This window comes from Hyphomonas sp. TMED31 (assembly GCF_002172815.1).
GTDB classification, from domain to species: Bacteria; Pseudomonadota; Alphaproteobacteria; order Caulobacterales; family Hyphomonadaceae; genus Hyphomonas; species Hyphomonas atlantica.
This window is the reverse complement of the sequence record NZ_NHCK01000013.1, coordinates 1-41,194: the sequence shown is the minus strand read 5'-3', so window position 1 is coordinate 41,194 and position 41,194 is coordinate 1. Positions and strand designations below refer to the sequence as shown.

Annotated in this window: 41 protein-coding genes, 1 pseudogene and 1 riboswitch; of the genes and pseudogenes, 16 read left to right on the top strand and 26 right to left on the bottom strand. The window is 59.7% G+C overall.

Annotated features, from left to right (window positions below; all coding sequences use genetic code 11):
- Both CBB91_RS01815 and CBB91_RS01810 read right to left on the bottom strand, forming a co-directional pair.
- The coding region (locus tag CBB91_RS01815; protein ID WP_273011462.1) for an NAD regulator at positions 1–751 on the bottom strand (751 nt) is incomplete at its 3' end.
- Positions 751–1,368: an HD family hydrolase gene (locus tag CBB91_RS01810; protein WP_273241083.1), complete on the bottom strand. Its 618-nt coding sequence runs from the start codon at positions 1,366–1,368 to the stop codon at positions 751–753. The genes CBB91_RS01815 and CBB91_RS01810, both read right to left, overlap by 1 nt.
- A 178-nt stretch (positions 1,369–1,546) precedes the next feature.
- Here CBB91_RS01810 and CBB91_RS01805 point away from each other — a divergent pair, with 178 nt between their 5' ends.
- Complete coding sequence (locus CBB91_RS01805) at positions 1,547–1,696, top strand: hypothetical protein (protein WP_162175989.1); 150 nt, start codon at positions 1,547–1,549, stop codon at positions 1,694–1,696.
- 16 nt (positions 1,697–1,712) lie between these two features.
- Here CBB91_RS01805 and CBB91_RS01800 read toward each other — a convergent pair whose 3' ends face one another.
- The 4 genes from CBB91_RS01800 to CBB91_RS01785 form a co-directional block, all read right to left on the bottom strand.
- Positions 1,713–2,834: a beta-ketoacyl-ACP synthase III gene (locus CBB91_RS01800; RefSeq protein ID WP_035552954.1), complete on the bottom strand. Its 1,122-nt coding sequence runs from the start codon at positions 2,832–2,834 to the stop codon at positions 1,713–1,715.
- A gap of 115 nt (positions 2,835–2,949) precedes the next feature.
- The gene (locus tag CBB91_RS01795; protein WP_273011459.1) at positions 2,950–3,267 is read right to left on the bottom strand and encodes a hypothetical protein; all 318 of its coding nucleotides are present in this window, start codon (positions 3,265–3,267) and stop codon (positions 2,950–2,952) included.
- A gap of 3 nt (positions 3,268–3,270) precedes the next feature.
- Entirely contained in the window at positions 3,271–3,849 is a 579-nt protein-coding gene (locus tag CBB91_RS01790) for a DNA-3-methyladenine glycosylase I (RefSeq protein WP_273011457.1), read from the bottom strand.
- Positions 3,842–4,654: a folate-binding protein gene (locus tag CBB91_RS01785; RefSeq protein ID WP_273011456.1), complete on the bottom strand. Its 813-nt coding sequence runs from the start codon at positions 4,652–4,654 to the stop codon at positions 3,842–3,844. The genes CBB91_RS01790 and CBB91_RS01785 overlap by 8 nt, the downstream gene beginning before the upstream one ends.
- Positions 4,655–4,761: 107 nt before the next feature.
- Here CBB91_RS01785 and CBB91_RS01780 point away from each other — a divergent pair, with 107 nt between their 5' ends.
- From CBB91_RS01780 to CBB91_RS01765, 4 genes are read left to right on the top strand one after another with little or no spacing between them, the layout of a single operon-like run.
- Positions 4,762–6,096, top strand: coding sequence for a dihydroorotase (locus tag CBB91_RS01780; protein WP_035552962.1), 1,335 nt, complete (start codon positions 4,762–4,764; stop codon positions 6,094–6,096).
- Between the two features lie 25 nt (positions 6,097–6,121).
- Positions 6,122–6,907 carry an ion transporter gene (locus CBB91_RS01775; RefSeq protein ID WP_035552965.1) on the top strand — a complete coding sequence of 262 codons (786 nt, stop codon included), beginning with the start codon at positions 6,122–6,124 and terminating at the stop codon, positions 6,905–6,907.
- 39 nt (positions 6,908–6,946) lie between these two features.
- Positions 6,947–8,821: a feruloyl-CoA synthase gene (locus CBB91_RS01770; RefSeq protein WP_273011454.1), complete on the top strand. Its 1,875-nt coding sequence runs from the start codon at positions 6,947–6,949 to the stop codon at positions 8,819–8,821.
- A gap of 60 nt (positions 8,822–8,881) precedes the next feature.
- Positions 8,882–10,429: an acetolactate synthase large subunit gene (locus CBB91_RS01765; RefSeq protein ID WP_035553351.1), complete on the top strand. Its 1,548-nt coding sequence runs from the start codon at positions 8,882–8,884 to the stop codon at positions 10,427–10,429.
- Here the strand turns inward: CBB91_RS01765 and CBB91_RS01760 are convergent.
- Positions 10,426–12,729 carry a TonB-dependent receptor gene (locus CBB91_RS01760; RefSeq protein WP_273011451.1) on the bottom strand — a complete coding sequence of 768 codons (2,304 nt, stop codon included), beginning with the start codon at positions 12,727–12,729 and terminating at the stop codon, positions 10,426–10,428. The genes CBB91_RS01765 and CBB91_RS01760 overlap by 4 nt on opposite strands.
- A 314-nt stretch (positions 12,730–13,043) precedes the next feature.
- The gene (locus CBB91_RS01755) at positions 13,044–15,068 is read right to left on the bottom strand and encodes a lytic transglycosylase domain-containing protein (protein WP_273011448.1); all 2,025 of its coding nucleotides are present in this window, start codon (positions 15,066–15,068) and stop codon (positions 13,044–13,046) included.
- A gap of 102 nt (positions 15,069–15,170) precedes the next feature.
- On the opposite strand from CBB91_RS01755, the gene dapA reads away from it, so the two are divergent.
- Together dapA and smpB are read left to right on the top strand one after the other, a co-directional pair.
- Entirely contained in the window at positions 15,171–16,052 is an 882-nt protein-coding gene (gene dapA / locus CBB91_RS01750; protein WP_035552976.1) for a 4-hydroxy-tetrahydrodipicolinate synthase, read from the top strand.
- 9 nt (positions 16,053–16,061) lie between these two features.
- Positions 16,062–16,541, top strand: coding sequence for an SsrA-binding protein SmpB (gene smpB / locus CBB91_RS01745; protein ID WP_273011444.1), 480 nt, complete (start codon positions 16,062–16,064; stop codon positions 16,539–16,541).
- 10 nt (positions 16,542–16,551) lie between these two features.
- On the opposite strand, the gene CBB91_RS01740 is transcribed toward smpB, so the two are convergent.
- The 4 genes and pseudogenes from CBB91_RS01740 to CBB91_RS01725 form a co-directional block, all read right to left on the bottom strand.
- Positions 16,552–17,349 carry a hypothetical protein gene (locus CBB91_RS01740; protein ID WP_345906702.1) on the bottom strand — a complete coding sequence of 266 codons (798 nt, stop codon included), beginning with the start codon at positions 17,347–17,349 and terminating at the stop codon, positions 16,552–16,554.
- Between the two features lie 64 nt (positions 17,350–17,413).
- Entirely contained in the window at positions 17,414–18,073 is a 660-nt protein-coding gene (locus CBB91_RS01735) for a uracil-DNA glycosylase (RefSeq protein WP_273011442.1), read from the bottom strand.
- Positions 18,074–18,106: 33 nt separating this feature from the next.
- Positions 18,107–20,035, bottom strand: a pseudogene (locus CBB91_RS01730) (gamma-glutamyltransferase family protein).
- Between the two features lie 134 nt (positions 20,036–20,169).
- Complete coding sequence (locus CBB91_RS01725) at positions 20,170–20,553, bottom strand: VOC family protein (RefSeq protein WP_035552986.1); 384 nt, start codon at positions 20,551–20,553, stop codon at positions 20,170–20,172.
- Positions 20,554–20,650: 97 nt separating this feature from the next.
- Between CBB91_RS01725 and soxR the strand changes: the two genes are divergently transcribed.
- On the top strand, positions 20,651–21,118 hold the full coding sequence (soxR, locus tag CBB91_RS01720) for a redox-sensitive transcriptional activator SoxR (RefSeq protein ID WP_035553356.1): 468 nt from the start codon (positions 20,651–20,653) through the stop codon (positions 21,116–21,118).
- Here the strand turns inward: soxR and CBB91_RS01715 are convergent.
- Positions 21,115–21,528, bottom strand: coding sequence for a TIGR02301 family protein (locus CBB91_RS01715; RefSeq protein ID WP_162175990.1), 414 nt, complete (start codon positions 21,526–21,528; stop codon positions 21,115–21,117). The genes soxR and CBB91_RS01715 overlap by 4 nt on opposite strands.
- On the opposite strand from CBB91_RS01715, the gene CBB91_RS01710 reads away from it, so the two are divergent.
- Together CBB91_RS01710 and CBB91_RS01705 are read left to right on the top strand one after the other, a co-directional pair.
- Complete coding sequence (locus CBB91_RS01710) at positions 21,508–22,500, top strand: D-2-hydroxyacid dehydrogenase (protein WP_273011438.1); 993 nt, start codon at positions 21,508–21,510, stop codon at positions 22,498–22,500. The two genes, CBB91_RS01715 and CBB91_RS01710, sit on opposite strands and share 21 nt — an antisense overlap.
- Before the next feature lie 63 nt (positions 22,501–22,563).
- Entirely contained in the window at positions 22,564–23,775 is a 1,212-nt protein-coding gene (locus CBB91_RS01705) for a PQQ-dependent sugar dehydrogenase (protein ID WP_345906701.1), read from the top strand.
- 62 nt (positions 23,776–23,837) lie between these two features.
- Here the strand turns inward: CBB91_RS01705 and CBB91_RS01700 are convergent, their stop codons facing one another.
- From CBB91_RS01700 to CBB91_RS01685, 4 genes are all read right to left on the bottom strand, one after another.
- Positions 23,838–24,821, bottom strand: a complete 984-nt coding sequence (locus tag CBB91_RS01700) for a nitronate monooxygenase (protein WP_273011435.1) — start codon at positions 24,819–24,821, stop codon at positions 23,838–23,840.
- A gap of 813 nt (positions 24,822–25,634) precedes the next feature.
- Positions 25,635–26,420 carry an SDR family oxidoreductase gene (locus tag CBB91_RS01695; RefSeq protein ID WP_035552998.1) on the bottom strand — a complete coding sequence of 262 codons (786 nt, stop codon included), beginning with the start codon at positions 26,418–26,420 and terminating at the stop codon, positions 25,635–25,637.
- A gap of 66 nt (positions 26,421–26,486) precedes the next feature.
- Positions 26,487–26,927: an NUDIX hydrolase gene (locus CBB91_RS01690; protein ID WP_206741194.1), complete on the bottom strand. Its 441-nt coding sequence runs from the start codon at positions 26,925–26,927 to the stop codon at positions 26,487–26,489.
- Positions 26,924–27,952: a glycosyltransferase family 2 protein gene (locus CBB91_RS01685; RefSeq protein WP_273011431.1), complete on the bottom strand. Its 1,029-nt coding sequence runs from the start codon at positions 27,950–27,952 to the stop codon at positions 26,924–26,926. The genes CBB91_RS01690 and CBB91_RS01685 overlap by 4 nt, the downstream gene beginning before the upstream one ends.
- A 201-nt stretch (positions 27,953–28,153) precedes the next feature.
- Here CBB91_RS01685 and CBB91_RS01680 point away from each other — a divergent pair, with 201 nt between their 5' ends.
- A complete protein-coding gene (locus tag CBB91_RS01680; RefSeq protein WP_273011429.1) occupies positions 28,154–29,158 on the top strand; it encodes a patatin-like phospholipase family protein in 1,005 nt (334 codons plus the stop codon).
- Here CBB91_RS01680 and rsmD read toward each other — a convergent pair.
- A complete protein-coding gene (gene rsmD / locus CBB91_RS01675; protein ID WP_273011426.1) occupies positions 29,155–29,715 on the bottom strand; it encodes a 16S rRNA (guanine(966)-N(2))-methyltransferase RsmD in 561 nt (186 codons plus the stop codon). The two genes, CBB91_RS01680 and rsmD, sit on opposite strands and share 4 nt — an antisense overlap.
- A gap of 50 nt (positions 29,716–29,765) precedes the next feature.
- Here rsmD and CBB91_RS01670 point away from each other — a divergent pair, with 50 nt between their 5' ends.
- Together CBB91_RS01670 and CBB91_RS01665 are read left to right on the top strand one after the other, a co-directional pair.
- Positions 29,766–30,227, top strand: coding sequence for a nucleoside deaminase (locus tag CBB91_RS01670; RefSeq protein ID WP_273011424.1), 462 nt, complete (start codon positions 29,766–29,768; stop codon positions 30,225–30,227).
- Positions 30,228–30,258: 31 nt separating this feature from the next.
- The gene (locus CBB91_RS01665; protein WP_273011422.1) at positions 30,259–31,989 is read left to right on the top strand and encodes a cation:proton antiporter; all 1,731 of its coding nucleotides are present in this window, start codon (positions 30,259–30,261) and stop codon (positions 31,987–31,989) included.
- Positions 31,990–31,996: 7 nt separating this feature from the next.
- Here CBB91_RS01665 and CBB91_RS01660 read toward each other — a convergent pair whose 3' ends face one another.
- From CBB91_RS01660 to CBB91_RS01650, 3 genes are all read right to left on the bottom strand, one after another.
- Positions 31,997–32,566, bottom strand: coding sequence for a TMEM165/GDT1 family protein (locus tag CBB91_RS01660; RefSeq protein ID WP_273011421.1), 570 nt, complete (start codon positions 32,564–32,566; stop codon positions 31,997–31,999).
- Positions 32,567–32,635: 69 nt separating this feature from the next.
- Positions 32,636–32,761: riboswitch (yybP-ykoY riboswitch) on the bottom strand.
- A 14-nt stretch (positions 32,762–32,775) separates the two neighbouring features.
- The gene (locus CBB91_RS01655; RefSeq protein ID WP_273011419.1) at positions 32,776–33,690 is read right to left on the bottom strand and encodes a LysR family transcriptional regulator; all 915 of its coding nucleotides are present in this window, start codon (positions 33,688–33,690) and stop codon (positions 32,776–32,778) included.
- Positions 33,691–33,845: 155 nt separating this feature from the next.
- Positions 33,846–34,592, bottom strand: a complete 747-nt coding sequence (locus tag CBB91_RS01650; protein ID WP_273011417.1) for a TSUP family transporter — start codon at positions 34,590–34,592, stop codon at positions 33,846–33,848.
- A 151-nt stretch (positions 34,593–34,743) separates the two neighbouring features.
- On the opposite strand from CBB91_RS01650, the gene CBB91_RS01645 reads away from it, so the two are divergent.
- Both CBB91_RS01645 and CBB91_RS01640 read left to right on the top strand, forming a co-directional pair.
- Complete coding sequence (locus tag CBB91_RS01645; RefSeq protein ID WP_273011415.1) at positions 34,744–36,045, top strand: acyl-CoA dehydrogenase family protein; 1,302 nt, start codon at positions 34,744–34,746, stop codon at positions 36,043–36,045.
- A 127-nt stretch (positions 36,046–36,172) separates the two neighbouring features.
- On the top strand, positions 36,173–36,655 hold the full coding sequence (locus tag CBB91_RS01640) for a DUF2165 domain-containing protein (protein ID WP_273011413.1): 483 nt from the start codon (positions 36,173–36,175) through the stop codon (positions 36,653–36,655).
- Positions 36,656–36,661: 6 nt separating this feature from the next.
- Here CBB91_RS01640 and ttcA read toward each other — a convergent pair whose 3' ends face one another.
- The 5 genes from ttcA to rnhB all read right to left on the bottom strand — a co-directional run bounded on the left by ttcA (position 36,662) and on the right by rnhB (position 39,988).
- Positions 36,662–37,555: a tRNA 2-thiocytidine(32) synthetase TtcA gene (gene ttcA / locus CBB91_RS01635; protein WP_051602755.1), complete on the bottom strand. Its 894-nt coding sequence runs from the start codon at positions 37,553–37,555 to the stop codon at positions 36,662–36,664.
- Between the two features lie 57 nt (positions 37,556–37,612).
- Positions 37,613–38,074, bottom strand: a complete 462-nt coding sequence (locus tag CBB91_RS01630; protein WP_273011412.1) for a helix-turn-helix domain-containing protein — start codon at positions 38,072–38,074, stop codon at positions 37,613–37,615.
- A 190-nt stretch (positions 38,075–38,264) separates the two neighbouring features.
- Entirely contained in the window at positions 38,265–38,753 is a 489-nt protein-coding gene (locus CBB91_RS01625) for a DUF4440 domain-containing protein (protein ID WP_273011411.1), read from the bottom strand.
- A gap of 75 nt (positions 38,754–38,828) precedes the next feature.
- Positions 38,829–39,254: a GIY-YIG nuclease family protein gene (locus CBB91_RS01620; RefSeq protein ID WP_273011409.1), complete on the bottom strand. Its 426-nt coding sequence runs from the start codon at positions 39,252–39,254 to the stop codon at positions 38,829–38,831.
- Between the two features lie 137 nt (positions 39,255–39,391).
- A complete protein-coding gene (rnhB, locus tag CBB91_RS01615; RefSeq protein ID WP_273011408.1) occupies positions 39,392–39,988 on the bottom strand; it encodes a ribonuclease HII in 597 nt (198 codons plus the stop codon).
- 61 nt (positions 39,989–40,049) lie between these two features.
- On the opposite strand from rnhB, the gene CBB91_RS01610 reads away from it, so the two are divergent.
- Positions 40,050–41,021, top strand: coding sequence for a quinone oxidoreductase (locus tag CBB91_RS01610; protein ID WP_273011407.1), 972 nt, complete (start codon positions 40,050–40,052; stop codon positions 41,019–41,021).
- Positions 41,022–41,194: the final 173 nt, after the last annotated feature.

The window sequence follows — 41,194 nt, the reverse complement described above, 5'->3', positions numbered from 1 at the left end:
CGCGCTGAAGTGACGACAGAGTGAATTTGTCTGGCATCAGTTCGAAAACGACTGGCCGGTATTTGATCTTGCCGCGCAAACGAGAAATTGCCGTGGCCAGAATACGCCGGTGATCCGAGGCCATTGGCTCGCCGAGGCGGACATCCGGTTCTGGCAGGCCAGCATCGCGCGCGCATTCGATGACAAGCCCGGCCTCATACAGCAATTCGTAACGATCCAGAACGCGCTCCTCAATCCACCGGATTCCATCCAGAGCGAAAGCAGCGCGGGCACGTTCCAACCGACGTTCATTCCCGGCGGCCCACGTCATCAGGCGGGGCGCAATGTGTGCATCGATCAGCGCTGGACGGCCACTGCGATGATCTTCCCACGGAAAATATCGATACCAGGAGTGCCACCGCGCCTCGAAGGAATCATCCGCGGGGCGGGGCTCTGGGGTCAGGGCGAGGTAGCCGACCGAAATGACGCGCGCATTCGGGGCTGAATCTGCCAGAGTGGCTTCGGGGGTTTCGCGATCCTTGTCCCCAAACGTGTAGAGTTGCTCGACATAGCCGAGTTCAAAGCCGGTTTGCTCACGCACCCAGCCCCGCAATGACAGGTCAAACGTGCGATGGCGGTCCGGGTCAAATGCACCAAAGGGCAGGGCGTCTTCGCCCGTCTCGCGCTGGGTGATCAATACGCGGGGGGCGTCGCCTTCGACAGCAACCATCACGGCGGACAGTCCAATGAGCAAAGGCGATGACAGCGGCATCAGGAGGGCTCCAGCAATTTGTTGATCTGTGCGTAGCGCTTCATGAACGCGGCTTGCGCATCTGGAACCGCTTTCGGAGAAAGTTTCAGCTTGGTTCCTTCTGGCGGCTTTCCAAACAAGCGGTTTGCTTCGTCTTCGGAGAAACCCGCCAGTTGAATCGCTTCTGCCCAGGCGCAGATGAGGTCGGCTTTCTTGATCAGGCGCTTCAGCTTCTGTGGAGTAACAGGCCGCAGACCAAAGCGGATGTGGATCGCTTCCTGCAGGCGGGCCTCGATGGTCTTGTAGCTTTCACCCAGTAGCGCCTTGAAGGGCGATATCATGTCGCCAATCACGTATTCGGGACTATCATGAAGTAGCGCCGTCAGGCGTTGCTGCGGTGTCAGGTCAGGTTGAAGGCGGCGGCAGATATCTTCAACCAGAACAGAATGTTCGGCCACTGAGAATGCGTTTTCACCGCGTGTTTGCCCGTTCCATCGGGCAACCCGGGCAAGGCCGTGGGCAATATCTTCGATTTCCACATCCATTGGGGATGGGTCGGCCAGGTCAAGCCGTCGACCCGACAACATGCGTTGCCAGACGCGGGGGGCCTTAACAGATTGCTTCACGCGAGAGGTCATCACCACCTTATTTAAAGCTTTGGAAACACAGGTAAAGAAACGAGGGCATTCCGGTTACGAACTCGTCCCTTTTTGGCCCCAATCGGCAAATGCGCTGTTAAGGCGTTTGGGGCAAAAGGGTCTCATGAACAAGGGCCGCGTTCAGAGATTCGCCGCCTTTCCTGCAAGTGAGGTGACCATGCTGGATTCTTTGACGACTGTTGTATCTTCCCAAACCATTGCGTTCGGGGTCCTGCTCATAGGGTGCAGCATTGTTGTCGTTGAAGCCGTTCGCGCCAGCAAGGAAATACTCTGGGGCGACATGTTCATGGACGATCTGGACGATTAGTCCGGCCGGGCCTGATTCAGGCCGTTTTCTCCACAAATACGGTTCCGGCGGAATAACCGGCTCCGAAAGAGCAGATCAAACCGCGATCGCCGGGCTTGAAGTCGCCTGAATATTTGTGGAAGGCGATGATGGAACCGGCCGAAGACGTGTTGGCATAGGTGTCCAGCACGGTCGGGCTTTCCTCGTCGGTTGCTTCTCTCCCCAAGACCTTTGACGAGATCAGGCGGTTCATGTTTGCGTTCGCTTGATGCAACCACATGCGGCGCAAATCGGTTGGGGCGATGTTCAGTTCGCCCAGTTGTTCCCCAATCATCGTGGCAACCATTGGCACCACTTCCTTGAACACTTTGCGCCCTTCCTGGACAAACAGCTTGTCTGGCGCGTCAATGCCTTCCGGTGCGGCGCGGTTCAGGAAGCCGAAATTGTTCCGGATATTATTCGAAAACTGCGTCTTCAGCTTGGTGCCGAGAATTTTCCAATGGCCGACCGGCGCTATGCTGACATCTTCCACCAGGACAGCCGTTGCGACGTCGCCGAAGATGAAGTGGCTGTCGCGATCCGTAAAATTCAGATGCCCCGAGCAGATTTCCGGGTTGACCATGAGGACGGATTTGGCGCTGCCAGAGCGCACGAAGTCTGCTGCGGTCTGGATGCCGAAGGTTGCGGAAGAGCAGGCGACGTTCATGTCGAATGCGAAACCGCCACATCCAAGCGCGTCCTGGATTTCCACGGCCATGGCAGGATAGGCGCGCTGCATGTTTGAGGCGGCGCAGATCACGGCGTCCACGTCTTCGGGCTTGCGCCCGGCGCGCTCCAGCGCATCCTTGGCGGCCTTCACAGCGATTTCGGCCAGGACCGAAATCTGCTCGTTCGGACGCTCTGCAATACGGGGAGCCATGATGTCCGGATCCAGAACGCCGGTCTTGTCCATCACATAGCGGGATTTGATGCCGGACGCCTTTTCGATGAATTCGACCGATGAGTGCGTCTTTGGCTCCAGCAGGCCGGCGGCGATATCTGCTTCCCGCTCGCGGTTCCAGTTGTCGGCCCAAACATTGTAACTGTCGACCAATTCCTTGTTGGAAATGGAGTTGGGAGGCGTCCAGAGTCCTGTCGCCGAAATGACTGGTGTATTCATGCCTGCCCTCTTTGTCCGATCCGGATAACCCAGACCGTTATCGCATTTTTCTACAATGGTTTGTGTCTGCGGGAAGTTTGGTCAACTTCCGGTGATTTGCAAGTACCGAGGCTGTTTAGTCTTTTGGGGCGCGTAGCCCGGAATCGACCGTTTCCCGAACTGCTTCGCGGGGCAGACCCTGAGCTTCGTTTATGGCCTCGCGTTCTTCCGCCGCTTTCATTCTTTCGGCGTAGGATGCAGCATTTCGCTCCTGCCGCGCTTCAAGCAGCGCGATCTCTGTTTCTATGCACCGGTCTCGCGTGTCAGGATCAGGGGCTGTCCGGCAGCGGCTCCAGGCTTCGGCGCGGTTTGCCTTGTCCATTGAAGACGTTGCGCAGCCAGCGAGAAATGGCACCGCGACCAGAAGGGCAGCGGCAATCATTGAGGCTTTCATCAATCACATCTCCTGAACGGCCTTGTGTCGCGGACAGGATACATCATGGTCATTGACCATGCCAACTGCCTGAGCCCATGCATAAACGATCGTTGGGCCCACGAATTTGAACCCACGTTTCTTGAGATCCTTTGACATTGCAGCGGACCAGTCGGTGTGAGTGGGCGCATCGCGGAAATGTTTCCACTGGTTCACAATGGGCTGGCCGCCCACAATTTGCCAGCAATAGTCGGAAAAGCTGTCACCTGATTCTTCCATCGCAAGGAATGCCTGAGCATTGCCGATCACCGCGTCGACCTTTTTGGGGCTCCGGATGATGCCGGGGTTTTTCAGCGCTTTGGCTGCGCGGGCGGGCGTCCAGCGGGCGAGCTTTTCGGGGTCGAAGTTGTCGAACTCTTCGCGGATGCTGTCGCGCTTGCGCAATATGGTGATCCAGGCCAGTCCGGCCTGCATGCCGTCCAGTTGCAGTTTCTCCCAGAGCGTGCGCCCATCGCGCTCCGGCACGCCCCATTCGGTGTCATGATAGGTCCGATAGAGCTCGTCTGACGGCGGGGCCCATGCGCAGGGATATGTGTCACTCACCGGCTGGCTCCGCGATGTGACTGTCCACCTCCGCGCGTTGCCATTCCGTGAGCTCGAACGTCACAGACGCGCCGTTGCAGGTGAACGTCAGTCCATCCTGCTCAGCCTTGGCAAGCCGGTCCGTGCGGATCAGAGCGAGTCCAACTGATCCGGCCACGCTGGTGAGACTGCCTATGGGGGTGCCTGCGACGATGTCTGCGCCCGCTTCCAGGGCCTCACCCGTCACCTTCACGGTGCGCTTGCGAATCTTGCCCTTGCGCTTCATGCGGCTGGCGACTTCCTGACCGACGAAACAGCCTTTCTTGTAGTCGATACCCGACATCATATCCATGTTGATGTCAGTCGGGAAAACTTCCGCTGCGCGATAGTCTGAGCCCCATTCCGGAACGCCGGCTGCGATCCGGGCGGCATGCCATTCCTGTTCGGGCATATCGATTCCAGAGACACCCGACGGCGTGATTGCGCGATGCGGCATTTGCGGCGACCTGACGTCCACCCAACTCCCTTCGGTCACGACATCATCGGTCAGCCGTTCAATCGTCACATCATTGCGCATTCTGAACATTTTCAAGCGCTTTTCGAGGTCATCCGCCGCGTCGACATGGACATCCAAATAGATGTTTTCCAAGGACAGCATGGCCAGGTAGTCGGCGATCACCTTTCCTTGCGGCGTCAGCAACGCGCCGTACCGCATCTCGCCTGTCTGCCAATTGTCGACCGAGTGTGTGACCGTGCGGCCCAGCAGGTGAAGCATATCAGGGCCGGTCAGGCGAATGATGGCACGATGGGGGAGAATGCGTTTCATCTGCCTGTTGTAAGTATGGCAAGGTGGCTTCTCAAGTCCGACGTTCCATTCAAGGCTCGGGAAAACCACACTTGACTTAGGCCGCGCGGAGTCACACCCCATTTGCCATGACCTATGATCTGATCCTGAAAGGCGGCACCGTCGTTTCTCCCGGCGGCATGGCGCAAACCGACATCGGCGTGAAGGGCGAGCGTATTGCCCATATCGGCGACCTGACCGGCGTTGATGCCGGAGAAATCTATGACGCAACCGGCCTGCACATTCTGCCCGGTGTGATCGACAGCCAGGTTCACTTCAGGGAACCGGGACTGGAGCACAAGGCCGACCTCGAAACAGAAGCCCGCTCTGCCGCGCTGGGCGGCGTCGTGGCCGTGTTCGAGATGCCGAACACAAACCCGTCCACGATCACGCCCGATGCGTTGACTGACAAGCTGGCCCGCGCGAAGGGCCGGATGGATACCGATCATGCGTTCTATGCTGGCGCGACACATGACAACACAGATGTGTTGCCAGAGATGGAGCAGATGCTCGGTTGTTGCGGTGTGAAAGTCTTCATGGGCGCGTCGACCGGAGATTTGCTGATCCAGGACGATGAAGGCGTTGAAGCTGTGCTGCGCGCTATCAAGCGTCGCGCCGCATTCCACTCGGAAGACGAGTATCGACTCGAGGAACGCCGCAGCCTGGCCGTGCAGGGGGATTGGCAAAGTCATATTGTGGTTCGCGATGTTGAGGCCGCTGTCAGTTCTACGCGCCGCTTGTTGCGCCTTGCCCGCAAGACCGGAAAACGCATCCACGTGCTGCATATCTCCACCGCTGAGGAAATGGAGTTGCTGCGCGATGCGAAGGATCTGGCCAGTGTGGAAGTCCTTCCGAACCACCTCACGCTGGCTGCGCCCGACTGTTATGAGCGCCTCAAAGGCTTTGCCCAGCAAAATCCGCCCGTGCGCGAACAACGCCATCAGGACGCCCTCTGGCGGGCGCTGAATGCCGGGATCGTGGATGTACTCGCGACCGATCACGCGCCACATACGCGTGAGGAGAAGGAGCGCCCCTATCCCGCCTCACCATCCGGCATGCCGGGCGTGCAGACGCTCGTGCCGGTGATGCTGACCCATGTGAACAACGGAAAGCTCAGCCTTCAGCGTTTCGTCGAATTGACGAGCGCGGGGCCGCAGCGTGTCTTCGGGCTCGCAGACAAGGGCCGTATCGCGGAAGGCTATCATGCGGACTTCACGGTGGTAGACCTGAAGCGCAAGGAAACCATCACGCATGACTGGACGAAGTCCAAATGCGGATGGACACCCTATGATGGTTTCGAGGCGACAGGGTGGCCCGTTGCAACCATCATTCGCGGCGGGTTCGTCATGCGCGACGGTGAGATCGTGAAGAAGGGCGGCGGACAGCCCGTCCGCTTCAACGAGACGCTGGAGCCGATCAGCTGAACCTGATGTGGGTGGAGCGGGGCGCATGAAGAAAGAGCGCAAGGGCCTGAACCGGATTCTATTCTGGCTGTATGAGGGCACAGGCAGGTGGCCGTTCCTGTTCCGCTGGGCCATGCTGGCGTTTGATTTCATCACGATCGGCTATTTCCTGTGGGCCCCGTTTGACCAACGGGACCGCGCGCATTTTGCAATCGACTACGTGATTGGCGGCGTGATCCTCGCGGATCTGCTGGCGCGGTTTTACATTGCGCGGCACCGATGGAACTTTGTCATCCGGCCCATAAACATTGCGGATCTTGTCGTCGTGGTGACCATGTTTGCACCGCTGCTTGTGTCGAACTTCGCGTTTCTACGCGTGTTGCGTGCGGTGCGCGCCATCAGGGCCTTTACATTTATCAAGCGCGTGAAGGTTCTGACGCCCTTTTTCCAGCGGCATGAGCGGATCATCGACAAAGTGACCAATCTGGTCGTGTTTGTCTTCATCATGGCTGCCCTGGTCTACTCCACGCAGGTCGGGATCAATGATGGCATACACACCTATATCGATGCGCTCTATTTCACGGTGACCAGCCTGACGACGACCGGATATGGTGATGTCTTGATGGTAGGCCCCGGTGGGCGGTTGCTCTCCATCATCGTTATGGTGCTCGGCCTGACCCTATTCTTGCAATTGCTGCGAACCATTGTGGAGCCGCGCGACAAGGTGGAGCAGGAGTGCGAAGAGTGCGGTCTGCGCTTTCATGAACGTGACGCGGTGCATTGCAAGCATTGCGGAGAAGTGATCCATATTCCGACACCGGGGTTTGAATAACCGGAAAGATAAAAACATACGGGAAGAAACGCTCACATCATGCCAGATACGTCGGACATACCCTTCCGCGAAGTTCCTTACCTTCCTCAAAAGCTAAACGTAGACCGCAGACCGGATGGCACGATCTATCTGGATAATGGTCAGCCGCTGAAGGCCTGTCCGTCGCACATGCTGGCGCCACTGGTGCATTGGGCAGAACATCGCCCGGATACGGTCTGGCTGGCTGAACGCGACCCGGAGAATCCGGCTGCGGAAGGCTGGAATACGCTGACTTATGCTGCCGGGCTGGACGCGGTGCGCCGTCTTGCTCAGGGGTTTCTGGATGCCGGCGCCGGGCAAGATGCGCCGCTGATGATCCTGTCACGCAACTCTATCGCCAACGCGCTGGTGATGTATGCCGCGATGTGGGCCGGCAGCCCGGCGGTGCCCGTGACCCCAGCTTATGCGCTGCTCAGCGAAGACCTGGGGCGCCTCAAATACATTGATGGCCTGACGCAGCCCAAATTCATCTATGTCGAGGATGGCGCAGACTATCAGCGCGCTTTGGACGGGCTGGATCTTCAGGGGCGGCTGGTCATCTATAGCGGACGTGCACCAGAGCGCTGTGATGCAGTCCGGCTGGAGCAGTTCATGCGCGCGCCAACCGAGGCGGTGCAAGCGGCGTATGACCGGCTGACTCCGGACACGGTCGCGAAGTACATGATGACGTCCGGCTCCACCGGAGAACCGAAAGCCGTCATTAACCTGCAAGGCATGGTGTCGTCCAATGCCCGCATGATCCGATCGGTCTGGGATGAAGAACGTCTGGACGAGATGACCGGCGGGCCTCAGGTGATGTGCAACTTCCTGCCGTGGAGCCATACTTACGGCGCGCATTCCATCCTGCACAATATGCTCGATTGGGGCGGGACGCTCTACATTGACCAGGGCGCGCCGACGCCCGCCCGCCTGCCAGAAATGTTACGAAATCTGAAAGAGGTTTCCACAACCCAGCATACGACTGTCCCCGCAGCGTGGGCGGCGCTGGCCACCGAGTTGGAGCGTGATGATCAGCTGGCGGAGGTGTTTTTCAGGCGTCTCGTCTGCATGGCCTATGGTGGCGCATCCATGGGGCAAGACATTTATGAGCGCATTCAGGCGGTTGCTGTGCGTATCACCGGCGAGCGCATTTCCCTGTCTGCCGGGTATGGTGCAACCGAGACGGCACCGACTGCGTCAAACGTGCATTGGCCGAATGACCGGATGGGCCTGATTGGTCTGCCCCTGCCGGGCAACACGTTCAAGATGGTGCCGAATGCGGAAAAGATGGAATTGCGCGTAAAAGGCGTGAATGTCACGCCGGGCTATTTCCGCAATGAGGAGAAGACAAAGGAGGCGTTTGACGAAGAAGGCTTCTACAAGCTTGGTGATGCGGTGAAGTTTGTAGACCCGGATGCGCCAGAGCGCGGGCTTGCGTTTGACGGCCGCACCGCCGAGGAGTTCAAGCTGGCAAACGGCACATGGGTGTCTGCGGGAACTGTGCGTGTACAGGCCGTTGCAGCGACAGGTGGCGCGCTGTCTGATGCAGTCGTTTGTGGCCTGAATCAGAATGACATCCGGCTTCTGGGTTTTGTGAATGAAGCATGGTGCAAGCGGCTTGTCGGCGATGACCTGTCCATAGAAGAGCTGATCCGGCACCCAGCAGTGCATGAAAAAATCAGCGCGGGACTGGCGGTGCACAACAAGGCGCATCCAAATGTTTCGGCACGCGTAGCGCGGGTCCTGTTGCAGGCTACCGCTCCGCTGGCGGATAATGGAGAGATCACGGAGAAAGGATACATCAACCAGTCCCGTACGCAGGCCTTGCGGCAAGACCAGGTGGATATTCTCTATAAGGATACGGGCGACCTGCCTGACAATCTTCTGATCCTTTAACCAGCTCAAACCAGACAAAACAAAAAGGGATACCGGATGACTGACCAGCCAATAAAAACCATGACGGGTGCGGAAGCGCTTGTTTCCACGCTGGCCGATCATGGGGTGACCGCCTGCTTTGCCAATCCGGGCACATCGGAGATGCACCTTGTTACTGCGTTGGATCATGAGCCACGTATCAAGTCGACGCTCTGCCTGTTTGAGGGTGTGGCAACAGGGGCGGCCGATGGTCATGCGCGTGTAACGGGCGCCCCGGCCATGACGCTGTTGCACCTCGGCGCTGGGTATCTGAATGGTGGTGCCAATATCCACAATGCACGCCGGGCCTGGACGCCGATGGTCAATGTGATCGGAGACCATGCCGTTCCACACCAGCGCTTTGACGCCCCGCTGGCGTCTGATGTGGTTGGAATGGCGGGGCCGAATTCCCGTTGGATCAAATCGGCTGATACGGTTGCGCAGGCGGGCGAACTTGCCGCGCAAGCCTGGGAAGCGAGCTTCGGACCAGAGCCCGGCCCTGTGTCACTGATCCTGCCTGCTGACACGGCTTGGCTGGAAGGTGGCAAGCCGGGCGCCACACGTGCACGGCCATCCTTGCGGGCACCAGATCCGGCGCGCATCGATGCCGCCGCCGCGGCGGTGAAATCCGCCAGCAAGCCCGTGATCATCATAAACGGCACAGCCTTGACCGAGGCAGGCCTGGCGCAGGCAGCGCGGGTAAAGGCGGCCGGAATCCGTGTGCTCACCGACACCTTCTTCCCGCGTCAGGCGCGTGGGGCCGGTCGCTTCGTGCCGGACCGGATGCAATACTTTGCCGAAGGCGCAATGGCGGATCTGGAAGGTTCGGATCTGATGTTGATTGCTGGCACGCAAGTGCCTGTGGCGTTTTTCGCGTATCCGGGCAAGCCGAGTGTTCTCGTCCCTGAAGGCTGCGCACCGATGGTGATTGGCGGGCCGGATACCGATAGCGCCGCGATCCTGGCAGCCTTGGCGGACGCACTCGGTACGAAAGAGGCGGCCCCTGTTGCAGAGCTCGATGTGCCGGGTGCGCCGACTGGTGCACTCAACGCGGCTGCCATCGGTGCGTCCATTGCGCGTCACATGCCAGAAGGGTGTTTCGTTTCGGACGATGGCGTTTCCAATGGACTGCCGAGCTTTCTGATGACGCAGCGTGCCCGCCCGCACGACTGGATGATGCTGACCGGTGGTGCCATCGGCCAAGGAATGCCGCTCGCGTTGGGCGCATCACTTGCCGCGCCTGACCGCAAGACCCTTTGCATCACCGGTGACGGCGCAGGCATGTATACAAATCAGGCGCTNTGGAGCATGGCNCGGGAGGGCGCGAACGTGGTCAATGTNGTGTTCGTCAACCATTCCTACCGCATTCTGAACATCGAACTTGCGCGGACTGGCGCNGGCAATCCCGGCCCGGCGGCTCAGGAACTGCTTGGCCTTGGCCATCCGGAGATTGATTGGGTGAAACTGTCAGAAGCCCAAGGCGTACCGGCGGCGAATGCGACAACAGCTGAAGAGTTTGACGCGGCGCTTGAGCGCGCCTTTGCAGCTGATGGGCCGCGCCTTATCGCTGCGCATGTTCCAGCGCGCTAGACGTAAAAAGGGCGATACAACCGCCGGTCGTATCGCCCATTCTTCANNTGCTCAGATGAGATNTAGTAGCGTGCCGAGAAACGAACGCCGTAGGTCTCCGGTGCGCCATAGAGCGACACTTCATCACCTGCAAACGGAATGATGCTGACGCGATAAAGCTCATCAGAGATGTTCTTGCCCCAGATCGTTGCCGTCCAGCGGCCATCGGCAGCTGCGATGCCAATACGGCCGTTGAGGAGGCCNTAGCCTGGNTCTTCATTGTGATTGTCCGGGCCCCAGAACATNTGGTCCTGATAGGAGTAGTTCAGNGCCGCAATGAAGTTCAGANTGTCTGTCAGACGGTGATCAATGTCCGCGCCAATCGTGTACTGGAAGTCAGGCGTTCTCTGAAGCTGGTTCCCGCTGTAGTCGATGCCGCGCAGAGGGTCGATATAGTCTTTNTACTCTGTGTCGAGGAAGGATCCGGCCGCGAAGAGCGTCAGCCATTCCGTCGGCAGGACACGTACTTCATACTCGACACCCTTGATCGCGGCGTCGGCGGCGTTGGCCACGACAAGCGTCAGATTGACATCGTCCAGCAATTCTACCTGGAGGTCGGTGAAGTCCGTGTAGAATGCAGCAAGGTTGGTGCGTAGGCGGTTGTTGAACCATTCGGCCTTCAGACCAATCTCGTATGTAGATGCCGATTCCGGATCATAGGGTGTGGCCGCTGCAACAGCGTTTGCCGTCGCACCCTGCCATCCGCCGCCTTTGTAGCCGCTGGCGTACGAAGCGTAGATGAGNGCGTCTTCGGTCGGGGTCCAGTTNACCGCCACTTTAGGNGTGAANTCAGACCATTCCTCNCTTTGCACGACATCATATTCTTCCTGTAGCGGGGCTGGAGACAGGATGTCGCCCGGCAGGCCGTAGTCCAGAATCACCGCGCGCGTGTCGAGATCTTTCTTGTCGTGCGTAAAGCGGCCGCCAACNGCAAGCGTCACNTCAGGCGTGATATCGTACTCGACTTCACCAAAGGCTGCGTAGCTGGCCGTGTCGCTGTAGCCGAGATAGATGTTGTCGCCATCAAGGGAGTCCCGCGTGCCGCCTGGGCCGCCCGGCAGGAAGGATGTGGCTGTGTTCCGGGAAACGCGTTTCACGTTTTCATCGAGATAGTAGAGACCTGCCACCCAACGGAATGCGTTGTCCTGCGAAGATGCGAGGCGAAGTTCTTGCGTGACGCCTTGGTACAGTTCGTGCTGGGTCAGCGTACTATCCGTGATGGATGGCGGGGACGCCGCACCGGCTTGGGTCCAGCGGCCATCGCCTTGTCCATAGCGGTAGGCGGCCAGATAGACGAGCGACATTTCGCCGATGTCCCATTCGACACGGCCAGTCAGGCCAGCCGTATCGCGGTCAGCGTACTGATCATAGGGGGAAACGTTGACGCGTGGATCTTCCGGAATGTTCGGCGTGATGAAGCCAAAGCCGGGTGTTTTCGGATCGTCGACNGCGTGACGGGACGGGCCGCCGGCGCGATCCTGACTGTAATCTGCGACAACGGACACGAATACTGTATCCGACGCATCCCAATTCAGCGAAAGGCGTCCGGCTGTGGAGTCCTTGTCTTCAAGGTCTTGGCCAGTGACGATATTCTTCGCGTAGCCATCATGGGTTTCGCGGAACAGGGCGAGGCGCGCGGAGACCGTGTCAGTCACCGGACCTGTGACAAAGCCTTCGGCGAGGACACTGGAATAGTTGCCGATTGATACGGAACCACCCGCGTCAAACTCATCCTGCGGCGCGGCCGTGATAAGGTTGATGGCACCGCCGACAATGTTCTTGCCGAAAAGAGTGCCTTGCGGTCCGCGCAGAACTTCTACGCGGGACAGGTCGAAGATGGGAGGCGTGGCAGAGCCGCGACGACCGACATAAACTTCGTTGAGAAATGTGCCGATTGATGGGTCAGCCGTAGCGCCATTCAGGCGAACGGATCCAACGCCCCGGATGAACATCTCCGATTCCATGCTGTTCTGAGACTGGAACGTGAAGCTCGGAACNTGGAGTGCGATCTCGGAAAGGTCCGTAATCTGTTCATCGCGAAGCTGGTCTCCACCAATACCGGTCACGGCGATCGGAACATCCTGCAGGCTCTCTTCGCGTTTACGCGCGGTGATGACCAATTCGTCCAGCATGAGTTGGCCCGACTCGGATGCTGTGGTGGTGTCTTCCTGTGCCCAACTGGCGGCGGGCATGAACATGCCAATGGCTGCCGAAGCGACGGCTGAATAAAGCACGCCTTTGGTCAAACGCGTTTGCGCCATAACTTACTTCCTCCCGATTTCTATCTGTAAGTTTTATTAAGCAAGCTTCTCAATCGGGCCGTGTTTCTTGTCAAGCCTGCTGTTATTGAAATATGGGGGCGTGCCGCGACGGAAATGGATTGCATAACCATTCCTTGTTGGCGCATCGGCTAAAATCGGTGAGCGTGGGACCGGAGGAGCGACGCGAGGTGGCACGTCGCGAACACCAGCATCATCTCTATCTGCGAAGCAAAGTATATGCGATGAATTGTACCGTCAGAGCAGGGGCTCTGGCGTCGTCATGAATCGCGATATCGCTAACAGGAGGCCGGGTGTTATTGTCTGCCGCGTTCGAGGTCTTCCTCGATCTTGATCTCGACAGGCTCACCAATCAGGCGATGACGATAGACCTGTGTGTTCTCAAGGACACGCTGGACATAATTCCGGGTTTCCGAGAACGGGATGAACTCAACCCAGTCAATCGGATCGACTTGGCCCGTACGCGGATCACCATAATCCTTGATCCACTGGCGCGGACGGCTAGGNCCGGCATTGTAGGCCGCNGCGGTCATGATGTAGCTGCCATTGAACCGGGAGAGCAGCGTATCGAGATGCTGTCCGCCCAGCGTCATGTTGTAACCCGGATCATCCGTCAGCCAGGATGTACGATAGGGCAAGCCGCGCAAACGAGCCTCGTTGCGGGCGGTTGCCGGCATAAACTGCATCAGGCCGCGCGCGCCAACATGGCTGATCGCATTGGGGTTCATCTCGCTTTCCTGTCGAGACAGGGCGAGCATTAGCGGGCGCTCCACTTGTGGCTCTCGCAGCAAGGGATAGGCAACGACCGGATAGGCGGCATCTGTCGAGACGATGCCTTTGGCAAGTCCGGCTTTTGCGCCACGAACGCCGACATCNGGCACCTGGTACTCCGTCGCAAGACGGGCNAGCAGCAGGTATTCCGCTTCCGTTTCCAGCAGATCGTCCAGATGGTATGCGAACTCGCGGAAGAGGCGCTCCTCTCCGCTTTCACCGAGCAGGCGAAGGGCTGCAACCATGGGGCGTGACTCGAACGCTTCGATCTCTTCAGCTGTCGGCTCGGTGGTTTTGGGGAAGGAGAGCTTCTTGTCCTCAAGACGTTCCGCAGCCAGCTGACCGTAATAAGTGAATTTATGTTCTGCCGCCGCTGTGTAGTCGGTTCGCGCAGCATCAGACTGACCAAGCGCATCCCGTGCCCGGCCTGCCCAATATTTGCCACGGGCGACGCTGATCGGGGTCGACACGCCATCGGCCATCGTTTCGAAATGCTGCAAGCTGCGATCGGCATCATTGTTGAGGCGCAGGGCAATCCAGCCGGAGACCCATTCGGCTTCAGCAAAGTCACCGCCGCTATCCATGCCATGAGGTGAGGCGAGCTGATATGCGCGGGACCAGTTGCCGTCCTTCANNTCAGTGCGNATGGCGATGTTGCGNTCGTCCCANAGCCGGGAGCGGCCAGCTTCGGGAACCTCATTCCCATCAATGCCTGTCAGCAGCGGGGTTGCTACGTCCTGATTGCGCAACTTCTGGCGACGCCACTTGGCACGCTCATAAAGAAGGCCGGGATTGTCCTGCAGGTGGGACGGCACNGCGTCGACCAGCGCATCCACATTACGGGAGCGGGCCGCCAGACCGATGCGGGCATCAACCAGCTTTCGATAGTCGTTTGTCAGCAGGTATTTCAGGTTTGATGCGGCCGTGCGCTGATTGGTCCAGAGCAGGAATTCCACGCGCGCACGGTGGTCNTCCTGTGTAAGTTGTTTGCCGTACGTGGCCAGCACTTCGCGTTCCACCGCGCGTTCCAGGGAATTGTTGTGCCAGGCGTCGCGGACGGCTTCCAGCGCCTTGCCCGGCTCACCAATGGCGCGCCAACTGTCGGCNAGGGCGATTTTGCCTGCGCCCGTGATTGGGCCGGACTCGGTCAGCCAGTCGATGCGTTCCTTGTGGCTGTAGGAAGATTCGCTGATGATNTCCTCGGCCCGGCGCCGCATNGATGTGCGTTTCGGCCAGTCTTCGAGTTTGTCGAGCGCNAAGGATACTTCCGAAAAATTCATGCCAGGCACGCCGCGGCTCGCCCGGATCCACATGATGAGNTTCCGAACATCCGCGTCAGAGGCCTGTGTCTGCAAATGTGCTACCGCGGGCCAATCGTATCCATCGGCCGCGCGCAATGCCTTGTGCAGNATTTCGGCATTCCGGGTGTCCGTGACCGACGACACGTAAGGACGGTCAGGTTTCAGGCTGGGGGTNTCCGGCACCGCAGCCGCCGCAGCGGCCTGGGACAGGGCGGCAAGTGAGGCAATAATGGCAACAGGTCGCATCATGAAACGGCTCAGCAGAGTTTATTTCTTGGCCAAAGCGTGAGAAGGCATTGGCGATTTATATTCGATCAAACCAAACAACACCTGAATCGCGGCAAATTTACGATGTTCCATGGCTCAATCCCAGCACTCGTNACCCCCTTCAAGAATGGGGCCGTTGACCGGGACGCATTTGTTGCACTGGTAGAGCGCCAGATTCAGGGCGGTTCCAGTGCACTTGTGCCGGTCGGCACCACGGGCGAGACATCCACACTTTCAACGCAAGAGCATAAAGATGTCGTAACGCTTTGTGTTGAAATTACCAAAGGCCGCGTGCCCGTGATTGCCGGGGCCGGGGCCAACGCCACAGATGAGGCGATCGAACTGGTCGAACATGCCAAGACGGTCGGCGCTGACGCAGCGCTTGTCGTCTGCCCTTACTACAACAATCCCAATCAGGATGGCCTTGAGGCNCATTTCCGCGCCATCAACGATGCCGTGGCGATGCCGGTGCTGCTATACAACGTTCCCGGCCGCACAGTCGTTGATCTGGCGCCAGACACCGTCGCGCGCCTCGCCCAGCTGCCGAATATTGTCGGNATCAAGGATGCGACTGGCGACATGGAGCGTGTCAGCCAGCACATGGCAGCGATCCCTGAGGGCACACAATTCGTTCAATTGTCAGGCGATGATCCAAGCGCGCTCGGCTATCTCGCCATGGGCGGGATGGGCTGCATCTCNGTCACCGCGAACGTCATGCCGGAGGCCTGCGCCGCGATGCACAAGGCTTTCCACGCCGGAAACCTGGACGAAGCCCGCGCCATTGAGCGCAAGCTGATCGCGCTGCACAAGGCGATGTTCTGCTCGCCTTCGCCGGGGCCGGCCAAATATGCCTTGTCGAAACTGGGGCTTTGCACCGATGAGGTGCGCTTGCCGATCACNGCGCCATCTGCAGAAAAGCGGGCCGAAATTGATCAGGCCATGGCGCTTGCGGGTTTGAACGCCTAAATCAGGGCGATGGCAAAGAAGAGTCAGACAAAGGGCCGCTCGGATGGGCTGGTCGCGGAGAACCGCCGCTCTCGCCGCGATTATGCGGTTGAGGACACGCTGGAGGCTGGCATCATGCTGGTTGGCTCAGAAGTTAAATCCCTGCGCCAGGGCAAAGCGAATATCGCCGAAGCCTATGTCAGCCCGGAAGATGGTGGGCTCTACCTGATCAATGCGGATATCCCGATCTACAATGCTGCCAACCGGTTCAACCATGAGCCGAAGCGCAAGCGGAAGCTGCTCGTGTCAAAGCGCGAACTTGCGAAGCTGTCCCAATCCGTAGATCGGGCCGGGCGCACGATTGTGCCGCTGAAGCTCTATTTCAACGAGCGCGGCCTGGCCAAGCTCCTCATCGGCCTTGCGACCGGCCGCAAGAGCCATGACAAGCGCGAAGTTGAGGCCAAACGCGACTGGCAACGACAAAAGGCGCGGATTNTGAAAGAGGGCTGAGGCCTACCTCTCAGGCAGNGCGAAGTTTNCTGCCNCGAAGCCTCAGCAGGCCTTGCCAGACAATCAGNGCGATCAAGGGCGCAAACGCCAGCAGGAACGGCCAGGCGGTCTGGTTGAAGCCTTCGGGAAACACTTGCGGCTGCCCCAGGAAAAGTGAGCCGGATGCAATGAACATCGAGAAACACATGCGCCAGAGGTGGCGGGAAATGCGCGCCGTGTAGGACAGCGCCTGTCGCAGGATCACATTCAATTCGCCGAANGCGGCGATNCTGCCAGCNACAATGAACAGNATGAAGGCCTGGGGCGGCGAGCCATCCACGGTGCCGGTTGCGCTGTTCGCGCCCATATACATGAACACCACGCCCATCAGCGTTATGCCGAGCGCCGTCGCCAGTCCTACATAATGCCGCCAGTTGGTTCGGACAGGCCCACGCTGGCGAACTGTGATCAAAGCTGTGATGAGCAGGTACAAGGCGAGAATACCTGCCACGAAGTTCGGTCGTTGGCCCTCCTCAAGGAACGGCGCAACGCCCGCACCAATCAGATAGGTGACGAACATCGAAACGAAGAAGACTTTCCCCNCAAGGCGGTGCAAGGCTTGCCCTTTACGCGCTGCAATCGCTGCGACGCCGGATACGAGCCCCACCGCGCCGCCACCAATATGGGCATAAAGCAGGGCGTCCGTGGCAAGTTTGATCCATAGGGGCGCGTCCGGATCAACTTCGAGCTTTGCAGCATGCGCGACACCTGTGCCGAGAAAAACCAATGCNAAAACGCATGTGAGCAGCGGAACNGCATATCTAGGCATCGGGCATCCCCTTATCGAATAACAATATTATCGATAAACGGAAAACGCTTCGATGGCAACTCCCTTAGGCCGTATCGGTCACGCCCTTTGCCAATGCGAACACACCCTCGAACATCTCCGGAGTCAGGCGGCCGGTATTCGTGTTGTAGCGGCTGCAATGATAGGACGAGATCAGCGCCAGCGGCCGACCTGCGAACTCCACATCATAATGCGTGCCGTGGCCGAAGGGGTAATCCTTCAGCTTCAGCCCCAGCGTCCGCACCGTGGAATCATGGGAAATCTTGCCGAGGCAGATCATGGCCTTCAGCTTTGGCAGCGCCGCGATGCGCGCTGACAGGAAAGGCCGACACTGGTTGATCTCCGCGCCAACCGGCTTGTTCTGCGGAGGCACACAGCGCACAGCATTGGTGATCATGGCGCGCTTCAGTTCCAGCCCGTCATCCGGCCGCGCATCATAAGTGCCGGTCGAGTAGCCGAACTTGTCGATGGTCGCGTAGAGCAGGTCCCCGGCCCAGTCGCCGGTGAATGGTCGGCCCGTCCGGTTTGCCCCGGTCACGCCGGGTGCAAGGCCGATGATCAGCAATTCGGCATCCTCCGGCCCGAAGCTCGGCACGGCGCCGTTGAACCAATCCGGCTCTTTCGCCGCGACCTCTTCCCGATACGCCACAAGGCGAGGGCAAAGAGGACAATCGGCCGGGGCTTCTGGGGCAAATTTCGTCGTCATGCCCCTCTCCCTAATGGGAGAGGAGCGAGACGGCTAGTACCCATCCGCGCTGCCATCCTTGCGCATTTCGGTGGCGGCAATCCAGGCGCCGCTTTCGAAGTCGCGCATGATTGCCTGATAGCCGCCCGCATTCGCCTTGCAGCACTCGACCGTGTGACCGCGCGCTTCCAGTTCGGCGCGAGTTTCCGGCGGGATGCCGCTTTCCAGATGCACGACGCCCATGTCGNTNTCNCANNNGTCGCCNTTNAGNTCATCCGTNGGCTCGCAGCCGCCGACATGTTCCCAGCGCGCGGCNTCGCCGGCCTCCTGAAGGCCCATGTCGAAATCGACGAGGTTCAGGATGACCTGCACATGGCCCTGCGGCTGCATGCCGCCGCCCATCAGGCCAAAGCTAAGCCAAGGCTCGAACGGGCAGGCCTGTTCGATCGGTTCGGCGCGCACCTGACAGCCCGGCATGTCCTTCTTGAAAGCAAAGGCGGGGATGATCGTGTGGAAGGGGCGCTTGCCCGGCTCGAACACGTTCGGATGGGCCGGGTCGAGGCTGAACAACTGGCCCCGGTCCTGGAACATGAAGCCGAGGCCATCCGCAACGAGCCCTGTGCCCATGCCGCGATAGTTTGACTGGATGAGGGAGACCATCATGCCGTCCTTGTCGGTGACGGTGAGATAGGTGGTGTCGCCGTCGTTCAGCTTGGCATCTGCGTCTGCGAAGCCGGGGGCAGGAGGTGCCATCGCCTGACCGAGGTCAATCCTGTCTGCCCGTTCAGCATTGTAGCCGGGGCGAACAAAGATAGCGGGATCAATTCCGGACGTTTCTGGATCAGCATAGCCAGCCGCCCGGTCTGCAAAGGCGAGCCGTTTCGCTTCCACCTGCGCCATGATGCTGTCGGNCGAGCCGAAGCCCATGCCGCGCAGGTCAAACCGTTCCAGCATTTGTAACATCTGAAGCGCCGCGATGCCCTGCGTGTTCGGCGGCAATTCGCAGACCTTGTAGTCGCCGCGATAGGTCACACAGATCGGCTCGNCCCNNNCNCCNGAATGGGCGGCAAAATCCTCATAGGTCAGGAAGCCGCCGATCCGCTCGAAATAGTCGCCCATGATGTGGGCGGTTTCGCCGGAATAGAATTCGTTCCGGCCCTTGTAAGCGATCCGCTCCAGCGTGTCGGCCAGGTCAGGATTTCGGAACAGGCTACCTTCCTTCGGCGCGGGCGAGAAATAGGTCGCCTTCGCATTGTCGAACTCTTCCAGCATGCCGCTGTCAGCCGCTTCTTGCAGGCGCGTTGCGTTGCGGCCCCAATAATAGGCGANGACCTCAGGAATCGGCGCGCCGTTACGGGCGTACTGAATGGCCGGTTCGAGGTTCATGTTCATCGGCTGCTTGCCGAACTTGTCATGCAGCGCGTACCAGCCATCGACCGTGCCNGGCACNGTCACNGGCGCGGCGCCGAAGGGCGGAATCTCNTCGCCTTGCATGAATTCGTCGGCTTTCGCCTGCATGTCGTCCAATGTCGCGCCCAAGGGCGAGCGACCGGAGCCATTGTAGCCGTAGAGCTGCTGCGTTTCCGGGTCCCAGACGATGGCAAACAGATCGCCGCCNATGCCGTTGCCGGTCGGCTCGACCAGGCCGAGCATNGCATTTGCGGCAATNGCNGCGTCCACCGCTGAACCGCCTGCCTTTAGCACATCAAGTGCCGTCTGCGTGGCGAGGGGATGAGCTGTTGCGGCCGCGCCNTTGGGGGCCACCACNGANGAGCGNGTGCCAAGTGGGCGGCCCGCCGGCATCCGGTCACCCGGCCCTGGCTGGCTCACCTCATCCGGCTTGNGGACCTCTATCCGCACCACTTTCTTGTGTTTNACTGTCGCATCCGCGTCGATGCGTGTCTCATCCTGTGCTGGCTCTGTAGCGCACGCGCATAATCCGATAGCCAGAACTGTCGCCGCGACGACGCGTTTGATGGGCATCCGTCTCTCCTGTTTTGTCTTGAGGAGAGCTTAGCGCGCTTCGGGGCAGAAGCGAGTCCCAGTCGGTGTCGGGGAAGTCGTCGCGCGGTCGCCAGCCCTGGCCGAACGCGTCCAGGTAGGAATGGATCAATCCGTCAAGCATAGCTCACAACCTCCCACTCGATGTCGTCATGGTCGTGGAAATAGAAGCGACTGCCGGGGTCATAGGTCTGGTGGCTGTGGGTGCGATAACCGGCGTCGAGGATCTTCCGCTCGGTCGCGTCCAGATCATCCACCAGAATGCCGAAATGATTGACGGCGCCTGTCCGGTAATAGCTTTCCTGTTCCGGCTGGTCCTGCTGGGGCAGGGCATAGAGCGCGATGTAATCCTCGTCCGTGCCGACATGCACCGTGTATCCATCATACTTCGCTGGCCCCTCCCAGCGCACTTTCCAGCCGAACAGTTTCGTCAGCATGGAAGCGGTTTTCTTCGGGTCGCGAACCGTTACGTTCACATGTTCGAACTTGGCGATACTCATTGTTTTCGACTCCATTTCGTCTTGATCAAATCTCTGATATGGCTGTCGTAATTCCTCAACTTAAGTTGAGGTCAAGCGCGAAATGGAAGGTTTTTTCATGGCGGTTCAGACAGGGCTGACGATCGGCGAAGTGGCGGCGCGGACCGGCCTGTCGGTCTCGGCGATCCGGTTTTATGAGGGACGCGGGCTCGTGCATCCCGAGCGTTCACCGGGTGGTCAGAGGGTTTTCCTGCGGTCGGATATCCGCCGCTTGTCGTTCATTCTGATTGCCCAGCAGATCGGGCTGACAATTGAGGAGATCGGCCAGCTTCTGTCGTCACTGCCTGACCGACGGACGCCAACGAAGCGGGATTGGACGCGGATCAGTACCGCCTTCCGGCATTTGCTGGACGAGCGCATAGCGCTGATGGAGCGCACACGGCGGAAGTTGGATGGGTGTATCGGGTGTGGGTGCCTGTCGCTGAAAAAGTGCCAGCTATACAATCCGGAGGACCGCGCGCGCGGGCTTGGCACCGGGCCGCGTTTCCTGCTGGACGATGTCAGCGTGGTATCGACCGAATCCTAGTCGTTGCGCGCTGGGGGCTGAGGGAAATAGTGGGTCGCCATGCGGGTCGCAATTTCCTGGCCTTTCACGGCGAAATCCGCTTCCGCTTCAACCGCGCGATTGTCACAGGACTGGTAGATGCGGCCAGCGCTGGTGAAGGCTTCGTTGAAAGCCTCGACAAGTGAGCTGCGTACCGCGCCGCGATTGGGCGCTTCATATTTCAACATGTCGGACATGTAGCGCCGCCAGTACTGGTCGCCCCGGCCATTGCACTCCACCCGAATGGCGTGCGCGGCGCCCAATGTGGCGGCCAAATCCTTGGCATCACGGAAGTAATCCGGCCCGCGCATTGGCAGATCGGACTGCGCCACGCTTGCGCCGCAGAAGGCGAGCGCGCTAAGCAGGAGGACATGAAAACCTGTTTGCTTCATGCGAAGACTTTTGCGCGCATTCGCGAAAGGCTCAAGGGCCTTGAACACAAGGTCGAGTTCATTGTGATGGACGAAGATGGCCTGTTTTCCCATGCCGGGGACGGCACCGTGGTGCATGACATCCGCCCGGACATCGTGTTCGGCAATACAGACGTCTGGTTCGGGGATCATGTCCGCGATTTCATGATCGCTGTTCTCAAGACTGGTGGGATTGACTGGTTCCAGTCGTCTGCGGCAGGGCTCGACAATGCTGCATTGATCTCCGTTGGGAAAATTTCGCGGCTCTACACCACGAACCACACCCAGTCTGAAGCGATGGCGGAGTGGGCGCTGTGGCAGGCATTCGACTTTCTGAAATGTGGCCCCCAACATCGCGCCCAGCAGGCTGACGGAAACTGGAGCCGACTGGAGATGCGCGAGATGATGGGGTCGCGCTGGCTGATCGTCGGGTATGGCTCTATCGGCTCGGCGGTTGGCAAACGCGTGCAGTTGCTTGGCGGACATGTTACGGGGGCGCGTCGCTCTCCCGGCCCGGCCGAGGGCGCCGATCACATTGTTCCGATGGCGTTGGTTAAAAGTGAGCTGGCGCAGGCGGATGTGGTGTTGCTCAGCCTTCCGCTTACGGACGAGACCGAGGGGCTTGTGGACGAAGAATTTCTATCTGCGATGAGACCCGACGCTCTTCTGATGAATTTGGGCCGCGGACAACTGATTGACGAGGGCGCGCTCGTTGCGGCGCTTGATGCAGGCCGTCCAGCCTTCGCCGCTGTTGATGTAACAGCTGAGGAGCCGCTGCCGAAAGACAGCCCGCTCTGGAAGCATCCGAAGATCGCGATCACACCACACAACAGTGCCATGACGCAGGCGACTTACGTTCGNGCCGATGAGACCTTCCTGGATAATCTCAAGCGGTATCTGGCGGGTGAACCACTCAGGCATCTTGTGCCCTCTGAGACATTCGCGGACTCGTAGCGGGGAACCCTTGGCGCCGTACCGCGTTTTCCGGAGCAGATATCTGCCTCCGGAGGAATTTTCATGTCATCATACACTCTGCGCTCAATCGTCAGCGCCAGCGCCGCCGCATTGCTTATAGGGTGTGCCAGTGCTGAACATCACGAGCAAGCACCAGAGCCCATGAGCGTCACTGGAACGGCGGGGACGGCTCTGACAGCGACTCCGCTCGAGACGTTTGAAAGTGCGTGGGCGATGACTTTTCTGCCGGACGGGCGTTCGCTTGTCTCCGAAAAGGATGGCAATCTGTGGCTGTTGGGAGCAGACGGCAAAAAGCTCGGCGAAATCGCAAATGTGCCATCCGTTACGGCGCGAGGCCAGGGTGGCCTGGGAGATATAATCGTTCATCCGGACTTCACCGACAACAACACCGTTTTTCTGTCCTATGTCGAGCGCGATGCAGAGGATGACAATTTAAGCGGCGCAGCGGTTGAACGGGCAACGCTCAGTCTCAAGGCTGAAGGCGGCNCTNTGGANAACCGNGAAGTCATNTGGCGNCANNCNCCNAAANTGACTGGNAANGGNCACTATGGNCATCGANTGGCNATCGCNCAGGATGGGCATTTGTTCATNGCGTCNGGCGAACGCCAGAAATTTACGCCNGCNCANAACATGGCGATGAATCTGGGCAAGGTNGTGCGNATCAATCANGATGGTTCNNTTCCGGAAGACAACCCNTTCTATGGAAACGGGGCAATGGCGGATCAGATATGGACGCTCGGCCACCGAAATCCGCTCGGAATTGCGTTTGATGGAGAGCAACGTCTCTGGGTCGTGGAGATGGGCCCAAAGGGCGGAGACGAGTTGAACCTGATCGTGCGATCCGAAAACTATGGCTACCCGGAAGTGTCAGAGGGTGATCACTATAGCGGCAAGCCGATCCCGACACATGAAAGCAATCCGATATTCGAAGATCCGGCCATCGCCTGGGTTCCGGCCATCAGCCCGGCCGGGTTGGTCTTTTATGACGGAGATATGTTCGCAGACTGGAAGGGGAATGCCTTCATAGGTGGCCTGTCTTCACAAGCNTTGATCCGCGTATCATTCGAAACNCAGCCGACGGACAATCTCGGCCAACCACCAAAAGACGGTCAGACGGAACCGGTGGCGAAGGAAGCGGAACGGTTTGAATGGGGCAAGCGCATTCGTGAAGTTGAGCAAGGTCCTGACGGCGCGCTCTATGTGCTGGAAGACAAGGAGGGCGGGCGTCTCATTCGCNTGACCCCAGCAGAGTAGCGATCGAACAGAAAANGCCGNACCATACAGGTCCGGCTTTTTACTTGGGAACTACGTGTTGATCAGGCTGTAGCCTTGGCCTTNAGGGACGATACGCGATCAATGGCCGCCTCGGCGTCGCGCATGATGTCGCCCACGATTTCTGCCACNGGCTTCACCTCTTTCACACCGCCTGCTGATTGNCCCATCGCGAAACAGGACGTGTCCGGATTGAGTTTCTCTTCATCCGTGATGCCGCCGATGCCGCCGATCACACCCGTCTGGTGGGAATGGATTGCCTGATGCGGGAAGGGCTGGATGTCCTCCGGGCGGCCTTCCCAATCCTTGATGTANTCGTTCGTACGGCAACGCATTGGCTTGCCCGAATAACAACGCGTGCGAGTTGTATCCGTGTCGNCAGCTCCGACCACGGTGTCCTTNTACATCTGAGCGGCATGCGCCTCGGTTGAGGCGATAAAGCGAGTGCCCATCCAGACGCCACAAGCGCCAAGCGACAAGGCCGCTGCGAGGCCGCGCCCGTCATAGATGCCGCCNGCCGCGATCACCGGAATGTTCACGGCTTCCACNGCTTGCGCGACNAGNGGCATNGTNCCGACNAGGCCCGTATGNCCNCCGCCTTCGCCGCCCTGCAGGATCACTGCGTCACATCCAGCCTGTTCGGCCTTGATGGCATGCTTCACNGCGCCGCCGACAACCATGACTTTTACATTGGCTTTCTTNAGNCGCTCCATGATTGGCATGGGCACGCCAAGTCCTGCGATGAAGCTGTCCGCACCATTNTTGATGATGACATCGACGCTTTCTTCCAGGCTTTCGGGGCTCGCGGCCAGCAGGTCGACGCCGAACGGCCTGTCGGTCAGTTCGCGAACGCGCTTCATCTGGCCTTCGATAAAGTCTGGTGTGGTGCCCGCCATGCCCAGCACGCCATAGCCGCCCGCATTGCACATGGCAGCGCAAACCTCCGCATAGGACACGCCGCCCATGCCTGCGAGCATNATCGGATGTTCGATATTGAGCATTTTCGTGAGTGCAGTCTGCAAGGCCATGTTTATGTCTCCCGGATCAGTCTTTTCGGTTTTGAGGGACCGTAAATTGCCGTCCTTGCGTCAACGCAAGGCGGATTGCGCGAGATTGACCGGGCAGGGGGAAATCAATCGCTGCGCCTCATGGCTGATTCGGTCAGCTTCTTCGATTCTGCACAAGATTCGAAGAAATCCTGAGTTTCGCGCGCCTGNTGATAGGAGAAGCGAACGCGCAGATCAGGCCTAAACAATGATGAAGAAGTGCCCGAAACCGCCCGAAATTGCCTCAGCAGGGCGCGAAGTCGCACTAATTCTAGAATAATCGTCCGAACGGGCTGCANTCGCGCCTCAGCTGAAACCATCTTTGCGTCATGGTCGGCAGATGGTAAACCTCTGCCCGGTCATCTTTGGCCTGAAGTAGGGGAAAAGGTATGAAACAACTCCTGATTATTGGTGCGTCTGCGCTTGTTCTGGCTGCCTGTGCAGCNGAAGAAACGACGGCTCCTGAAGAAACCACGACGGTTGAGTCCATCGAAGAAGCTGCGGATGACGCTGCTGANGCGGTTGANGAAGCTGTCGANGANGCTGGCGAAGCNCTNGAAGAAGCNGGCGACAACGTCGANGCCGCNATGGATGATGCNNGCGAAGCTNTGGACGACGCNATGTCCGANGCGGAAGAAGCTGNTGAAGACGCCGCTGACGACGCGGAAGCAGCTGCCGACGAAGCAGAAGAAGCTACTACGGAAGAGCCAACCGANTAATCGGTATTGTCTTGANCANATANGNAAAGGGCTGCCTGCGGGCAGCCCTTTTTTGTTTGTCGCGTTCAGGTGCGGATCAGAATTTAGCATACCCCCCATCGACGATCAGCGTGTCGCCGGAATGATACTTCGAGGCGTCTGACGCCAGATAGACGGCGATACCCCCAAAATCCTCCGGTTCTCCCCAACGTCGGATCGGCACGCGGGAGATGACTTTTGTGTTGAACACTTCGTTCGCTTGGCCACCTTCTGTCATATCTGTAGCAATCCAGCCTGGCAGAATGGAGTTTGCCCGGATCAGATAGCGACCATACTCAACCGCAATCGCGTTCATCATGGCAATCAGCCCGCCCTTGGTATGGCCGTAAGCCTGATTGCGGCCTGCGCCTTCAATACCAGCAAGCGAAGCTGTCCCCACCAGACTGCCGCCCGGGTCGCCGGCTTTGGCACGCTTGACCATCGACTTGGCCGCCTCCCGCAATGTAAGAAAGGCGCCTTCAGAATTGATGCGTTGATTGTAGCGCCATGTGTCGAGCGTCATGTCGCCAAAATTTGCCGCGCCGCGTCCGACACCGGCATTGGCGATACAGGTGTCGATGCGGCCAAACTCTTCTTCCGCTTCGGCCATGGCCTTTACGACCTGGTCTTCCTCACCGACATCGACTTGCCAGGCTTTTGCCTTGCCGGTGCCGAGAGCTTCCAGCTTCTTCACGGCTTCGGCGTTATCGTCTGCCTTGCGGCCCCAGATCACAATATCTGCATTCGATGCGGCCAGCGCTTCAGCCATGCCTAGGCCAATGCCCTTGTTCCCGCCGGTTATGACGCAGACCTTACCTGCGAGATTGAAAGGTGCATAAGTCATCTGGTGTCCTCCGCTATGATTTGTCTGATCAGCAGATCAAGCGGGTGACGTAGGGGCGGTCAAGTCTCAGTTTGGTTGAGTGATCGCGAGCCGGGCCGCATGGATGATGCGGCGGGTCTCTTCCCAAAGGTCCAGCTGGTTCAGACGACTTGGGCTCATCCATTCGGCATGTGCGGCATCGTCTCCGGCATTTGGTTCGCCCGAGATCCAGACGGCAGCGTAGTCGAACAGAAGGTAGTGTCGGGTGACGTCACCACTTTGGCGTGATCTGAAGATCGCATCGACCACATCGACCAGAGTAACGATCCGCGCCGTGATACCAGTTTCTTCTTTCAGTTCGCGCAAGGCGGCAACGTCAGCATGTTCTCCGCGCTCGATGCGGCCACCCGGCAGGGACCACTGGCCCTGAAGTGGTTTGGTTCCACGCTGGATCAGCAGAACATCGTCGCCTTTGAAACATACCGTACCCACTGCGGGTGCAACCCTGTTCATAGGAGTGTCGGTCATGCGCTGATGTGACAGAGTGCGCGAAGCTCGCCCAACTGAACTTCAAGGTCGGTCTCGTATCGTGCGAGAGGGTTTCCGGTCCGGCGCTGGATGCGGCTGATCACCGGCATACGCAGGAGGGGNATTACGGAGGGTTCCGTNCCGACCAGTTTTGCGGCGCCCAACACGTCTTTCTGTTTCAGCGCTGTCATGACNTTATCGAACACGACCGCGCGTTGAATAGACTTTAGCCGGGCAACATGNGCTGCTGTAACTTCTGCATGCGGATTAGGTTGGCGCAGGGCTTCATTGGCCGTATGGGCCANCGCATCAAGCGATATGGCGTCAAGCCTGTGCGAAATGGATTGGCCATGCTTGCGATAGAAATACATGACATCCGGGATGCTCATCATGCGCGCGCCTGCTGACAGTAGGCGGACGATAAGGTCGTAATCTTCCCCGATTCGCATGGATTCGTTGTAGCGGATGTTGTTGGTTTCCAACGATGCCCGCCGGATCAGTGGTTTTGCATAGCCGAGCTTACTGCCACGCCCATACATCATGTTTGCCTTGATGTACTCACTCTCCATGATGCGAGCCGGGCGCTCACGCAAATCGCCTTCGAACATGGTCGTGATATTTGGCGGACCATCAGACTGGAATATGGCAAGATTGTCGATCAGGATGTCAGCGTTGGCCTCTTCGGCGGCAAACAGCATGCGCTCCAGACGATTGGGAACGATCAAGTCGTCACTGTCGACAATGGCGATCCAGTCGCCCTTGGCGTCTTCCAGTCCACGATTGCGCACAGGCGCNGGGCCGCCANAACGTGTTCCGCTAACGATGCGCAGGCGAGGNTCAGTGACAGCAATCTGTTCAGCGATCTTCACGCTNTTGTCGCTGGAGCCGTCATCGACAAGTATCAGTTCGAGTGCGACCTTGGTTTGGTTCAGCACCGAATGGANTGCGCCAGCGAGGAAGGCCTCACTGTTGTAATTCGCCATGATGACTGAGATCACGGGCTTTGGCGGAATCTCGTACGGCATCGCGGATACCTGCTTTTCCAATTGGCTACGGGGCATTTTAACGCAAACTCTGTGCCAAAATCGACCAGATTCGACAAAGCCTGCGTTTTAGCGTCACGATGGGGAGACCCAGGGCATTTGTGTCATATGTCTGAGCGAACAACGCACTAAGCCAGAAACCGCAATGTGAGTTTCATCAAGACTGAAGACGGGATTTCCAGAATGGCAAAGCAGACCTCGCGATCCCTCAGCCTCGCCCTNCAAGGTGGCGGCGCACATGGTGCTTACACCTGGGGTGTTCTGGACAGGCTGGTTGAGGAGGAGTCACTGGAGATTTCTGCGATTACGGCAACTTCGGCTGGGGCCATGAATGCGGTGGCGNTGGCGGCTGGTATGGCGGAAAACGGGGCTCAAGGCGCGAAGGATACGCTGGAAGCGTTGTGGCGCGGNATTTCCCGCTCGGGCCGCAGCTTGACGCCCTATGGTGCGCTCAGCCCCATCGCCTTCGCTTACGCCAGTGCGGTACAGAGCCTCGCCAGCCCGTACGATCTCAATCCGTTCAACATCAATCCATTGCGGGATGTCGTGAAGGACGTGATCGACTTTTCGAAAGTGGATGATTCCGGCATCCAACTGTTTCTGTCGGCGACCAATGTTGAGTCCGGTCACGTCACTGTTTTCNAGGATGGCGATATCTCGCTNGATACNGTGCTCGCTTCGGCCTGCTTGCCTCAGACCTTCCAGGCTGTGGAAATTGATGGCGAGGCCTATTGGGATGGCGGATTCATGGGCAACCCGAGCNTGTTTCCGCTTATCTATTCCGGAGCGCCGCGCGANGTGNTGCTGGTGATGCTGAACCCCATTCGTCGNGATGGCNTNCCGAAACGGGCTGGCGAAATTCAGGACCGTATGAATGAGATCAGCTTCAATGCGGCCCTGATCGGAGAGTTGCGTGCCATCGCCTTTGTCCAGCGTCTGCTGGATGACGGCATGCTTAAGGAGCCGATGCTCAAGAAGTACCGTCGTCTCAATATTCACGCGATCAAGGGTGGGCAGGATCTTCTGGAATTCAGNCTACGTACAAAATATGATACGAGTTGGAGCTTCCTTACAAAACTCAAGGAAATGGGCCGCACTGCGGCTGAAAGCTGGTTGGCAGAGTGTGGNCAAATGATCGGCACGAACCAGACACATCTGGATTTGCGCAAGGAATTCTTTGAAGGCTAGCTTTGCGTCAGGAACCAGATNCGCGCTGCGCCATAGTCGCGTGTTNCAATAACATCCCACCCTTGCGGCGCGATCATCTCGTCCGATCCGGTCTCGACGACCGCAACAGCCTTCTCGGTCAGCCAGTTGCCAGAAACGAGACACGCCAGAGCCGGTTCGACGAGGTCCTTGTGATAGGGCGGATCCAGAAAGGCCAGCGTAAACGGGCTGCCCACTCCGGCGGGCTTCTCGCCCAGATCGGTCGCGGACCGGCGATGCAGGCGCGTGTTCCCGTATAGTCCGAGCGTCTCGATATTGTCGCGGATCGCGCCGCGCGCACCGTGATCGGTCTCGACGAACAGGCAGAAGGCCGCGCCCCGGCTCATCGCCTCCAGCCCCAGCGCGCCAGAGCCCGCGAACAGGTCAATCACGCGCGCACCTTCCATCTCGGGCGCCCAGTCGGCATGGGCCAGCATGTTGAAGATGGACTCGCGCGCGCGATCCCCGGTCGGCCGCGTACCCTGTCCCTTTGGCGCAGCAATGGCGCGCCCCTTGTGCTGTCCGGCAATGATGCGCATTCGACAAGCCATCCCTTTACTTTGGGCCCGTGTAAGGCGATCCCATTCTCATGACAATTCCTTCTGATCCGATGACCCGCGCGCTGGNGCTGGCGCGGCAGGCTGCTGAGGCCGGTGAAGTGCCGGTCGGCGCTGTGGTCGTGGATCCGGAGACGGGCGCTATTGTGGGCGAGGGGGCCAATTGCCCGATTGCCGGGCATGATCCGACGGCGCATGCTGAAATCATTGCGTTGCGCGCAGCGGCGGCGGCCAGGGGGAATTACCGGCTGACCGGTTTGCATCTCTATGTGACACTGGAGCCGTGCGCGATGTGCGCCGGGGCGATCAGCTTTGCCCGTATCGGCAAGCTCGTATTCGCNGCGTGTGATCCAAAGGGNGGCGCGGTGATTCATGGCGCGCGCTTCTTCGAACAGCCGACCTGTCATTGGCGGCCGGACGTGGAGCAGGACGAGGCGACGGGTGAGTTGGCCAGCGCCCTGCTGAAAGACTTCTTCCGCGCTCGGCGGGGCTGAGGCTGGATAATTTAGAGGGTGTGAGCGAGGCATGACAGAACCGGGTCACGAGATACTCATCAAGGATGCGGTCGTCTTCCTNTTTGCCGCGGGTGTCGTCGTACCCGTGTTCCGGTATCTCAAACTGCCCGCCGTGGTCGGCTTCATGCTGTCCGGCATTGCGCTCGGCCCGTATGCGTTGGGCCAGTTGGCGCATCAGTACCACTTCCTCGAATACTTTTCGATTTCAGAACCTGAAGCCGCTGCGCCGTTTGCTGAGCTTGGCGTGCTGTTCCTCTTGTTCCTGCTGGGCTTGGAATTTTCGTTCGAAAAACTCTGGGGACTAAGGCGCGCTGTGTTTGGCGCAGGCGGTTTGCAAGCCGGGGTCAGTGCGCTCGCCATAGGCCTGATCGCCTGGCAGGTGGGGCTGCCAGCAGAAGCGGCCATCATCTGCGGTCTTGCGCTCGCACTTTCGTCCACTGCCATCGTCATGCAGTTGCTGATCGAGCAGAAACAGGCGGCCCAGCCGGTCGGACGCGCCGCGCTGGCGGTTCTGCTGTTTCAGGACATTCTCGTCGCGCCAATCCTGATCTTCGTGGGCTTCGTGAACATCGAAGCGGGTACGAACCTTACTGCCGTCCTTCTGGAAGCATTGGTCAATGGCGTCATCGCAATTGTGGCGATCATGATCATCGGTCGTTTCGGATTGCGCCGCATGTTCAGTCTCGCCGCTGCTGCCGGGGGACGAGACTTCCTGATGGCGTTGACCTTGCTGACTGTGGTCGGGGCAGCGGCCATTACCGCGACGGCNGGTCTGTCGCTTGCGCTTGGGGCGTTCCTTGCGGGGCTGTTGCTGGGCGAGACAGAGTTCAAGCACCAGACCGAAGTGGACCTTGAGCCATTCAAGGGCATCCTGCTTGGCCTGTTCTTCATGACGGTCGGCATGGGTCTCGACTTGCCGTCGATCCTGTCCCAGCCTGGGGTGATCCTGGCTGGACTGGGCGCATTGCTGTTGCTGAAACTGTTTATCGGATTTGGTGCCCTGCGCCTTTTTGCTGGCAAGACGCCGATGTCGATCGAGGCGGCATTTCTTCTCGCGCCTGCGGGGGAATTTGCCTTTGTCGTGATTGCGGCAGCAACGGCTGTTGGNGCGTTGGCGCCCGAGCCCGGAGGGATGATGGCCGCGATTGCGGGCCTTTCCATGCTGTTGATCCCGACCCTGGGCAAGGTCGGTACGTTCATTGCGGATCGCCTGAGGGCGCAGGAACCTGCCCACACGCTGGAGGAAGACTTCTCTGACCTTGAGGGCCACGTCATCATTGCGGGCTTTGGCCGGGTAGGGCATGCGGTTGCCCGCATTCTGGCGGCGGAAGAGGCTGATGTGGTGGCGCTGGAACGCAGCGCGGTCAACGTCTCCCGCGCCCGAAACGCTGGCTGGCGTGCCTATCTGGGCGATGCGGCTCGCCCGGAAATCCTTCACAGCGCAGGCGCAGATGGCGCGCGCCTNTTCGTNGTNACNGTNGANGATGTNNNNGCNGCNGAGGGCATGGTNCGCGCATTCCACAANTTGCGGCCGGAAGTNCCNATCATTGCCCGCGCGCGGGACCACGAGCATGCCCAGCGCCTGATCGATGCCGGGGCCAAGGAAGTTATTCCGGATGCGGTCGAATCCGGCCTGCAAATGGCCGGGCGNACACTTCATGAGTTCGGCTATAATGATGAGACGATCCGNGACCGGTTGGCTGCGGAACGTGATGAGGAATATCACCGCATCGGAACCTGATGGTCNGCTACAGCCATCCCGCCGTTTCAGCGATCAGCCAAATTCCAAGCGCGAGGAATAACAGTGCCGCGAGCCGCCTGACCACGCTGAGGGGCACGCGCCGGATTACCNCTTCGCCAAAGTANACCGCTGGCACATTGGCCAGCATCATTCCGANTGTCGTGCCGAGCGTGACCAGCGCAACTTGCTCAAACTGGGCGCCTAGCGCGATCGTCGCCACCTGCGTCTTGTCACCCATCTCCACCAGGAAAAAGGTGATCAGTGTCGTGAGGAAGGCGCCGTTTCGCATGCGCGGGCGCTCATCTTCGTCCAGCTTGTCGGGGATCAGCGTCCAGGCCGCCATCAACAGGAAAGATGCGGCAATCAGATACCGAAACCAGTCTCCTTCAAGAAATGCGGCGGCTTGCGATCCGATCAGTGCTGCGAGAAAGTGATTTGCGATTGTGGCAGCGAATATCCCGGCAATAATNNCGAGCGGCTTTCGAAATTGCACAGCCAGCAGGATGGCGAGCAATTGTGTCTTGTCGCCGATTTCCGCGAGCGCGACCACAAGTGTGGAGGTGAGAAGGGCTTCCATGAATGGCGGTCTCCAGGCCGGGCAATACTAACGCAATGACACCAGCNTCCCGTGCCCGGCCCGAGCAGGAAAGCGGCGTCATTGGTCTCGCCCGAACGGTTGCCCGCTCCCTTCGCGCCACGACCTGTTGGCCGAGTATGTTGACGCGGAGGCCCGATCATCAGACCGGCTGGCTACTCCCCAAGTGACGGGGCTCTCGTATCGCCTGCTCAGGTGGAAGGCAAGCGCGGCAGAATATCCTCCACCGTTTCCAGAATAAGCGACCGCAACCAGGACAAGGCAGCATCCTCAGAATTCTCTCGCCGCCAGTAGAGCTCGCTGTCCAGCGGCGGGAAAACGCCGGGCAATTCATGAGTCACCAATCCCGGTGCCGGGGCCATCAGTGCCGGTAGGGTGAGCGCCAGGTCGGTCTGACGCACAATCTCCATCGCGGGCATGTAATGGGGCAGTCGCATGACGGGCGTGATGCGTGCGCCATGCGTCCGCGCGACCTCCTCGACGTAGGAGCGGCCCTCCCGGCGACTGGACACGACAACATGGCGAAGCTCCAGATAGGCTTCAAAACTCATCTCTGTGCCAGCCTGCGGATGGTCTTCCGAGACAACGCACACATAGGGCGTCGTCATCAATTGCTCGCGTTCGAGGTCAGTGCCGCGAATGCCAGGCACGTCAATCGCCAGGTCCAGGCGACCTGAGGCGAGTTCGGAAGAGATTGCCCCGCGATTGAGTTGTGTCCAGGCGATCCGAACCCCAGGCGCGTCGACTTGCAGGCGTTGGGCAAGGCGAGGCGCGATCATGAACGCGCCTGCATCGCGCGCCGAGATGTTGAACACACGCGTTGACCGGGAAGGCTCGAACGCCGATCGGGGCTCTAGCCCGGCGCGCAATCTGTCCAGNGCGTCGCGTACAGCGGGCATCAGCGCTTCGGCCATTGCGGTTGGCTTCACGCCGNGCCCTTCGCGCACAAACANCGGATCCTCGAAATGNGTGCGCAGCCGCGCCAGGGCATTGCTGACGGCCGGTTGGGTGATGTGCAGGAATTCGCTCGCCCGTGTCAGGCTGCGTTCAGTGTAGACAGCCTCCAGTACGGGCAGCAGGTTCAGGTCCAGCGATCTGAGGTTCATGGCGCNCTCCAATTCATCACCNGTGGTGATGTNAAGTCTTCATATAATAAATTTCCCGAATGATCGAGCNCGCGTTATCGTCACCGCNAGAATAGAGGTGGTGAATGAACGCGGCGAGCACGCCCACACAATTGGAAAGCCTGTGCGCGGCGGCTCTAGAGCCAGCCGGCGGCGCGCATCAGCAGCACCACGCCCACAGCCGTCACAAGATATTTCATGCCGCGTTTGAAGTTCACATCGCTCATCCGGTCCAACACCTTGCCGCCCAAGGTCGTGCCCAGCATGGAGAGCGGCACCGCCGCAAGGATCAGCCAGGCTGGCGGCAGCATCTTGATGCCGGACGCCATGATGACGGGTACACTCCAGAAGATGATCTTNACAAAATGCGCCAGGACCTGCGTNACGGCCTTTGTCGCAACGATCTGATGGCGCGTCATCGCCGTGTTCACNAAGAACTGGTCCATCAGTGGCCCGGCAACCCCGGCGACGGTGTTCAGCGCCTGCACGACAAATCCGGCACCCTCGGCCTGGAACCGTTTCTGGATATNGAGATCNGCGACCGANTTNGGCAGCCANACNAGCAGGGTNACGAGACCCAGCATCAGGTAGACCATCTGCNTGTCTGGTCGCCAGCTCAGCGCGAAGAGCAATCCAATCGCCGCGACCGAGCCGAGCGCGTAGCGCCGGAAAATGGTCCAGTCGATATGCTCTCGCCAAAGATAGGCCCGGTAGCCATTCGCCACCATTTGCACGGTGCCGTGTATGATCATGGCGGTGGCCACGGGAACCAGCGCAGCCAGCACACCCATGAAGATGATGCCGCCAGCCATGCCAAATATGCCCGACAGGAAACTCGTGGCCAACACAGTGACGAGAATGATGGCGGCAGATATCGGGCTCATGGTGCCGACCTAGACCCGTTTGTCGGAAAACGCGACCCCGGACGCAGGGGNGCAGCCACCGACACAAAACATTTCATAGAAACAATTTGCGGTGCTGCAGCCGCAAGGCGTACCATTCCCCCAATAACACAGTCTGAGAGGAGACACCGAAATGGCGGATACTGAAACGTCCATGGACGTCCAGAATGACCTGAATGANNTGCGCATGTCGGATGCGGCCGTGCCNCTTTACGAGCATGTGAAGACCTTCATTCGNGACGTCGTGAACCCGATGAGCGAGGAATTTCATCGCCTCGGCGAAGGCAAGACCGACATCTGGTCTTACGCGCCCGGCCAGTTGGAAGCGCTGGAAAAGGCCAAGGACGAGGCCAAGAAACAGGGCCTCTGGAATTTCTTCCTGCCTGACGCCGAAACCGGCGAAGGCCTGAAGAACCTTGACTACGCCTATATCGCGGCAGAGCTGGGCAAGAACCCGCTGGCGTCCGAGACGATGAACTGCTCCGCGCCGGATACCGGCAATATGGAAGTTCTGGAGCGTGTCGGCACGCCGGAACAGAAAGAGCGCTGGCTGAAGCCATTGCTGAATGGTGAGATNCGTTCCGCCTTCGCGATGACAGAACCAGCCCTGCCATCATCCGACGCCAAGAACGTGTCCATGAGCGCCGTTCTGGAAGGTGATGAATGGGTCATCAATGGCGAGAAATTCTATATTTCCGGCGCTGGCGACCCGCGCTGCAAGATCATGATCTGTATGGTGAAGACCAGCCCGGACGCAGAGCCGAACAAGCAGCAAAGCCAGATCCTCGTGCCNTTGCCNCATCCNGGTGTNACGATCCTCGGNCCGATGCACGTCTTCGGCGACCCCGACGCGCCGCACGGACACATGCATATCCGCTTCGAGAATGTGCGTGTGCCGAAGGAAAACATGTTGCTCGGTGAAGGGCGCGGTTTCGAGATTTCCCAGCTGCGCCTGGGGCCAGGCCGCATTCACCACTGCATGCGTTCGCTCGGCGCAGCCGAAAAGGCGCTGGATCTGATGGTTGTGCGCGGCATGACACGTCAGGCCTTTGGCCGTGACCTGATCAAGCTGGGCGGAAACATCGAGAAAGTTTCTCGCGCCCGCATCGAGATCGAATCCATGCGCATGATGGTCCTCAAGGCCGCCAAGGCGATGGACGTGCTGGGCAACAAGGAAGCCCGCGTCTGGATTTCCATGGTCAAGGCCATGGTGCCGGAACGCGTCTGTGCCATCATCGATGACGCCATCCAGATGCATGGCGCCGCCGGTGTATCCCAGTGGACGCCGCTGGCCCGCATGTACGCCAATCAGCGTACGCTGCGTCTCGCGGACGGCCCGGACGAAGTGCACCACATGGTCGTCGGCCGCGCCGAAACACGCAAATACACGGGCGAAGAAGAAGACCCGGCGATGGCCGCTGTCTGGCGGAAGTAAGCCAGACGCAATTTAAATTGATGGGCGCGGTTCCTTGCGGGGCCGCGCCTTTTTTGCAAGCGGGTGGATGACCGTCGCTATTCAGGCCAAATTCGGTTAGCATTGTCCTCTTGGTAGGGAGGACGCCATGATAAGACTGTCGAAAATAATGCTCATCGTGTTNGTCGGGCTNCAGGGCCTGTTTTACGCGCTCAACAANATCGTGAANTTTGGGGCCGCGAAGGGATTCGTTCAGGGCGTCCTNCCNATGGAAGGGAATGAGGCCTATCCNAANGCGTTCGGGCCAGGAATTTCATCANCCGCTCTCATCACAATNATCCTGTGTTTCATAATTGTCGGAGAATTGCTCGTGGCCGCCTTCTCTCTAAAAGGCGCATTCGATATGGTCCGGGTGCGTAGTGGATCGGCTGAGCGATTCAACGATGCAAAAACATGGGCGATCATAGGCTGTGTCATGGCGCTGCTGGTCTGGTTTGGCCTGTTCATGGTGATTGGCGGGGCATACTTCCAAATGTGGCAGACCCCGCTGGGCGCCGCCGCGCAGGGGGGCGCATTCCAATATGCAATCTCCAGCGGCATCGTTCTCTTGTTTGTGAACGCGCCAGACTGACACCGCCTAAAACGGCACGTTCGGATCATCCTCGCCCGGATCGCCAATCTCCAGTCCGGCGAAGTCGAACACGCGTGGATCGTGTAGATGGCTTGGTCGCACGGTGGCGAGCGCATGTGCCATCACCTGCCGCACGCCCGGCTTCTTCTTCTCCCACTCGTCCAGCATCTGCTTCATCGCCACGCGCTGCAGCCCGTCTTGGCTGCCGCAGAGATTGCAGGGGATAATCGGGAACGCCATCGCCTCGGCAAACTTCGCCAGATCGTCTTCCGCCGCCGTAATCAGCGGGCGGAGCACAAACACGTCGCCTTCATCGTTCAACAGCTTCGGCGGCATCGCGGCGAGCCGGCCGCCATGCACGAAATTCATCATGAAGGTTTCCAGCGCATCGTCCCGGTGATGGCCGAGCACGATGGCGTCACAGCCTTCTTCCCGCGCGATACGATAGAGAATGCCCCGGCGCAGGCGGGAACACATGGCGCAGAAGGTCCGTCCTTCCGGCACCTTCTCGGTCACGATGGAATAGGTGTCCTGCGTCTCGATCCGGTAGCGCACGCCAACCGTGTCCAGCCAGTCAGGCAGGACATGTTTCGGAAAGCCCGGCTGGCCCTGGTCCAGATTGCACGCGACGAGGTCCACCGGTAGCGCGCCCTGCCATTGAAGATCCAGCAGCACGGCCAGAAGGCCATAGGAATCCTTGCCGCCGGACAGGCAGACCAGCCATTTCGGCCGTTTCGCCTCACCGGCATCCACCGCCCGCCGGTCGACCATCTTGTAGTCATCAATTGCTTTCAGCGCGCCGCGCACCAGCCGCTTGCGCAGCTTCTTGAAGCTGACACCGGACGGCGCATCTGCGAACAGCGGCGGTGCCGCGGTGAAGGTGGACGTATCATCTGCCATGCGCGCCCTATCTCACGGGCCGGGTTTCCCGCGCAAGCGTTTCGCGCGGTTCGCCGGTCAATCCGCAGCGCCGACCTGCTGCTGGTAACGCGCGGTCAATTCGACCATGGCGAGCGCCAGGGCGTGGCCCGCAAGGCCGACCGTCCACCAGATTGTCGGCGTCAGCATGGCATAGCGCTCGCCGCCAATGCTCAGGCTGATTCCCGCGAATACGATCATGCCGAACAGATAGCTGGCCAGATGGATGAAGAAGCCGAGCCGCATCGCGGCGGTCGCCTTGGCGTTCTTTTCGCGGATCATGGCCTCTGCTTCGGTCTTCGCATCCACCGTCAGCGCCATGACATCGACGTTGAACGCCGCCGCCAACGCCTTCAGGGAGTCGCCAGAGGCCTTTTCGCCCGTCTCGATCCGCTGCACCGTGCGCACGCCAATCCCCGCGAGCTCTGCCAGATGTTCCTGTGACCAGTGGCGCTCTTCGCGCCAGCGTTTGATTTTGGCGGCATCAGCATCGAATTGCATGTGTGTTCCCCTTCCATGGGCTGTTTGTAACCGCGTTCAGAATGGGGAGAAAGCCCTTGTCCAGCCACGTCATGACGCCGTCACGAGCCTGCCAGAGGCCCGCCAGCGACCCGTCACACAGGGGCGGCCAGCCAGACGTGCGTGCGGCGTACATCCATCCGCGTCCGGACCCGTGCGGGAACTATGCGGCTTAGTCCTCGGCGGCGTCGGGGGCGCAGGTCGCGTCAGAGACATGCGACGAAACCGCGTGCCAGCCATCGGCGNTGCGCCGCAACGTGTTGGANGATGNGTAACTGTGNTGGCACGGCGTGCCGTCTTCGGTCTCNCGCGTACTCAGGCCGCGTCCGTAGACCAATGCGGAGTCCGGCGTAAGGAAGATCACGTCATCCACCTCAAACCTGAAATCCTCCGGCGCGNTCCAGCTATGCTCGCGCATCCAGTCCACTTCATCTGCCTTCGTGCGCACGCCGCCGCCAATCAGTACGAAATCATCAGCCAGGAACGCGGCCAACGCGTCTGCATCATTTGCCGCATAGATNCCTGGCCATGTGTCTGATTTCAGCGCGCGCAGTACCGCCTCTTCCTGCGCAAGATCAGGTGCCGGTGCGGCGGACGTGTCGGTACACGCTCCCAACAGGATCAGCAGGCCAACAAGCGGCAGTTTCGAACGTGCAAGCATGGTCTGGTTCCCCCGGGGTANGGCCTCCGTATCACCCTAGCAAACAGGGCGCACGGGCCAAGCNGAAANCCCGGCCTAGCGCGCCAGGAACGGAATCCGGAACATGCGTTTCAGCTTCCACCAGAAGCGCAGGCGCGCATTGTTCGGNGCATCATTGTGGCCGCGNGGGATGAGGATGTCATTCATGCGCGGCTGGTAGCGGCGGATCAGGTCTTCCTCGATCCGCGCGCGATCGGATTCCTTCTTGATCACCANCACNTGCCGCTCGGTCGCGCCGCGCTTCCACCAGGCTTCCCACCAGCGTTCATGGCCGATCAGCCGGTTCTTGAAGTTCGCGGCCTTGCCNATGTAGAGCGGGAACAGGAANAAGACGAAGCGGCGCTGCACGAACACATAGACGCCGCCCTGATCCGGCAGGCCCTTNGGNGTCAGCGTGATCTTGAAGCGATACGGCCTCCCGGATTCGCCCCACCACGTATGCCATCCGAATAATATCCACATGAGCCTGACCCTCCACAATTGCGCGAAGCTCTCCTGCAACGGTTAATCAGCCGTTAAATTGTGGCCGGATCAGGGGCCTGCGGAGGAGATTTGCTTACAGGATCGCCCAATTGGTTAAGACCGGGCCGACCACGGGTTCAGGCGCGCGCTNAGGCCCGCGTCAGGGCCCGTTTCACCGGGGCAAAGCTCTGGCGGTGGTGCGGGCAGGGGCCGTGNTCTGCCAGCGCTGCGGCATGGGCCGCCGTGCCATAGCCCTTGTGCCGGGCAAANCCATAGGCCGGGAAGGCGGCGTCCAGTTCCTTCATCAGNNNGTCGCGCACCGTCTTCGCCAGGATCGACGCGGCGGAGATTGCCGGCTCCGTCAAATCGCCCTTCACGATGGCCTCCGCGCTGCAGGGGAANCCCGCGGGCAGGGCGTTGCCATCCACCAATATGTGCCCCGGCACCAGGCCGAGCCCCGCCACGGCCCGCTCCATCGCCAGGAANGTCGCCTGNCTTATGTTCAGCCGGTCGATCTCTTCCGGTGTGGCATGCGCCACGCTCCACGCCGCCGCACGCTCTCGGATGAGGGGGGCCAGCGCATCGCGCCTTGCCTCGGTCAGTTTCTTGGAATCGGTCAGGCCCTCAATGGGCTGTGCCGGGTCCAGGATCACCGCGCCGGCCGTCACCGGCCCGGCCCAGGGCCCCCGGCCCGCCTCATCCACACCGGCAATGATCAGCGTTGTGTTCGTCATGGCGNCAGAGAAACGCGAGTCGCTCTTGCGCTCCAGCGCGCCTCGGGTCTCTATAGCAGCCATGACCCAGCCTTATCGCATCCAGATGCACGAAACCGGTGGCCCGGACGTGCTGCAAGTTGAAGACTTCATCCCCCGCAAGCCCGGCCCCGGTGAGGTNACNNTNCGCCAGAGCGCGGCGGGCCTGAACTTCATCGACACCTATCACCGCACCGGNCTGTACCCCGTGCGCTTTCCCTTCACGCCCGGACAGGAAGGCGCNGGCGCCGTGCAGGAAGTGGGCGAGGGCGTCACCCATCTGAAGCCCGGCGACAAGGTGGCCTATCTGGCCAGCGGCACCTATGCCAGCCACTTCACCGGCCCGGCCGAGCGCATGATCCCCCTGCCGGACAGCATCACCCCGCAGGATGCNGCCGCCGTTCTGCTGAAAGGGCTCACCGCCTGGGCGCTNNTGTTCGAGGTGCGCCCNCTTCAGGCNGGGGAGACGATCCTGGTCTGGGCCCCNGTGGGCGGCGTGGGCAGCCTGCTGGTGCCNTGGGCGGCCAGCCTTGGCGCGCGCGTCATCGCCGTCACCTCAACGGAAGCNAAGGCCGAAAAGGCCAAGGCGCTGGGCGCGTCAGATGTGATCATCGGCTATGANGGCGTGGCCGACAAGGTGCGGGAGCTGACCGGCGGGCGCGGCGTGGACGTGTCNTATGACAGTGTNGGCCGCATCAGCGCNGAGGAAAGCNTGAACAGTCTGCGTACGGCAGGCTGGTTCGTCACCTATGGCAACGCCTCCGGCCCGGTTGAGCCGATCCCGCCCGGCCGTCTGGCGCAGGGCGGCTCCCTCGTCATGACGCGGCCAACCCTGTTCAGCTTCATTCAGGATGCGGAAAGCCTGACGCGCGGCGCCAGCCTCCTCTTCAGTGCCCTGAGCTCCGGAACCCTCAAAGCCGACATCGGCCAACGCTTCCCGCTATCCGAAGCCGCGAAGGCCCACGAGGCGATAGAGAGCGGCACGACAACCGGGGCGACGGTGTTGGTGCCTTAACAGACAGTCATCATTTTCAGTGCTTAGAAACTCAAGTTGCTGTTGATTTTTGCCATCTGCTCTTCTTTCTTCCTTTGCATTTCGAGCCTTGCTTGTTGGTCGGCTTTTTGAGATTCTAGTTGTTGCCGAAGGTTTTCATGAAGTATTCTGGTGACGTTTGGAAGCCACACTTT

Coding starts and splice junctions, on each gene's coding strand:
- CBB91_RS01810 (WP_273241083.1), bottom strand. CDS start 1,368: ATGACCTCTCGCGTGAAGCAATCTGTTAAGGCCCCCCGCGTCTGGCAA.
- CBB91_RS01805 (WP_162175989.1), top strand. CDS start 1,547: ATGCTGGATTCTTTGACGACTGTTGTATCTTCCCAAACCATTGCGTTC.
- CBB91_RS01800 (WP_035552954.1), bottom strand. CDS start 2,834: ATGAATACACCAGTCATTTCGGCGACAGGACTCTGGACGCCTCCCAAC.
- CBB91_RS01795 (WP_273011459.1), bottom strand. CDS start 3,267: ATGAAAGCCTCAATGATTGCCGCTGCCCTTCTGGTCGCGGTGCCATTT.
- CBB91_RS01785 (WP_273011456.1), bottom strand. CDS start 4,654: ATGAAACGCATTCTCCCCCATCGTGCCATCATTCGCCTGACCGGCCCT.
- CBB91_RS01780 (WP_035552962.1), top strand. CDS start 4,762: ATGACCTATGATCTGATCCTGAAAGGCGGCACCGTCGTTTCTCCCGGC.
- CBB91_RS01775 (WP_035552965.1), top strand. CDS start 6,122: ATGAAGAAAGAGCGCAAGGGCCTGAACCGGATTCTATTCTGGCTGTAT.
- CBB91_RS01770 (WP_273011454.1), top strand. CDS start 6,947: ATGCCAGATACGTCGGACATACCCTTCCGCGAAGTTCCTTACCTTCCT.
- CBB91_RS01735 (WP_273011442.1), bottom strand. CDS start 18,073: ATGACGACGAAATTTGCCCCAGAAGCCCCGGCCGATTGTCCTCTTTGC.
- CBB91_RS01725 (WP_035552986.1), bottom strand. CDS start 20,553: ATGAGTATCGCCAAGTTCGAACATGTGAACGTAACGGTTCGCGACCCG.
- soxR (WP_035553356.1), top strand. CDS start 20,651: ATGGCGGTTCAGACAGGGCTGACGATCGGCGAAGTGGCGGCGCGGACC.
- CBB91_RS01715 (WP_162175990.1), bottom strand. CDS start 21,528: ATGAAGCAAACAGGTTTTCATGTCCTCCTGCTTAGCGCGCTCGCCTTC.
- CBB91_RS01695 (WP_035552998.1), bottom strand. CDS start 26,420: ATGACTTATGCACCTTTCAATCTCGCAGGTAAGGTCTGCGTCATAACC.
- CBB91_RS01690 (WP_206741194.1), bottom strand. CDS start 26,927: ATGACCGACACTCCTATGAACAGGGTTGCACCCGCAGTGGGTACGGTA.
- ttcA (WP_051602755.1), bottom strand. CDS start 37,555: ATGGCAGATGATACGTCCACCTTCACCGCGGCACCGCCGCTGTTCGCA.
- CBB91_RS01630 (WP_273011412.1), bottom strand. CDS start 38,074: ATGCAATTCGATGCTGATGCCGCCAAAATCAAACGCTGGCGCGAAGAG.